Annotated in this window: 50 protein-coding genes, 1 tRNA gene and 1 other annotated feature (2 of these 52 running past the window's edge); of the genes, 29 read left to right on the top strand and 22 right to left on the bottom strand. The window is 56.5% G+C overall.

All coding sequences use genetic code 11. The features are described 5' to 3' along the window. Positions 1–605, bottom strand: partial view of a DNA polymerase III subunit alpha gene (gene dnaE, locus ABM428_RS05720; protein WP_132996986.1) — the 5' portion only. The gene continues 2,929 nt to the left of window position 1, outside the view; the window shows 605 of its 3,534 coding nt (coding positions 1–605); the start codon lies at positions 603–605; its stop codon lies beyond the left edge, outside the window. A gap of 224 nt (positions 606–829) precedes the next feature. Between dnaE and xdhA the strand changes: the two genes are divergently transcribed. The 13 genes from xdhA to ABM428_RS05655 all read left to right on the top strand — a co-directional run bounded on the left by xdhA (position 830) and on the right by ABM428_RS05655 (position 15,622). Further along, entirely contained in the window at positions 830–2,248 is a 1,419-nt protein-coding gene (gene xdhA / locus ABM428_RS05715; RefSeq protein WP_353628262.1) for a xanthine dehydrogenase small subunit, read from the top strand. Further along, complete coding sequence (gene xdhB, locus ABM428_RS05710) at positions 2,245–4,650, top strand: xanthine dehydrogenase molybdopterin binding subunit (protein ID WP_353628261.1); 2,406 nt, start codon at positions 2,245–2,247, stop codon at positions 4,648–4,650. Before xdhA ends, xdhB begins: the two co-directional genes overlap by 4 nt. After that, positions 4,640–5,611, top strand: a complete 972-nt coding sequence (gene xdhC / locus ABM428_RS05705; RefSeq protein WP_353628260.1) for a xanthine dehydrogenase accessory protein XdhC — start codon at positions 4,640–4,642, stop codon at positions 5,609–5,611. Before xdhB ends, xdhC begins: the two co-directional genes overlap by 11 nt. Continuing rightward, positions 5,608–7,128, top strand: a complete 1,521-nt coding sequence (locus tag ABM428_RS05700) for an ABC transporter ATP-binding protein (RefSeq protein WP_353628259.1) — start codon at positions 5,608–5,610, stop codon at positions 7,126–7,128. Before xdhC ends, ABM428_RS05700 begins: the two co-directional genes overlap by 4 nt. 87 nt (positions 7,129–7,215) lie before the next feature. Beyond that, positions 7,216–8,298 carry an ABC transporter permease gene (locus ABM428_RS05695; protein WP_009826323.1) on the top strand — a complete coding sequence of 361 codons (1,083 nt, stop codon included), beginning with the start codon at positions 7,216–7,218 and terminating at the stop codon, positions 8,296–8,298. Then, entirely contained in the window at positions 8,298–9,218 is a 921-nt protein-coding gene (locus tag ABM428_RS05690; protein WP_074635361.1) for an ABC transporter permease, read from the top strand. Before ABM428_RS05695 ends, ABM428_RS05690 begins: the two co-directional genes overlap by 1 nt. 52 nt (positions 9,219–9,270) lie before the next feature. Then, positions 9,271–10,344, top strand: a complete 1,074-nt coding sequence (locus tag ABM428_RS05685; RefSeq protein ID WP_005852062.1) for a BMP family ABC transporter substrate-binding protein — start codon at positions 9,271–9,273, stop codon at positions 10,342–10,344. 132 nt (positions 10,345–10,476) lie between these two features. Then, complete coding sequence (locus ABM428_RS05680; protein ID WP_005852060.1) at positions 10,477–10,842, top strand: hypothetical protein; 366 nt, start codon at positions 10,477–10,479, stop codon at positions 10,840–10,842. Between the two features lie 68 nt (positions 10,843–10,910). Continuing rightward, the gene (locus ABM428_RS05675; protein WP_132996990.1) at positions 10,911–12,296 is read left to right on the top strand and encodes a PepSY domain-containing protein; all 1,386 of its coding nucleotides are present in this window, start codon (positions 10,911–10,913) and stop codon (positions 12,294–12,296) included. Between the two features lie 87 nt (positions 12,297–12,383). Beyond that, the gene (locus tag ABM428_RS05670) at positions 12,384–12,998 is read left to right on the top strand and encodes a glutathione S-transferase family protein (RefSeq protein WP_132996991.1); all 615 of its coding nucleotides are present in this window, start codon (positions 12,384–12,386) and stop codon (positions 12,996–12,998) included. 104 nt (positions 12,999–13,102) lie between these two features. Further along, on the top strand, positions 13,103–14,188 hold the full coding sequence (locus tag ABM428_RS05665) for an FAD-dependent oxidoreductase (protein ID WP_353628258.1): 1,086 nt from the start codon (positions 13,103–13,105) through the stop codon (positions 14,186–14,188). Beyond that, positions 14,185–14,835 (top strand): DUF938 domain-containing protein, encoded by a 651-nt coding sequence (locus ABM428_RS05660; protein ID WP_132996993.1) that lies wholly within the window; start codon positions 14,185–14,187, stop codon positions 14,833–14,835. Before ABM428_RS05665 ends, ABM428_RS05660 begins: the two co-directional genes overlap by 4 nt. Positions 14,836–14,839: 4 nt before the next feature. After that, positions 14,840–15,622 carry a GH25 family lysozyme gene (locus ABM428_RS05655; protein ID WP_132996994.1) on the top strand — a complete coding sequence of 261 codons (783 nt, stop codon included), beginning with the start codon at positions 14,840–14,842 and terminating at the stop codon, positions 15,620–15,622. Between the two features lie 63 nt (positions 15,623–15,685). Here the strand turns inward: ABM428_RS05655 and ABM428_RS05650 are convergent, their stop codons facing one another. The 4 genes from ABM428_RS05650 to ABM428_RS05635 all read right to left on the bottom strand — a co-directional run bounded on the left by ABM428_RS05650 (position 15,686) and on the right by ABM428_RS05635 (position 22,703). After that, positions 15,686–18,178 (bottom strand): FAD-dependent oxidoreductase, encoded by a 2,493-nt coding sequence (locus ABM428_RS05650; RefSeq protein ID WP_278375537.1) that lies wholly within the window; start codon positions 18,176–18,178, stop codon positions 15,686–15,688. A gap of 205 nt (positions 18,179–18,383) precedes the next feature. Continuing rightward, positions 18,384–19,796, bottom strand: coding sequence for an FAD-binding oxidoreductase (locus tag ABM428_RS05645; protein WP_132996996.1), 1,413 nt, complete (start codon positions 19,794–19,796; stop codon positions 18,384–18,386). Positions 19,797–19,826: 30 nt separating this feature from the next. Further along, positions 19,827–21,635, bottom strand: coding sequence for a gamma-glutamyltransferase (gene ggt, locus ABM428_RS05640; protein ID WP_132996997.1), 1,809 nt, complete (start codon positions 21,633–21,635; stop codon positions 19,827–19,829). Between the two features lie 81 nt (positions 21,636–21,716). Next, positions 21,717–22,703: a D-glycerate dehydrogenase gene (locus ABM428_RS05635; protein WP_037943631.1), complete on the bottom strand. Its 987-nt coding sequence runs from the start codon at positions 22,701–22,703 to the stop codon at positions 21,717–21,719. Positions 22,704–22,829: 126 nt separating this feature from the next. Here ABM428_RS05635 and ABM428_RS05630 point away from each other — a divergent pair, with 126 nt between their 5' ends. From ABM428_RS05630 to ABM428_RS05605, 6 genes are all read left to right on the top strand, one after another. Then, on the top strand, positions 22,830–23,336 hold the full coding sequence (locus ABM428_RS05630; protein ID WP_005852039.1) for an SH3 domain-containing protein: 507 nt from the start codon (positions 22,830–22,832) through the stop codon (positions 23,334–23,336). 70 nt (positions 23,337–23,406) lie between these two features. Next, positions 23,407–24,396, top strand: a complete 990-nt coding sequence (locus tag ABM428_RS05625) for an NADPH:quinone reductase (RefSeq protein ID WP_353628257.1) — start codon at positions 23,407–23,409, stop codon at positions 24,394–24,396. A gap of 294 nt (positions 24,397–24,690) precedes the next feature. Next, positions 24,691–24,765, top strand: a tRNA-Gln gene (locus ABM428_RS05620). Positions 24,766–24,821: 56 nt separating this feature from the next. After that, the gene (locus tag ABM428_RS05615) at positions 24,822–27,002 is read left to right on the top strand and encodes a DUF6538 domain-containing protein (protein ID WP_353628256.1); all 2,181 of its coding nucleotides are present in this window, start codon (positions 24,822–24,824) and stop codon (positions 27,000–27,002) included. A gap of 519 nt (positions 27,003–27,521) precedes the next feature. Continuing rightward, positions 27,522–28,379 carry an MBL fold metallo-hydrolase gene (locus tag ABM428_RS05610; RefSeq protein ID WP_353628255.1) on the top strand — a complete coding sequence of 286 codons (858 nt, stop codon included), beginning with the start codon at positions 27,522–27,524 and terminating at the stop codon, positions 28,377–28,379. A gap of 194 nt (positions 28,380–28,573) precedes the next feature. Beyond that, the gene (locus tag ABM428_RS05605) at positions 28,574–28,915 is read left to right on the top strand and encodes a zinc ribbon domain-containing protein YjdM (RefSeq protein ID WP_340271364.1); all 342 of its coding nucleotides are present in this window, start codon (positions 28,574–28,576) and stop codon (positions 28,913–28,915) included. Between the two features lie 298 nt (positions 28,916–29,213). Here the strand turns inward: ABM428_RS05605 and ABM428_RS05600 are convergent, their stop codons facing one another. Both ABM428_RS05600 and ABM428_RS05595 read right to left on the bottom strand, forming a co-directional pair. After that, complete coding sequence (locus ABM428_RS05600) at positions 29,214–29,855, bottom strand: AAA family ATPase (protein ID WP_340271337.1); 642 nt, start codon at positions 29,853–29,855, stop codon at positions 29,214–29,216. After that, positions 29,852–30,487: a hypothetical protein gene (locus ABM428_RS05595; RefSeq protein ID WP_353628254.1), complete on the bottom strand. Its 636-nt coding sequence runs from the start codon at positions 30,485–30,487 to the stop codon at positions 29,852–29,854. Before ABM428_RS05595 ends, ABM428_RS05600 begins: the two co-directional genes overlap by 4 nt. 126 nt (positions 30,488–30,613) lie before the next feature. On the opposite strand from ABM428_RS05595, the gene ABM428_RS05590 reads away from it, so the two are divergent. Continuing rightward, positions 30,614–31,848, top strand: a protein-coding gene (locus tag ABM428_RS05590) for an IS3 family transposase (protein ID WP_353628253.1) whose coding sequence is annotated in 2 segments (ribosomal slippage) — positions 30,614–30,908 and positions 30,908–31,848 — 1,236 coding nt in all. Because the reading frame shifts where the segments join, the coding sequence is not laid out codon by codon here. Further along, positions 30,901–31,017: a sequence feature (AL1L pseudoknot), on the top strand. It overlaps the preceding gene by 117 nt. A 7-nt stretch (positions 31,849–31,855) precedes the next feature. On the opposite strand, the gene ABM428_RS05585 is transcribed toward ABM428_RS05590, so the two are convergent. Beyond that, positions 31,856–32,167 (bottom strand): ParB N-terminal domain-containing protein, encoded by a 312-nt coding sequence (locus ABM428_RS05585; protein WP_353628252.1) that lies wholly within the window; start codon positions 32,165–32,167, stop codon positions 31,856–31,858. Between the two features lie 344 nt (positions 32,168–32,511). Next, positions 32,512–33,768: a plasmid recombination protein gene (locus ABM428_RS05580; RefSeq protein ID WP_353628251.1), complete on the bottom strand. Its 1,257-nt coding sequence runs from the start codon at positions 33,766–33,768 to the stop codon at positions 32,512–32,514. 542 nt (positions 33,769–34,310) lie between these two features. Here ABM428_RS05580 and ABM428_RS05575 point away from each other — a divergent pair. Both ABM428_RS05575 and ABM428_RS05570 read left to right on the top strand, forming a co-directional pair. Further along, entirely contained in the window at positions 34,311–34,811 is a 501-nt protein-coding gene (locus tag ABM428_RS05575) for a GNAT family N-acetyltransferase (RefSeq protein WP_353628250.1), read from the top strand. Next, positions 34,808–34,993 (top strand): hypothetical protein, encoded by a 186-nt coding sequence (locus ABM428_RS05570; RefSeq protein ID WP_168592851.1) that lies wholly within the window; start codon positions 34,808–34,810, stop codon positions 34,991–34,993. Before ABM428_RS05575 ends, ABM428_RS05570 begins: the two co-directional genes overlap by 4 nt. An 83-nt stretch (positions 34,994–35,076) precedes the next feature. On the opposite strand, the gene ABM428_RS05565 is transcribed toward ABM428_RS05570, so the two are convergent. The 3 genes from ABM428_RS05565 to ABM428_RS05555 all read right to left on the bottom strand — a co-directional run bounded on the left by ABM428_RS05565 (position 35,077) and on the right by ABM428_RS05555 (position 37,678). Further along, a complete protein-coding gene (locus ABM428_RS05565) occupies positions 35,077–36,348 on the bottom strand; it encodes a Y-family DNA polymerase (protein ID WP_353628249.1) in 1,272 nt (423 codons plus the stop codon). Beyond that, entirely contained in the window at positions 36,345–36,779 is a 435-nt protein-coding gene (locus tag ABM428_RS05560) for a S24 family peptidase (RefSeq protein ID WP_353628248.1), read from the bottom strand. Before ABM428_RS05560 ends, ABM428_RS05565 begins: the two co-directional genes overlap by 4 nt. Before the next feature lie 176 nt (positions 36,780–36,955). Beyond that, entirely contained in the window at positions 36,956–37,678 is a 723-nt protein-coding gene (locus tag ABM428_RS05555; protein ID WP_340271325.1) for a hypothetical protein, read from the bottom strand. A 354-nt stretch (positions 37,679–38,032) separates the two neighbouring features. Here ABM428_RS05555 and ABM428_RS05550 point away from each other — a divergent pair, with 354 nt between their 5' ends. Beyond that, the gene (locus ABM428_RS05550) at positions 38,033–38,956 is read left to right on the top strand and encodes a DUF5677 domain-containing protein (protein ID WP_340271323.1); all 924 of its coding nucleotides are present in this window, start codon (positions 38,033–38,035) and stop codon (positions 38,954–38,956) included. 109 nt (positions 38,957–39,065) lie between these two features. Here the strand turns inward: ABM428_RS05550 and ABM428_RS05545 are convergent, their stop codons facing one another. Next, positions 39,066–39,284, bottom strand: a complete 219-nt coding sequence (locus ABM428_RS05545; RefSeq protein ID WP_340271321.1) for a hypothetical protein — start codon at positions 39,282–39,284, stop codon at positions 39,066–39,068. Between the two features lie 287 nt (positions 39,285–39,571). On the opposite strand from ABM428_RS05545, the gene ABM428_RS05540 reads away from it, so the two are divergent. Then, on the top strand, positions 39,572–40,582 hold the full coding sequence (locus tag ABM428_RS05540) for a DUF4365 domain-containing protein (protein WP_340271319.1): 1,011 nt from the start codon (positions 39,572–39,574) through the stop codon (positions 40,580–40,582). A gap of 215 nt (positions 40,583–40,797) precedes the next feature. On the opposite strand, the gene ABM428_RS05535 is transcribed toward ABM428_RS05540, so the two are convergent. Next, positions 40,798–41,445 (bottom strand): hypothetical protein, encoded by a 648-nt coding sequence (locus ABM428_RS05535; RefSeq protein WP_168592843.1) that lies wholly within the window; start codon positions 41,443–41,445, stop codon positions 40,798–40,800. Between the two features lie 525 nt (positions 41,446–41,970). On the opposite strand from ABM428_RS05535, the gene ABM428_RS05530 reads away from it, so the two are divergent. After that, a complete protein-coding gene (locus ABM428_RS05530) occupies positions 41,971–43,995 on the top strand; it encodes an ATP-binding domain-containing protein (RefSeq protein ID WP_340271316.1) in 2,025 nt (674 codons plus the stop codon). After that, on the top strand, positions 43,992–44,633 hold the full coding sequence (locus tag ABM428_RS05525; protein ID WP_340271314.1) for a hypothetical protein: 642 nt from the start codon (positions 43,992–43,994) through the stop codon (positions 44,631–44,633). Before ABM428_RS05530 ends, ABM428_RS05525 begins: the two co-directional genes overlap by 4 nt. Positions 44,634–45,007: 374 nt before the next feature. On the opposite strand, the gene ABM428_RS05520 is transcribed toward ABM428_RS05525, so the two are convergent. The 3 genes from ABM428_RS05520 to ABM428_RS05510 all read right to left on the bottom strand — a co-directional run bounded on the left by ABM428_RS05520 (position 45,008) and on the right by ABM428_RS05510 (position 47,711). Beyond that, a protein-coding gene (locus tag ABM428_RS05520; protein WP_353628247.1) for an IS3 family transposase occupies positions 45,008–46,167 on the bottom strand; the annotation gives its coding sequence in 2 pieces (ribosomal slippage) (positions 45,008–45,918 and positions 45,918–46,167; 1,161 coding nt in all). A 158-nt stretch (positions 46,168–46,325) separates the two neighbouring features. Further along, positions 46,326–46,865: a hypothetical protein gene (locus tag ABM428_RS05515; RefSeq protein ID WP_340271428.1), complete on the bottom strand. Its 540-nt coding sequence runs from the start codon at positions 46,863–46,865 to the stop codon at positions 46,326–46,328. 237 nt (positions 46,866–47,102) lie between these two features. Then, entirely contained in the window at positions 47,103–47,711 is a 609-nt protein-coding gene (locus ABM428_RS05510; protein ID WP_340271426.1) for a hypothetical protein, read from the bottom strand. Positions 47,712–48,080: 369 nt separating this feature from the next. Between ABM428_RS05510 and ABM428_RS05505 the strand changes: the two genes are divergently transcribed. Next, on the top strand, positions 48,081–48,863 hold the full coding sequence (locus ABM428_RS05505; protein ID WP_340271424.1) for an HNH endonuclease: 783 nt from the start codon (positions 48,081–48,083) through the stop codon (positions 48,861–48,863). Positions 48,864–49,209: 346 nt separating this feature from the next. Here the strand turns inward: ABM428_RS05505 and ABM428_RS05500 are convergent, their stop codons facing one another. Beyond that, a complete protein-coding gene (locus ABM428_RS05500) occupies positions 49,210–49,839 on the bottom strand; it encodes a hypothetical protein (protein WP_353628246.1) in 630 nt (209 codons plus the stop codon). Between the two features lie 291 nt (positions 49,840–50,130). On the opposite strand from ABM428_RS05500, the gene ABM428_RS05495 reads away from it, so the two are divergent. Both ABM428_RS05495 and ABM428_RS05490 read left to right on the top strand, forming a co-directional pair. Continuing rightward, positions 50,131–51,435 (top strand): hypothetical protein, encoded by a 1,305-nt coding sequence (locus tag ABM428_RS05495; RefSeq protein WP_340271176.1) that lies wholly within the window; start codon positions 50,131–50,133, stop codon positions 51,433–51,435. An 809-nt stretch (positions 51,436–52,244) separates the two neighbouring features. Continuing rightward, entirely contained in the window at positions 52,245–52,667 is a 423-nt protein-coding gene (locus ABM428_RS05490) for a hypothetical protein (RefSeq protein ID WP_340271174.1), read from the top strand. 291 nt (positions 52,668–52,958) lie between these two features. Here ABM428_RS05490 and ABM428_RS05485 read toward each other — a convergent pair whose 3' ends face one another. The 4 genes in view from ABM428_RS05485 to ABM428_RS05470 are tightly spaced (at most 28 nt apart) and all read right to left on the bottom strand, a layout consistent with a single transcriptional unit that may run on beyond the window. Continuing rightward, positions 52,959–54,737 carry a dipeptide ABC transporter ATP-binding protein gene (locus ABM428_RS05485; protein WP_340271172.1) on the bottom strand — a complete coding sequence of 593 codons (1,779 nt, stop codon included), beginning with the start codon at positions 54,735–54,737 and terminating at the stop codon, positions 52,959–52,961. Continuing rightward, complete coding sequence (locus ABM428_RS05480) at positions 54,734–55,681, bottom strand: acetamidase/formamidase family protein (protein WP_340271170.1); 948 nt, start codon at positions 55,679–55,681, stop codon at positions 54,734–54,736. Before ABM428_RS05480 ends, ABM428_RS05485 begins: the two co-directional genes overlap by 4 nt. Next, on the bottom strand, positions 55,671–57,311 hold the full coding sequence (locus tag ABM428_RS05475; protein ID WP_340271168.1) for an ABC transporter substrate-binding protein: 1,641 nt from the start codon (positions 57,309–57,311) through the stop codon (positions 55,671–55,673). The genes ABM428_RS05480 and ABM428_RS05475 overlap by 11 nt, the downstream gene beginning before the upstream one ends. Before the next feature lie 28 nt (positions 57,312–57,339). Then, positions 57,340–57,671, bottom strand: partial view of an ABC transporter permease gene (locus ABM428_RS05470; RefSeq protein ID WP_093734505.1) — the final stretch only. The gene runs 589 nt beyond the window's last position; 332 of the gene's 921 nt are visible here — the last part of the coding sequence; the start codon falls outside the window, past its right edge; the stop codon is at positions 57,340–57,342.

Below are 57,671 nucleotides of genomic sequence, written 5' to 3'. Positions count from 1 at the left end.
ATGTCATAGGCCATCTCGACAAAGCCCCGTTCGGTCAGCTGTTCGGCCACGGGCTGGCCATCCTCGCCGGGGTGGCGCTGCAACTCGACATAAAGCCGGTCGGCAAAAGCCCCGTGCAGCCGTGCCATCAATGCCTCTGCCGCGGGGCGTTGACCGCCCTGCAACAGCTGCCCCACGGGGCCGCCCGCCCCGCCCGTCAGACAGATCAACCCACCGTTCAGCGCTTCCAGCTCCTCCAAGGTGACCTGCGGCAGCGCCCCGCCCTTGTCGATATAAAGGCAGGAGTTCAGCTTCATCAGGTTTTCATACCCGGCCTCGGATTGGGCCAGCAAAACCACAGGGGCCGGATCGCGCGGCTTTTCCCCCGGTTGCACCTTCACATAGGCCAGATCCACCTGACAGCCGATGATCGGTTGCACACCGGCCCCCGCCATGGCGACCGAGAATTCCAACGCGGCAAACATGTTGTTGGTATCCGTCAGGGCCAGCGCCGGCATATCGGCCCCCTTGCACAGATCGGGCAGCTTTTTCAGCCGCAACGCCCCTTCCAACAACGAATATTCGGAGTGCGTGCGCAGGTGAATGAATCGGGGTGCTTGTGCCATGAGGCCAACTTACCCAAGCCCACCCGCAGTCACCAGTCCCACCGGCACCCTGCGCCCGTTTTTCCAGCAACACGACACGCCCTTGAGCGCAGGACGCCACGAAATCTCTTGCCAAGCCCCCTTGCCCCCGCCTAGCCTCGTTCAACATTTGCCCGCGCCGCGTTCTACGTCGCATCGAACGCCGCGCAGATCACGGGCTGAGGTACCGCGGCGGAACGAACCCTATGGACATCACTTTTCTCCTCAACGGGGAAGTCGTGTCACTGACCGGCGTCTCCCCCACCATGACGCTACTGGACTGGCTACGCGAAACCCGACATCTGACCGGCACTAAGGAAGGCTGCAATGAAGGCGATTGTGGTGCCTGCTCCGTCATGATCAGCGACGATCAGGGCCACCGCGCCCTGAACGGCTGCATCCTTTTTCTGCCCCAGATCAACGGCAAATCCGTCACCACCGTCGAAGGGCTCTCGGCGCCTGATGGCAGCCTGCATCCTGTGCAGCAGACCATGATCGACCACCACGGCAGCCAATGCGGCTTTTGCACGCCGGGCTTTGCCGTCACCATGGCCACCGACCATCTCAACGGGGCCACGGATCACGACACGCAGCTCGCCGGCAACCTGTGCCGCTGCACCGGCTACGCGCCCATCATCCGCGCCGCCAAAGCCGCCGAGGCCGCCCCCGTGCCTGCGCACCTGCGCAACCTCAAACTTCCAGATGGCCCTAAATCCTCGGGGGGGCCGGCGCAGCCGGACGGGGGCGGACAGCCCCCTGCGACCGCGCGCCCCACGACCACGGATGAACTGGCCCACTGGTACGCCGATCACCCCGATGCGACCCTGATTGCGGGGGCAACGGATGTCGGCCTCTGGGTCACCAAACAATTCCGCGATCTGGGGCCGGTCGTGTTTCTCAACCAGATCCCCGACCTGCGCGGCATCGCCGATGGCGGGGATCACTGGCGCATCGGCGCAGCCACCACCCTTGCCACGCTTACCGCGCATTTTGCCCCGCTCTACCCCAGCTTGGGCGCGATGCTCCGGCGGTACGGAGCCGCGCAGGTGCGCAATGCGGCCACCATCGGGGGTAACATCGCCAATGGCTCGCCCATCGGGGACGGCCCTCCAGCGCTGATCGCGATGGGGGCAACATTGCACCTGCGTCACGGCGACACCCGCCGGAGCCTGCCGCTTGAGGATTTCTTTATCGACTACGGCAAACAGGACCGCGCCCCCGGAGAATTTGTCGAGGCGATCACCGTCCCGAAACTCCCCACCGGCAAGGATGACAGCCTGCGCTGCTACAAGATCAGCAAACGTTTCGATCAGGACATCTCGGCGCTGTGCGGCTGTATCAACATCACCCGCGCGGGCGATGTAATCACAGACGCACGCATCGCCTTTGGCGGCATGGCAGGCACACCGAAACGGGCAAGCCAGACCGAAGCCCTGTTGATCAACCAACCTTTTGACGAGGCGACGATCCGCCGCGCGATGGATGCCTTGGCGCTGGATTATCAGCCGATGACCGACATGCGCGCCTCGGCGCAGTATCGCCTGCTGACCGCCCAGAACCTGCTGCTGCGCTATCTGCATGACGTGAACGGCCTGCCCACGAACCTGCACGAGGTGACAGCATGAGCGTTGCCAAACCCCTCCCCCATGATGCAGCCAAGCTCCATGTCACGGGGGCTGCGCGTTACGTGGACGACATCCCGACACCGGCCACAACGCTGCATATCGCCTTTGGACTGAGCACGGTGGCCGCGGGCACGCTCAACGGCATGGACCTGCGCGATGTCGCTGCTGCCCCCGGTGTGGTGGCGGTGCTGGCGGCGGCAGATCTGCCGTTTGACAATGACGTATCCCCGTCAAACCATGACGAACCCCTGCTGGCCACCGACGCGGTACATTATGCGGGCCAACCCGTGTTCATGGTCATCGCGACAACCCACCTTGCCGCTCGCCACGCCGCGCGGCTTGGGGCGGTGGACATCACCCCGACCACCCCGATCCTGACCATAGAAGAGGCGCTGGCCGCCGATGCACGGTTCGAGGATGGCCCCCGCATCTACCAAAAGGGCGATGCCGCAGCCGCGCTGACCACCGCCCCCCAAACTCTGAGCGGGACGATCAATATCGGCGGGCAAGAGCATTTCTACCTCGAAGGTCAGGCCGCCCTCGCCCTGCCGCAAGATAATGGCGACATGGTCGTCCATTCCTCGACCCAGCACCCGACCGAGATCCAGCATAAGGTGGCAGAGGCGCTTGGCACGCCGATGCACGCCGTGCGGGTAGAGACGCGGCGCATGGGCGGTGGCTTTGGTGGTAAGGAAAGTCAGGGCAATGCGCTCGCCGTGGCCTGTGCCGTCGCCGCCGCCCGCACGGGACGCCCCTGCAAAATGCGATATGACCGTGATGACGATATGATCGTCACAGGCAAACGCCATGATTTCCGCATCGACTATACCGTAGGGTTTGACGCCACTGGCCGCATCTCGGCGCTGGATTTCACCCATTACACCCGCTGTGGCTGGGCGATGGACCTGTCCCTGCCCGTGGCCGACCGTGCGATGCTGCATGCGGATAATGCCTATCACCTCGATAACATCCGCATCACCTCGCACCGCTTGCGCACCAACACGCAAAGCGCCACCGCGTTTCGCGGGTTTGGCGGGCCACAGGGGATCGTGGGCATCGAACGGGTTATGGACCATATCGCGCAGTCACTCGGGTTTGATCCGCTGGCGGTGCGGCGGGCCAATTTCTACGCCGATGTGATGCAGCCTGACGCTACCGGACAGGCCCGTGACCACCGCGCCCTGCCCCATGATACCGAGGCTGATCTTGCTTCTCGCGGGGCACCGCCCGCACCACAGGAAAGCACGCCACCCCAGCCCACGGGTCTGCAAACCACCCCCTACCACCAACCGGTGCAGGACTGTATCATCAACGCGCTGACCGACCGGCTGGCCCAGACATCAGACTACACCGCACGCCGCGCCGCCATTGCCGACTGGAACGCGACGCAGCCGGTTCTGAAACGCGGCATCGCGCTGACGCCGGTCAAGTTCGGCATCTCTTTCACCCTCACCCACCTTAATCAGGCGGGGGCGTTGGTGCATGTCTATCAGGACGGGTCGATCCACCTGAACCACGGCGGCACGGAAATGGGACAAGGCCTGTTCCAAAAGGTCGCGCAGGTCGCCGCCAGCCGCTTTGGCGTTGACCTCTCGGTCGTCAAGATCACCGCGACGGATACGGGCAAGGTGCCCAATACCTCGGCCACGGCGGCGTCTTCGGGGACGGACCTGAACGGCATGGCGGTCCAAGCGGCCTGCGACACGATCCGCGACCGCATCGCCGACCATCTGGCCGAGCGTTATCAGACCACCGCAGACCAGATACGCTTTGCCGATGGTCAGGTTCATATCGGGGAAAAGGTGATCAGCTTTGCCCAAGCTGCCGCCTCTGCCTATGAAAACCGCGTGTCGCTGTCCTCCACCGGCTACTACAAGACACCCGAAATCGAATGGGACCGCATCAAGGGTCGCGGCCGCCCGTTCTTCTACTTTGCTTACGGCGCGGCCGTCACCGAAGTGGTGATCGACACGCTAACGGGCGAAAACCGCATTTTGCGCGCGGACATCTTGCACGACGCGGGCGCATCGCTGAACCCCGCGCTGGACATCGGCCAGATCGAAGGCGGCTATGTGCAGGGCGCGGGCTGGCTCACGACCGAGGAACTCGTCTGGGATGCCAAAGGCACGCTGAAAACCCATGCGCCGTCGACCTACAAAATCCCCGCCATCTCGGACCGGCCCGATGTGTTCAACGTGGCGCTTTGGGACGAACCCAACCCCGCGCAGACGATCTACCGGTCAAAAGCGGTGGGGGAGCCGCCGCTGATGCTGGGCATCTCGGCCTTCATGGCGCTGTCGGATGCGGTAAGCGCCTGTGGGGACGGGTTTGGTGACCTGCAAACACCCGCCACGGCCGAAGCAGTGCTGACCGCCATCGGGAAGGCCCGCAATGCCCTTTGACCGCGCAGCCCTGGCGCAGGCCGTTGCCGCGCATGGCACGGTGGCGCGCATCGTTCTGGTGCAGGTCAAAGGCTCTGCCCCGCGTCCGGCGGGAACGTCGATGCTGGTCTGGGCGGGCGGTGCTTCCGGCACAATCGGCGGCGGCCAGCTTGAGCTGCAATCGATGCGCGACGCCGCCGCCATGCTCGCGGGTGGCCCCCGCAGCAAGCTGACCCGTGCCGCCCTTGGCCCTGCGATGAACCAATGCTGCGGCGGGGCGGTGACAGTGGTGACAGAGCGTTTCGACGCCGCCACAGTCGAAGCCCTGCCCGACACCTACCCCGACATCTACCTGCGCGCTGTTGATCCGGCGGCCCCGCCCCTTGCCGACAGCTTTCGCGCCAAGATCGACCGTGCCAGTGGCGGCGCGACACCGCTCGCCATTACCCTGCACGGTGGCTGGTTGGCAGAGCCGATGTGGCAGCCCGCGCGGCAAGTGGTCATTCACGGCGCGGGCCATGTCGGCAGCGCGCTGGCGCGTATTCTGGCCCCGCTGCCGCAGTTTCGCGTCACACTCGCAGACCCGCGCCCCGGGTATCTCGACGATCTGCCGACGGGCGTCAGCGGCGTCGATGGCCCTTGGCGTGCCGCGCTGCACAGCGCCGAAGATGACGCTGCACATTTCATCATGACACCGGCCCATGACGACGATCTGGACCTGTGCCACCGCTTGCTGCAACGCGATTTCGCCTTTGGCGGGTTGATCGGGTCAGACACGAAATGGGCCCGGTTTCGTAGCCGTCTGGCCGCCCTTGGCCATGCCCCCGAACAGATCGCCCGCATCACCTGCCCCATCGGCGCGCGGCAATTTGGCAAGCATCCTCAAGCGATTGCGCTTGGGGTGGCCACGCAACTCTTGCAATTTGAACCCGCCCGCACGAATAAACAGGTTCGTTTGACACAAAAGGAACGCTGCGCATGACCGACACGCCCCTTCTGGCGCTTTCCGGGCTGACCAAAGCCTACCCCGGTGTTGTCGCCAATGATGACGTGTCACTGCGGATCGCGCCGGGCGAAGTCCACGCGCTGCTGGGGGAAAACGGCGCGGGCAAATCGACGCTGGTCAAGATGATCTATGGGCTGGTCAAACCCGATAGCGGCACGATGCAGATGCACGGAGCCAGTTTCGCCCCGCACGAGCCCCGCGCCGCACGCGCCGCCGGTGTGGGCATGGTGTTCCAGCATTTCTCGCTGTTTGACGCGCTCAGCGTGGCCGAAAACATCGCCCTCGGGATGGAGAACGCGCCCAAGCTGCGCACCCTCAGCAAGCAGATCCGCGACGTGTCCGAGGCCTACGGCCTGCCGCTGGCCCCCGACCGCATCGTCGGCGACCTTTCGGCCGGTGAACGCCAGCGGGTCGAGATCATCCGCTGCCTGCTGCAAGACCCCAAACTGTTGATCATGGATGAACCCACCAGCGTTCTGACCCCGCAAGAGGTTGAAATCCTGTTCAAAACCCTGCGCAAGCTCAGCGCCGAGGGCACCGCGATCCTCTATATCTCGCACAAGCTCGAAGAGATCCGCAGCCTGTGTGACAGCGCCACGATCCTGCGATTGGGCAAAGTGGTAGGCCATTGCACCCCGTCAGAGACGACGGCACGGGATATGGCAGAAATGATGGTGGGCAGCACGCTCAAGACACCGACCCGCGCAGGCAAGACCCCCGGCGCGGTCAAGCTGGACCTGAGGGGGCTGTCCGCGCCCTCACCCAGTTCCTTTGGGATGCCGCTGCGTGACATCACCGTGCAAGTCCGCGCGGGCGAGATTCTGGGCATCGGTGGCGTGGCGGGCAACGGGCAGGATGAATTGCTGTCGGCCCTGTCGGGCGAGCTGCCGACCGCCGCTGGCATGATCGGGTTCGAGGGTCAAGACGTGGGCCAGCTTGGCCCCACCGCGCGCCGCCGTCTGGGTATCCTGACCGCGCCAGAGGAACGGCTTGGTCATGCCGCCGCCCCTGATATGTCCCTGACCGAGAATGCGATGCTGACCGGTGCCGTGCGCGAAAAGCTGGAGCGGCGCGGCCTGTTGAACTGGCCCGCCGCCAAACGGTTTGCCGAACGTATCATCGCGGATTTCGACGTGCGCACCCCCGGCCCCGGCAATGCCGCGCGGTCGCTGTCGGGCGGGAACCTGCAAAAATTCGTCATCGGCCGCGAGGTGTTGCAAAATCCGCAGGTGTTGGTGGTCAACCAGCCCACATGGGGGGTCGATGCCTCTGCCGCGGCGGCGATCCGGCAGGCGCTGCTGGATCTGGCCGAGAATGGCACAGCGGTGATCGTGATCAGTCAGGATCTGGACGAGCTGATGGAAATCTCGGACCGCTTCGCCGCGCTGAACGAGGGCCGCCTGTCGGAGCCGCGCGCCGCGGCAGGGCTGACGGTGGACGAGATCGGATTGATGATGGGCGGGGCCCACGGGATGGAGGTGGCGCATGTTTGACGCGTTGCTTGCGGGGGTTTCACACCCCCACACCCCCGTGGAGTTTTCCTTGCAAAATAAAGCAGATGACAAGAACTGGGGCGCGGCATGATGCGGCTTGAGAAACGGCCGCAGGCCAGCCGGGCGTTTTCTTATGCAACGCCGGTTTTGGCGGTGATTGCCACGATGGTTTTTGGCGGCGCGCTGTTCGCGGTGCTTGGCAAAGACCCTGTGGCGTCGATCATGACGATTTTCTGGGAGCCGCTGTTCGGCGATTTCGCCTTTTACTATCGCCCGCAATTGCTGGTGAAAGGGGCACCCCTGGTCTTGATCGCCATTGGCCTGTCGCTGGGGTTCAAGGCGGGGATATGGAACATCGGAGCCGAGGGCCAGTACATCATGGGGGCCATTTGTGGCGCCGGTGCAGGTCTGGCCTTCTACCCCGCAGAGAGTGTTTTTATCTTTCCGGTGATGGTGCTTGCAGGCGCGCTTGGCGGATGGGTCTGGGCCATGATCCCTGCCGTGCTCAAGGTCAAATTCGGGACGAACGAGATTCTCGTGTCATTGATGCTGGTCTATGTGGCGGAACAATTCCTCGCCTCTGTCAGCCTTGGGTTGCTGAAAAACCCCGAAGGCTTCGGCTTTCCGGGCAGCCGCAACCTGCAGCAATATGCATCGGCCCATAATGGCGAGTTGATCGCGGGATCGGGGATGCATTGGGGGGTGGTTGCCGCCCTGATCGCGGTGATCTTTGCCTATGTCTTATTGGCGCGGCACCGGTTGGGCTTTGCCATCCGCGTGACCGGGGAGGCGCCGCGGGCGGCGCGGTTTTCCGGCGTGAACCCGACACGGCTGGTGTTGTTCTGCATGGGCATGTCGGGTTTGCTGGCCGGTCTGGCAGGGATGTTCGAGGTCGCGGGTCCTGCGGGGCAGATCACCATCGATTTCAACGTGGGCTACGGGTTCACCGCGATCATCGTCGCTTTTCTAGGGCGGTTGCATCCGGTGGGTATCCTGCTGGCCGGTGGTCTGATGGCGCTGACCTATATCGGGGGCGACATCGCGCAAAGCCAGTTGGGATTGCCTGCCGCTGCCATTCAGGTGTTTCAGGGGATGTTGCTGTTCTTCCTGCTCGCCTTTGATCTTTTCACCCATTACCGGCTGCGCCTTGGCCGGACGGAGGTCGCGTAATGGATCTGTCTGCAATCAATCCGGTGCTCTTTGTCGCGGGCTTTCTGGTGGCGGCGACGCCACTGATCTTTGCCGCTTTGGGCGAGCTGGTGGTCGAGAAATCCGGCGTGCTGAACCTTGGGGTCGAAGGGATGATGATCATCGGCGCGATCTGCGGCTTTGCGACCGCCGTTGAGACCGGATCGCCCCTATTGGGCTTTGCCGCCGCGGCCGTGGGGGGCGCGTTGCTGAGCCTGCTGTTCGCCTTCCTGACGCAGATCACATTGGCCAATCAGGTCGCATCGGGCTTGGCGCTGACGCTGTTCGGGCTGGGGTTTTCGGCGTTGCTGGGGCAAAGCTATGTCGGGATCAAACCACCGCGCCTGCCGGATGTGAACTTTGGCCCGCTGCATGACATTCCCGTCATCGGGCCGATCTTCTTTTCCCATGACATTATTCTGTACTTGGGCTTTGCGCTGGTCGTCGCCGTTTGGGCAGTGCTGAAATTCACCCGCATGGGGCTGATCCTGCGCGCTGTCGGCGAAAGCCACGAGGCGGCCCACGCCCTTGGCTACAAGGTGGTGCGCATCCGCACGCTGGCGATCATGTTCGGCGGGGCCTGTGCCGGTCTGGGCGGGGCCTACATCAGCCTGATCCGTGTGCCCCAATGGACAGAAGGCATGACCGCAGGTGTGGGCTGGATCGCCCTTGCGCTGGTGGTTTTTGCCAGCTGGAAGCCCTGGCGGCTGTTGCTGGGTGCCTATCTTTTTGGCGGTATCACGCAGCTTCAGCTGAATCTGCAAGGCGCGGGCGTTGCCATTCCAGTCGAGTATCTGGCAATGTCGCCCTACATCATCACCATCCTTGTGCTGGTGATCCTTTCCGCGGATAAAAGCGCTGCTCCGGCATCGCTGGGCCGCACTTTCCACGCCTCTCACTAGGGGCCTATCTTCAAGCGCCGGATAAAAGGCGCGTTACTCAGGGGACTACGTTATGAAATTCACCACACTTATGGCCAGCGCGGCACTGGCGCTTGGGCTTGCGGGCGGCGCATATGCCCAAGACAAGACCAAAGTCGGTTTTGTCTTTGTCGGCCCCGTCGGCGATGGCGGCTGGACCTATGAACACAACCAGGGCCGTCTGGCTGTCGAGAAAGAATTCGGCGATGCTGTCGAAACCGTCTTTGTTGAAAACGTGGCCGAGGGCCCCGATTCCGAGCGTGTGATGACGCAGATGGCGCTGGACGGCGCGGACCTGATCTTTACCACGTCTTTTGGCTATATGGACCCGACCATCAATGTCGCGGGCAAATTCCCGGATGTGAAATTCGAACACGCCACCGGCTACAAACGTGCCGACAACGTGTCGACCTATTCCGCGCGTTTCTACGAAGGTCGCGCCATTCAGGGTCACATCGCCGGCAAGATGACCAAATCGAACATCATCGGCTATATCGGGTCCTTCCCGATCCCCGAAGTGATCCGTGGCATCAACTCGGCCTATATTCACGCCAAGAAGGTGAACCCCGATGTCGAGTTCAAGATCGTCTGGGCCTACACATGGTTTGACCCCGCCAAAGAAGCAGATGCGGCCAAGGTTCTGATCGAACAGGGGGCGGATGTTGTCCTGCAGCACACCGATTCCACAGCACCTCAGGCGGCGGCGCAAGAAGCGGGCGACGTGATCACCTTTGGTCAGGCGTCCGACATGGCGCAATACGCGCCCAAGCCGCGCGTCTCGTCGATCATTGACGATTGGGCCCCCTATTACATCGCCCGCACCAAGGCGGTCATGGATGGCACATGGGAAAGCAAAGACACATGGGACGGCATCGGTGCCGGCATGGTTGGTATCGGCGAGATTACGGACGCCGTGCCTGCCGACGTAAAAGAAGAAGCGCTGGCGCTGAAAGCATCGATCGCGGATGGGTCCTACCACCCGTTCACCGGCCCGCTGAAAAAGCAGGACGGTTCCGATTTCCTGGCGGAAGGCGAAACAGCCGATGACGGCACGCTGGCGGGCATGAACTTCTATGTCGAAGGCATCAAGGGCGACATTCCGAACTAAGCCGGACACTGACCTGACACGATCAAAGGCCTCGCATCCGCGGGGCCTTTTTTGTTGCGAAATCAGCGCGGTGCCCCGTCTTGCGACAAAACGCATCTGGTGCGGGGCATTCAAGCTGCCTACAGAAGGTACATGCGCTTTCTGCCCGCCTTCCCCTGCCAACTGCTTGCCACCGTTCTGGTGCTGCTGTCGCTTGCGACATCGGGGTTTGCGCATCGTTTCGCGCCCGTAGACCTGTCGCCCGAGCTGCAAGCCTATGTTGCCAATGGCGGCGCGCTGGCGGACCTCTGCGGCACCGGTGATAGCCCGCACTCAGGCAATATGGCCGATTGCAAGACCTGCCGTCTGATCGGTGCCATGGCGCTGCCCGAAGCGGTCACCGGCCTGCCCGTTCCCGTGCTTGAGAAAACGCAAACCCTGCGCTTTGTGGCGAAACGGCTGCTGCACACACGCAAGCCTGACCCCAGCCGGCTGACCCGCGCCCCGCCCCAAGTCTGAACATCTATCCCAATTGTTCATTCTTTCCGCCTGCCGATGATGCAGGCCCTTAGGCTTGGAGCCCTCATATGACGCCCCCTACCCAAACCACGCAGCCCGACGGCGGCGTGAACAAACTCTACTTTGCTGCATGGCGGTGGCATTTCTATGCCGGGCTGTTCGTGCTGCCCTTTCTATCGGTTCTCACCATAACCGGTATGGCGATGCTGTGGATCGCCTGGATTGACGGGCGCGACGGTGAATATACCCCGGTGACCGTGCAGAAAACTGTTCTGTCGGTCTCGGCACAGTCGCAAGCCGCGGTCGAGGCCGTGCCCGGCGGCACGCTGGTGCAATATGTGGCCCCACGCGCGCCTGATCTGGCGGCCCTGTTCCGCGTGGACCACGATGGGGATGCGGTGATGGTTGCGGTTGATCCCTATACGGCCAAGGTGATCGAGAGCTTTCCGCGTCGGTCCGGCTGGTATGATTTCGCGGATGGCATCCACAGTGATCTGATGCTGGGGGTGACCGGTGATCGCATGATTGAAGCCGCGGCCTCGATCGCCTTGGTGCTGATTGCCACGGGGCTTTATATGTGGTGGCCGCGTGGTGCAGGCTGGCGCGGGACGCTGGTGCCACGTTTCACCAAGGGCCGTGCGATGTGGAAATCACTGCATGGCGTTGTGGGCATCTGGGTATCGGCCTTTCTGGTGCTGTTCCTGATCTCGGGCCTGTCTTGGGCGGGCATCTGGGGCGGCAAGATGGTGCAAGCCTGGAGCCAGTTCCCTGCCGAGAAATGGGATGCCGTGCCCCTCTCGGACGACATCCACGCCAGCATGAACCACCACCGCCGCGAGGTGCCTTGGGCGCTGGAACAAACGCCGATGCCTGCCTCTGGTAGCGCGGCTGGGGAGGCGGGCATTGAAGGGGCCGTCACGATTGACAGCATCGATGCATTGGCGCGCGAGATCGGCTTTGACGCGCGCTATCAGATGAACCTGCCGCAGGACGATACCGGCGTCTGGACGCTAAGCCGCGATTCCATGAACACCGACAGCACCGACCCGATGTCGGACCGCACCGTGCATATCGACCAGCACAGCGGCAATATCCTCGCCGATGTGCGCTATGCCGATTATTCGCTTGCGGGCAAAGCCATGGCGGTGGGGATTGCGCTGCACATGGGCACCTTGGGGCTGCTGAGCGTGCTGGCCAATACGCTGGTCTGCCTGTCGGTGCTGTTCCTCTGCGTCAGTGCGCTGGTGCTTTGGTGGAAGCGCCGCCCTACCGCCGCTGGCCGCCTGTCCGCCCCGCCCATGCCGTCAGAGCTGCCGTTGTGGCAGGGGGCCGTGCTGGTCGGGCTGTTCGTGTCGATGGCTTTCCCCATGGCCGGGGCCGTGCTGCTGAGCGTGCTGGCGGTCGATGTGTTGATCCTGTCGCGCCTGCCCGCGCTGCGTCACCGTCTGACCTGACCTCAAGCCCCCGCGCCGTTTGTCAAATACGGCGCGGGGGATGCATGCCCACTACCCATCCGGCTGCAACACGCTATCATCAGCGTCATGATCAAAATCCACCACCTGAACCGGTCCCGCTCTCATCGCATTTTGTGGCTGCTCGAAGAAATCGGCGCGCCTTATGATGTCATTCCCTATACCCGCGATGCCAAGACCAACCTCGCCCCGCCCGAACTAAAGCTCGTGCACCCCTTGGGCAAATCCCCCATGGTCGAGATCGACGGCACGCTGATCGCCGAGAGCGCGGCCATCACCGAAGTGCTTTGCACCCGTTTCGCGCCGCAGATGATCCCCGATCGTGACAGCGCCGCCTATCTGCAACACCTTGAACTGATGCATTTCGCCGAAGGGTCCGCGATGACGCCGATCCTGCTGAACCTCTATGTCAGCCGTTTGGGCGACGCCGGTGCACCGCTGCATCCGCGCATCTCGTCTGAACTGGACAACCACTATAGCTACATGAACAGCCGCGTGCGGGCCTCGGGGCATTTTGTGCAGGATACATTATCGGCGGCGGATATCATGCTCAGCTTTCCGGCAGAGATCGCGATGCAGCAGGGCCGCGCCAAGGATTATCCCGCACTCGCTGGCTTTGTCGAGATGATCCACGCGCGCCCCGCCTATGGTCGCGCGACCGCGCGCGGCAAGACCGATGCCTAACCGCGCGGTTGCACGTCCCACCGGCCCATGTCACCCATAAGCAAAGAGCTTGGGGCCGGCGGGACAGGCCTGCGCAAAACCAGTGCAAGGGACAGGGGGTACCTATGACAGAAAGCACATCCGACATCCTTGTCATCGGCGGCGGCATCGCGGGCATCTCGGCCGCGGCGCGCCTGTCTGGTGATGCAAAAGTCACGGTGATCGAAGGGGAAAAAGCGCTTGGCTATCACGCCTCTGGCCGGTCGGCCGCGCTGATCGAAGAGAATTACGGTGCGCCCTCTGTGCAGGCGCTGAACAAGGCCACCGTCGGCTACCTGCGCGACGGCGGCTACCTGTCCCCGCGCGGCCTGATGATCATCGCCGACCGCCACGAGGAAGAGGCGTTTCACAGCGATCTCGCCCATATGGGGGTCGAACAGATCACCCCCGACGATGCGCTGCGCCTTGTGCCGATCCTGGCCGCCGAACGCATCGCCTTTGCTGGCTACCACGCTGACGCCCATGATATTGATACCGACCGTCTGCTGCAGGATTTCGCCAAAGAGTTACGCGGCAATGGCGGGCGGATTGACACCGGGCATCCCGTCACATCCATCACCCGCACGGGCAATACGTGGAAGGTCACCGCAGGCCCGCACATCCATCACGCCGCAAAACTGCTTAACGCCGCCGGAGCCTGGGCCGACCAGATCGCCATTCTGGCCGGTGTGCCCCCCATCGGCATCACCCCCTACCGCCGGTCCATGGCCCGCATTGCGGCACCGGGCGGGCATGACCTGTCGCGCTGGCCGATGTTCTTTGGCGTGGGCGAAACATGGTACGCCAAGCCCGACGCGGGTGCGCTGTTGATCTCGCCCGCCGATGAGGACGCGACCGAACCGCAGGACGCATGGGCCGACGACATGGTACTGGCCGAAGGGCTGGAGCGGTATCAGAATATGGTCGCCGTGCCGCTGACGAAACCCATCGCAACATGGGCGGGGCTGCGCAGCTTTGCCGTGGACCGCACGTTGGTGCTGGGCCCCGATCCCGCCCAGCCCGACTTCATCTGGAGCGCGGGACAAGGCGGCTACGGCTTCCAGACCAGCGCCGCCGCCTCGCAACTGGTGGCAGATCTGACCCTTGGCAACGCCCCCTCGCTGCCCGATCCGGTGGTCGAGGCACTGCGCCCCGATAGGCTGCGCGCATGACAGCCAAGCTTCCCCCAAGCGCCAGCGTCGCTCTGCCCACCCGCGGTGCCATGCTGCACGCCCCCGCCGCCGAACGGAACAAGGACGCCCTGTGTGACCTGCTGCGTGACCACGGGCCGCAAAAAGGTCGCGCGCTCGAGATTGCCAGCGGGACGGGGCAGCATATCGCCGCCTTCGCCCGCGCCCTGCCCGATCTGCACTGGCAGCCGACCGAGCCTGCCCCTGACCGCCGCGACAGCATCGACGCCTATATCGCCGAAGCCGGGCTGAGCAACGTCGCCCCCGCCGCACCGCTGGATGCAACAGCGGCGGATTGGCACAAGCCACTGCCACCGCAAGACCTGATCTTCCTCGCCAACCTGCTGCATCTGATCCCGACAGAGGCCGCACAGCAGGTCATCGCCGAAGCCGCGCTTGCGCTCGCCGCCGGTGGCACGTTGATCCTCTATGGTCCGTTCCGCCGCGAGGGTGTGCTCACCTCCGACGGAGATGCGAAATTCGATGCCGAGCTGCGCACCGCCGATCCTGCGATCGGGTACAAGGATACGGTCGACATCACGCGATGGCTCAGCGATGCTGCACTAAGCCCGATCGACAGGATCGACATGCCCGCCAATAATCTGGCCTTTATCGCACGAAAGCCGTGACCCTATGCCCCGACTTCGCGTTCTTGCCCTCCTCTCTGCCCTTGTCCTTTCGGCCTGTGGTGCGCCGCAACTCTCTGTCCCTGTGGGGGATGTGACGGCGGCCAATTTCGGCGACCGCAAGCCGTTCGACTGGCCCGGCCAAAGCCCCGACCGCTATGCGGTGCACGGCATTGATGTGGCGCGCTTCCAGCAACCGCTGAACTGGGGCGAGGCCCGCGTCTCCGGCGTGAACTTCGCCTTCATCAAAGCCACCGAAGGCGGCGATCTGCTGGACCCGATGTTCCAGAACCACTGGGACGGTGCCGGCCGCGCCGGTGTCGCCCGCGGGGCCTATCACTTCTATTATTTCTGCACGACGCCCGAGAAACAGGCCCGCTGGTTCATCGAAAACGTGCCCAAAGCGCCGGGCATGCTGCCCCCCGTGCTGGATCTGGAGTGGAACCCCTTTTCCCCCACCTGCACCCTGCGCCCGCCCGCCGATACCGTCCGCCGCAACGCCCAGACCTTTCTAAGCATCCTGCGCGCGCATTACGGGCAGCAGCCCGTCGTCTACACCACGCCGGAGTTCTATGCCCAGAATGACATGGGGCGTCTGCGCGGTGTTGAATTCTGGCTCCGCTCCACCGCCGCCCACCCGTCCGAGAAATACCCCGACGAGCGCTGGACCTTCTGGCAATACACCAGCACCGGCCGCGTCCCCGGAGCCGCCGGCGACATCGACATCAACGTCTATGCAGGTAGCCCCAGCAGTTGGGACAACTGGCTTTCGCGGCGTCAGGTGCGGTAGGAAAAAAGCCCCGCCAAACATGTGCTTGGCGGGGCTCTGTATGTGTCAGAGTAAATGTCTGCCTCACCCATCCACACGGATCGTTGCGTTTTTCGGGTCGTAGGGGCTGTCCTCCACAACTTCGGCATCCCATAGCTGGTCGAACATCTTGACCTTCAACTTTGTGCCAACCACCGCGATGTCGGGTTTGACATAGCCCATGCCGATGGATTTACCGAAGGCCACCGAATACCCGCCCGAGGTCAGGCGACCAACACGGGTGTCGCCGTGATACAGCACTTCGCGGCCCCAAGGGTCGGCGTCGTCGGGCCCGTCGATCAGCAAGGTCACACATTTGCTGCGGATACCATGGGCCTGCATTGCGTCCTTGCCGTGGAAGTCCTTGGACAGGTCGACAAAGCGCGGCAGGTCGGCCTCTAGCGGGGTGGCATCGCGGCCCAGTTCATTGCCGAAAGCGCGGTAGGATTTCTCTTGCCGCAGCCAGTTCTGTGCCCGCGCGCCGACCAGTTTCATCCCGTGTTTCTCGCCCGCCTTCTCCAGCAGATCGAACAGGTGGTTCTGCATCTCGATCGGGTGGTGCAGCTCCCAGCCGAGCTCTCCGGTATAGGCGACGCGGATGGCGCGGACGGGGACCATCCCCAGCTCGATATTGCGCATGGTCAGCCAGGGGAACCGCTTGTTGCTCAGCACCGTCTCGGGGTCCGCGTCCTTGATGACCTCTTTCAGGACATCGCGCGATTTGGGGCCCGCGATGGCAAAGACACCCCATTGCGTGGTCACGTCATGACATTCGATATAACCGAATTCGGGCGCTTTATCGGCAATGGCCTTGCGCAGGAAATCACTGTCATAGGCCGTCCAGGCCCCGGCGGACACAAGGTAGTATTCATCCTGAGCGAGCCGCACGATGGTATATTCGGTGCGCGTGGTGCCGTTGATCGTCAGCGCATAGGTCAGGTTGATGCGTCCGACCGAGGGCAGCTTGTTGCAAGTGAACCAATCCAGAAAGGCAGTGGCCCCCGGCCCCTTGACCAGATGTTTGGTAAAGGCGGTCGCATCGATCAGGCCCACGCCCTCGCGGATCGCCTTGGCCTCATCGACCGCATGCTGCCACCAGCCGCCGCGCCGGAAGGACCGGCTGTCGTGGTCATTGAACCCCAGCGGCGCAAAGTAGTTCGGGCGTTCCCACCCGTTCACATGGCCGAACTGTGCGCCACGGGCCGCCTGACGGTCATAGGCAGGCGAGGTACGCAAGGGCCGACAGGCGGGGCGCTCCTCATCCGGGTGGTGCAGGATATAGACGTGCTCATAGGCCTCTTCGTTCTTGCGCGCGGCATATTCGGTGGTCATCCAGTCGCCATAGCGTTTGGGGTCCAGCGACGCCATGTCGATCTCGGCCTCGCCCTCGACCATCATCTGCGCAAGGTAGTAGCCCGTGCCCCCCGCAGCTGTGATCCCGAAAGAGAACCCTTCGGCCAGCCACATATTGCGCAGGCCGGGTGCCGGACCGACCAGCGGGTTGCCGTCGGGCGTATAGCAGATCGGCCCGTTGAAATCGTCCTTGAGGCCGGAGTCCGCACAAGACGGGACGCGGTCGGCCATCGCCATATACTGATCCGCAATCCGGTCCAGATCCAGCGGAAACAGATCGGCCCGGAAGCTGTCCGGCACCCCATATTCGAACCGCGCAGGCGCGCCGCGCTCGTAGATGCCCAAAATCCAGCCGCCGCGTTCCTCGCGGGCGTAGGATTCATTGTCGGCGTCGCGCACCACCGGATGCTCCGGATTGCCGTCGGCGCGCCATTTGACCAGCTCGGGGTCCTGATCCATCACGATAAACGTATGTTCGACCGGAATGGCAGGCATCTTGATGCCCAGCATCTTGGCGGTGCGCTGCGCGTGGTTGCCGCTGGCGGTAACGACATGCTCCGCGGTGATCACGACCTGCTCGTCCGAGGGGACTAGGTTCCCGCCCTTCTCGACCATCTTGGTGATGGTAACCTCCCACGCCGCGCCATTCCAGTGAAAGGCATCCGCCTGCCACTTGCGCTCGATCGCCACGCCCCGCTGCCGCGCGCCCTTGGCCATCGCCATGGTGACATCGGCGGGGTTAATGTAGCCGTCCGTCTGGTGGTACAGCGCGCCTTTCAGATCGTCGGTCTTGATCAGCGGCCATTTTGCCTTGATCTCGTCCGGCGTCATGAAGGTATAGGGCACGCCGCAGGTCTCGGCGGTCGAGGCATAGAGCATGTATTCATCCATGCGTTCGTCCGTCTGCGCCATGCGCAGGTTGCCCACCACGGCAAAGCCCGCGTTCAGGCCGGTCTCTTCCTCAAGCGTCTTGTAGAACTTGATCGAATAGTCGTGGATGTGGGTCGTCGCATAGGACATGTTGAAATAGGGCAGCAACCCTGCCGCGTGCCATGTAGACCCCGAGGTCAGCTCGTCCCGCTCAAGCAACATCACATCGTCCCATCCGGCGCGGGCCAGATGATAGGCAATCGACGTGCCAACGGCACCGCCGCCCACAACCAGTGCTTTGACTTGAGTTTTCATGAATCCAATGCTCCGCCAGAATAGGTCTTAGCGACATTTAGCAGCCCCCGCGCAAAACGCAGAACCCAGCCGACCAAAGACAGCACAAATGCGACCAACGTCGAAAAACTCGCGCGCAGGCCGCTTCCAAATGGTTAAAATCCCCGCCGGAGGCATCGCATCCCTGCCGGTGGCAGGGATCGATATACCGCGCGCGCCGTCCCGACTACGCCAGGGATTCGGGAAGAATCTTGCCCGGGTTCATAATGTTATCGGGGTCGAGCGCCTGTTTGATCGCGCCCATGACGCCCACTGCCGCTCCCAGTTCCTTGACCAGATAGGGGCGTTTGCCCTGTCCGATGCCATGCTCTCCGGTGCATGTCCCCTCCATCGAGATCGCGAGCTCGTTGAGCCAGCTAATGAACGCCTCGGCGCGGGCGACTTCATCCGCGTCGTCCATATCCAGAAGCAGCGAGGCGTGGAAATTGCCATCGCCTGCGTGGCCGACGATGGGCGCAATCAGGTCCAGCTCCGCCGCTTTGGCGTTCGCGCGGCCGACCGCTTCGGCGAGTTTTGAGATCGGCACACAAACGTCGGTCGCCACCGCCTTGCAGCCGGGGCGCAGGGCCAGCATCGCCCAATAGGCATCATGGCGCGCTTGCCACAGCTTGTTGCGTTCCTCCATCGTGGTGGTCGCCTGATAGTCGGTGCCGCCGTTTTCATCGGCGAGCGCTGCGAATGTCTCGGTCTGTTCGACTACACCGGCGTCAGAGCCATGGAACTCCAGTAGCAACATCGGCGTTTCGGGCAGCGACAGTTTGGCATAGCCATTCACCGCGCGCACGACCATCGCGTCCAGCAGCTCTATCCGTGCGACGGGCAGCCCGTATTGGATCACGCTTTGCACGGTTTCACAGGCCGCCTCGACCGAGGGGAAGGAACAGCGGGCAGAGCTGATTGCCTCGGGGATGCCTTGTAGCTTCAACGTGATTTCGGTGATCACGCCCAATGTCCCTTCAGAGCCCACCATCAGGCGCGTCAGATCGTAACCCGCAGATGATTTGCGCGCCCGTGCACCGGTGCGGATCACCGTGCCATCAGCCATCACCGCCTCGACCGCCAGAACGTTGTCCTTCATCGTGCCATAGCGCACCGCATTGGTGCCCGAGGCCCGCGTCGCCGTCATCCCGCCAAGCGAGGCATTGGCCCCGGGATCAATGGGAAAGAACAGGCCCTGATCCCGCAAATGGGTGTTCAGCGCCTCGCGGGTGACGCCGGGTTGCACGCGGCAATCCAGATCGCCGGCGTTGACCTCGACCACAGCGTCCATCTGCGTGACGTCGATCGACACGCCCCCCGCGGGCGCATTCACATGCCCTTCAAGCGAGGTGCCGGTGCCGAAGGCGATGACCGGCACCTTATGCGCGGCGCAGACCTTCACCACAGCCGCGACATCATCGGTCGAGCGGGCAAAGATCACAGCATCGGGAGCCTGATTTCTGATCCAGGTCGTCGTATGCCCGTGCTGTTCGCGGATCGCGTCCCCCGTCTGGAAGCGTTCGCCGAATTGCTGCTTGAGGATACCCAAAGCGGTGTCGATCCCGGTCTCGTTGCGGGGCATGTCGGTGGCCTGTGCCATATGGTCTTTCCTTTGGTTCAGAATGGGCGATCACTCGCCAAGGGCAATGCCTTCGCGGCGCGGGTCAGCCCCGCCGCGCAGATCATCGCCAATCGAAATCATATGCAACCCCGAGGTCAGCGCGCGGGTGTTCACCTCGTAGCCAAGGCCGGACAGCGCATCGGCCATCGCGGCGGCGTCGGTGCCTTCCTCAAGGTCGTAGGGGCCGAACCGGTTGATCGCATGGGGCAGTGCTGCGGCCTGTTGGACATCCATTCCCCAATCCAGATGCGCGATGATCGCGCCCGCGACATAGCCGATGATGCGGCTGCCACCGGGGCTGCCCACGGCCAGAACCGGCGCGCCATCCTTCATCACAATCGTCGGTGCCATCGACGAGCGCGGGCGTTTTCCCGGCTCGACCCGATTGGCAATCGGCACGCCATCGGTATGCGACCGGAAAGAGAAATCCGTCAGCTCGTTATTCAACAAAAACCCGCGCACCATCAGGCGGCTCCCAAAGCCGTTTTCGATGGTGGTGGTCATACTTGCGACATTGCCCATGCTGTCCACGATCGACACATGCGAGGTCGACGGCAGCTCGATAGAGATATCATCGGCAAAGTTCAGGGCATGGTCGAAAGCGGGCGCGCCCGCGGTGACTTCCGGCAGCGCATCGTCGCCCTGCAACAGCTTGGCGCGATCCGCCAGATAGGATTGGTCGAGCATACCGGTCACCGGCACCGGCACATAATCGGTATCGGCCACATAGCGCCCCCGATCCGCAAAGGCGAGCCGCGAGGCATCGCCGATCAGCCGCAGCACATCCGCGTCCGCCGGTCCGGCGCTCAGGTCCGCGTTTTCCAGCAGCCCCAATATTTGCCCTACAGCCAGCGCACCAGAGGACGGCGGCCCCATGCCGCAGACCTCATGCCCGTGATAGGGCGCGCAAAGGGCGTCGCGTTCCTTGACCCGATAGATCGAAAGATCGACCTCTGACAGCACACCGGGGTTGGTGGCCCCTTGGACAGCCCCCACGATGTCGCGCGCAATGTCGCCGGTATAAAAGGCATCGGCCCCGCGTTCAGCCAGCGCTGCAACCGTGCGGGCATAGTCAGGGTTTTTCAGCGTATCGCCTGCCTGAACCGGCACGCCATTGGGCATGAAGTAATCTGCGGTTGTCGCGGAGGTTGCTAGCCGTTCGGCGTCATCAGCCACCAGCGCCGCAAGACGTGGGGACACGGCAAAGCCCTTCTCGGCCAATGCGACAGAGGGGGCCAGCAACTCGGCCCAGGGCTGGTTGCCCCATTTCTCATGCGCTGCGGCCATCAACGCAGGGGTGCCCGGCGTACCGACCGACCGCCCGCCAACGACGGCGTCAAAGAACCCCAGCGGCACACCTTGATCGTCCTGAAAGAGTTGCGGCGTGACCGCCAGCGGCGCGGTTTCGCGCCCGTCCAGCGTGGTCAGCCTGCCCGATGCGGCGTCATACCAGACCAGAAACGCCCCGCCACCCAGGCCAGAGCTTTGCGGCTCCACCAGCCCCAGCATCGCTTGGACGGCGACCAGCGCGTCGGCAGCGGTGCCCCCCCGTGCCAGCACATCCGCCCCTGCCTGAACCGCATGAGGGTTGGCGGCGGCGACCATCCAGTTCCGGGCGATGACGGGTTTGCCCGCATCCTTAGCCTCGAAGGCGGCGGTGATCCGCGGCGACATGCCGGTAAAGCTGCCTTGGCTGGCACCTTCGGGCGCGACACTATCGGCGGCCTGTTGCGCGAAAGCGGCCCCGCTTACAAAACCACCTATGGCGATGGCTGTGCAGGTCCGCCCGATGTACTTTACGATGTGATGTGCAAGCATGGTCCCCTCCCCGTTCCGGTGCTCGGGGTCAACCTACTTGTTTTTAGCGCCAGCGCAAATTGAACCGCACCGGCGCTGCGCCTAAAGCATCGAGGGGACGACCTGATCGGGCGGACGGTGCCCGTCTTCGAAGGTCTTGATGTTGATGATGACCTTCTCGCCCATTTCTACCCGCCCTTCGAGCGTCGCAGACCCCATATGCGGCAAGAGCACGACATTGCTCAGCTCGCGCAGGCGCGGGTTGATGTCGGTGCCGTGTTCATACACGTCCAGCCCTGCGCCTTGCAGCTCGCCCGCGCGCAGCATCCGCGTCAGGGCGTTTTCGTCGATCACCTCCCCCCGGGACGTGTTTACGATCACCGCGTCGGGCTTCATCAGCTTCAGGCGGCGGGCGTTCATCAGATGGAAGGTGCTGGGGGTGTGCGGGCAGTTGATGCTCATCACGTCCATGCGGGCCACCATCTGGTCAAGGCTTTCCCAATAGGTCGCGCCAAGGCTCTCTTCGATCTCGGGGCGCAGACGGCGGCGGTTGTGGTAGTGGACCTGCATGCCAAAGGCAGCCGCGCGCCGAGCGACGGCCTGACCAATGCGGCCCATCCCCAGAATACCCAAACGGCGGCCGCTGACGCGCCCGCCAAGCAGCGCAGTCGGGGCCCAGCCCTGCCAATCGCCTTTTTGCATCTGTGCCATGCCTTCGGACATGCGTCGTGTGACCGCGAGAATCAGCGCCATGGTCATATCGGCGGTGTCTTCCGTCAGCACGCCGGGGGTATTGGACACCAGAATTCCGCGCTGCCGCGCTGTCATCACGTCAATATGATCGACCCCCGCCCCGTAGTTCGCGATCAGTTTCAGCCGGTCCCCCGCCTGCCCGATCAGTGCCGCGTCGATTTCATCGGTCACGGTGGGCACCAGAATATCCGCAGTTTTCATCGCCTCGCCCAGTTCAGAGCGGGTCATCGGCGTGTCATCCGCGCGCAATGTCACATGAAACAGTTCCGTCAATCGCTTTTCGACGACTTCCGGCAACCGTCGCGTGACTACAACACTTAGCGGTTGCTTTGACATTGTGGGCCTCCCAAATATGGCTTTGCACTGTGCTTGGTGGCATGGTGTCCCAAGCAGAGACGAGGCACAAGAACCTCGCAGGGCAAAACTGCATTAAATCAACGGCAACAGACCAGACAGGCAGTCATGAAACCGATGTTACGTTCCGTCCTTTTGGGCGCCCTTGCAGCCGTTCACCTGTGCACCACCCCGGTTTTCGCGCAAGAGGTCGGCCAGGTGACCAACCTGCCAGTGCCCCGTTTCGTGTCCATGAAAGCGAGCGAGGGGAACGTGCGGCGCGGGCCGTCGCTGACGCACCGGATCGATTGGGTGTTCAAACATCGCGACCTGCCCCTGCGCATCACGGCAGAGCATGGCCATTGGCGCCGCGTCGAAGACCGCGACGGTATGGGCGGCTGGGTGCATTATTCGCTGTTGTCGGGCACGCGCACCGTTCTGGTCGAACAGGACCGTTTGCAGCTGCTTGTCCGCCCCGACCCCAAGGCCCCCGTCGAGGCAGAGCTTGAACTGGGCGTGATCGCGCGGCTCGGAGCCTGCGACCTTGAATGGTGTTTCCTGCGGGTCGGCGGCTATAAAGGCTGGGCCCCCAAAGCACGGCTTTGGGGCGTGGGTCCGAAAGAGCTACGCGACTGACCGCGCAATTGCACATGCCGCGGTCTTGGGCTTAGGTGACACAACACCGTCCCCATGATCAGGAGCTCTCATGCGCGCAGTCACCTATTCCACCCTTGGCGAAGCACGCGACGTGCTGACGCTGACCGAGATGCCAACCCCTGCCCCCGCTGCGGGCGAGGTGCTGGTGCGGCTGGCCGTGTCGGGGGTGAACCCCTCCGATGTGAAATCCCGACGCGGGCGCCCCGGCATGACCCATCCCCCCTTCGAGACAGTGATCCCACATAGCGATGGTGCCGGCGTGATCGAGGCCGTGGGCGACGGTGTGGACCACGCCCGCGTGGGCCAGCGCGTCTGGATCTGGAACGGGCAATGGCAGCGCCCCTTCGGCACTGCCGCGACCCATATCGCCCTGCCGCAAGCGCAGGCCGTCCCGCTGCCCGATGACGTGAGCTTTGACACTGCCGCCAGCCTTGGCATCCCCGGGCTGACCGCGGCCCACGCCGTGTTCAACGGCGGTGATGTCGCGGGGCAAACGCTGCTGATCCAGGGGGGCGCGGGCACCGTCGGCTATCTCGCCGTGCAATTCGCCGCCTGGGCAGGGGCGCGCGTTATCGCCACCACCGGAGCCAGTGGGGCCGAGCGCGCAAAATCCGCAGGCGCGCAGGTCGTGCTGGACTATAGCGCCCCCGATCTGGCGCAACAGGTGCTTGATGCCAACGGTGGTGCCCCCGTGGACCAGATCGTCGAGGTCGAATTCGGGGCCAATATCGCGCTGGATGCCGAAGTGATCAAACCCAACGGGCGCATCGCGGCCTATGGCTCTGCCAAGGTGATGGAGCCGACGCTCCCCTTCCTGCCCCTGCTCTTTAAGGCGGTGACCATCGACATCATCCTCGTCTACCTGCTGACCGAGGCCGAACGTGCCCTCGCGATCAAGAAAACCCATCAAGCCTTGGCCGAAGGTGCGCTGCACTGCCCGGTCGAGCAGACATTCGCACTGTCAGACACGGTCAAAGCCCATGAAGCCGTCGAAGCCGGTGCCCGCGCCGGCGCGATCTTGATCAAGTGCGAAGGCTGACAGCCCTAGCACGCGACACATACCGCCCCGTTGAAGCGAGGGAGGACGGCGGCGGTGCGCCCCCACGTCCCCCTTTCGCGCGATCACGTGTTCGCTCGGACACAGGATATCAGCAGCAAGACCTACAGCGGCAATAGGCCCCCTGCGGTAGAGCGACCCCGCTGATCCTCCCCAATAGAACCCAGCCTGCTCTGCCCCAAACACGGCTCAAGAATAAATTCCGAGATTCTCCCCACTTTTTCTCCAGAAAGGTATTGCACCCCCCCGCACTCCGGACTAATTACGCCCACACGTTGGGATGTAGCCAAGTGGTAAGGCAACTGTTTTTGGTACAGTGTACCGTAGGTTCGAATCCTACCATCCCAGCCAACTTTCTTTCTCACACTCGAAATAACAAAGACTTAACCAAGTCTGGCACGCAATGTGTGTCACAGCATTCTGAGACTGTAACACAGAGTGTGACACATGGCCTTGCGCGCTATGCCCAGCAGCATCGCGTTTCAGCCCGCGGAAACCACCGACAAAAACCTAAATATCGAGCCGGCCCCTACCTGATGCGTAGAGGCCGGATGTTCTATTTCCGTAAACGTTTGCCAGCAGCCATATCAAAATTCGGTTCAAACCAATTTATCTGTCTTTCATTGCGAACCCACCTCCCGCTCGACGCCGTGAAGCGTGCCGCCAGGCTGCTTTCGGTCTACGAGAAAAAGGAGACAGACTTCGTGGACGCACTGACCGAACAAAAATTGAGCCCCGATACCGCTAAAGCGATACTGTTGGAGGCAATGCGTGGCGAACTGAGCAAGATGGCCGATGAAGAAAGACAGGCGGATCAAGTATCTGATGCAGATATTGATCAAAGACTTGCAGCGCTTGAGGCGGAAAACCGACGCTTGCGGCGAGCAGCCCGCAACAAAGAATGGGGAGACGTACTGGTTCTTCTGAAAGAGGCCAGTGCTCTGGTTTCCGTAAGTCTCCAGGAGACCATCCCTAACGATCTGGGTCAACGAGCCATTACGCTAAAGCGACGTCTCAACGATGTAAAAATCGCTATGGATGAAGGCGATGACTTGCGAACAGCCAGTCGAGACCTTTTGGCAGGCCATGGCGTCGCGGATTTCGATGCTTTCATTAAGGCTCCTATCCTCTTGTCCGAAGCAAAGGCCAAAACCGATGAGCTTTACCCGTCAAAAGACATGAAGCGGATTACGGCAGGGGTTCACCGACTTCTGGAAGAATTCTTTGGTAACAGTCCCATCTCAATATTGACGAAGGAAAAACAGAAGGAATTTCTGGGGTGGGCTTCGAGGTTGCCAAGAACTCAAGGCAGGAGTCATGGCAGGAACCGCCATGGGCAGTCCGGAAAAACTGTAACCAAGGCAGAAGAAATCTCGAAAGCCGATGCAGAAGATCTGCTGTGCTTAGAAGAAGTTCGATCGATTGAAGGCATTTCAGATGCCGAAAAGCGAGCGCTATTGGCGGATCGTCTTGTTCCGCGCGTGACCATCAATACGCTTAGAAAATATCGTGACGCCATGAATCGCATGTTCAAATCGGCATTGGAACTGGGTGCCGATGCGCCAGAAGCTATTTCATATTCAAAAATGGAACATCACATCAGATCTCTCGCGCCGGAGGACAAGCTTTATATCCGTGTCACGAAACCGAAGATCCGCATGCCTTGGACGGAGGAAAGGATTTCGAAACTTCTATCGTGCCCAATCTACAGTGGCTGCGCATCAGAACACCGTCGCTGGCAGCGCGGAAAGCTCATCATTCGCGACGCAGACTATTGGGTACCGCTGATAGTTTTGACAATAGGATCTCGAATTGAAGAGATCCTATTGCTCAAACGAAGCGATGTTCGTTACCGTGATGGGATCTATTTATTGGCAATCGCATCAGGTGCGGAAAACCGTGGTAAAACCGAAGATGCAAAGCGTCTCGTTCCTATCCCAAAGATGCTGATCGATCTCGGATTCATCGAATGGTTTCAGTCTTTACAGCAAGATCACGGTATTCTTTTGTTCCCCGAGGCTGTCAGACGCTCCCAGTCCGGAGAAGTAAGTACAGCCTATGGCAAGCACCTTCGCCGAATCTTCAATCACATTGGGATTGGCGATTTTGATGAGGATTTCTATGCGCTTCGGAAAACATTCTCGAGTGCCCTGAAGCGAGAGGACGTGGAGGAAGGTCAACGCCAAGCAATCGCAGGGCACAAGCATGGTTCAATCATCAACGTGCACTATACAGCGCATCACCTCAGTGACTTGAAGGATGCCGTCGATAAAGCAGATTTCAAACTCCAAATCGGTAAAAAGCGTCAGTACGGTTTTCCGGTCATCATATCATGCGATTTGGCACAGGGCTCATCGCTCGATGTGGAGATTACACTCGGTGAACTTTCCGAGGCGGATACCGTTGTTGTGCGTGACCCAAATCTGGCGCAACCGCTTCTCATGCAGTCGGGTATTGGAAAGCTATCGGATGAAAACGTGCGGCAGTTAGCAGCGAGACTACGCGAAATAACTGCGCTTCGCCCCTTAAATCTACCAAAGAGCTCGGCAAAGCGTGCAGCCTTTGAGGCTTTGCAGGCACTGGCCTGACCTTGTTCAACGCTTGATTGATGTACCGCGTCGAGCGACGAACTTTTTGACCGTCCACCAGCGGATCTGAAGCAAGGCTTGAAGGCTGCGTAATGCCGCAACGACGCGCTCGCCTCATATGCTACCTTGCAGCAGCCATCGCCGTGCTGGCTTCCTTCCTGTCGTTGAAATGACAGGAAGGAAGCTTTGAAGGAGCTGAGTGATCCAGCGAAGGCTTTGAATTACCCGCAGCAACTTTCTCAAGTAAGGAGCCGCATCCATGCGGCTCCTTAAGTGTTCCCATTCAATGCTTGCCAACGACAATGAGCACCACTTTTCTGCCAACGCACTGAAATCATATCCATTTAGAAAAATCTGTCTTGGCTGCAACTGCGCTAATCGCTGATTTCTTGTAAGCAATGTTTTTGCCAGTTTGAGTGGATACATCGAACAACGTGCGGGTTGCGTGGGCCAATCTGGAATGTATCATCCTTGGAAGTCTAAACACTGTTTCGCAGTTCCACCCCAAGGAGTTTCATCATGTCCGACAATTACGTCGCTCTTTTGGGCACGAAAGGCGGGCCAGCCATCCGTCCGGAATCCTCGATGCCGACGTCATCGTTATATGCACTGAACGGCCAGAAAATTATTGTCGACTGTGGGTTGGGCGTGACCAAAGGTTTGGTCGATCAAGGCATGCAACTGAAAGACCTGTCACTTATTATCATCAGCCACCTGCATTCGGATCATTATCTTGAATTAGGGCCGCTGTTGCACACTGCGTGGACAGCAGGGCTAAAAACACACGTAGACATCTATGGCCCACCCGGATTGGATATGTATTGGAAAGGTTTTTGCTCTTCGGTGAAGGCAGACATCGACCTCCGCATCGAAGACGAAGGTCGACCGGACATGCGTGATCTCATAACCATCCATACTATCGACGCTGGGCCTGTGTTATCCCGTGATGGCGTCACGGTCTCAGCCATTCGGAACCAACATCCACCACTCGTCGATACCTTCGCATTGTCGTTCAAGACAGATGAGCTACACGTCGTATTTTCAGGCGACACCGCCCCAATCAAAGCGCTCGAAAATTTCGCACGAGGTGCTGATTTGTTGATCCACGAGGCAATGCTTGAGTCCGCCCTACCTGCGCTATTAGAACGAATTGGAAACGGCAGTGAAAAGTTGATGGCGCATCTTCTAAAATCTCACACCTTTGCCCATGAGGCGGCAATGACAGCAGCGAACGCAGGTGCAAAACGACTTGCTCTCACGCACCTCATTCCTTCCGATGACCCCGCCTATGACGAAAAAGATTGGCAAGAAGCCTGTGCTGGACACTACAATGGCGAGCTTATTGTAGGCCATGACGCGATCCGCATAGAACTTTGAGAAGTCGGATCACGCGATAACCATAGAGCCCGCTTACGATAGCGAAAGAACGACTTTAAGACTTTGCCTTTATTAGAGGTTTAGGGCCACTGCAGCGTTTGCAGGCATTTACTCATCGGGTAGAGTTTGTCGATTTGCTAATGAAGATGAATTTTAGCTGTGCCGTAGGACCACATCGAGTTATGACCACTTTTATGACTGATCAATTACCCCCATGTCCTGAATGCTCCTCGGCCTATGTTTATCAAGTTGATAACTTATTGACTTGCCCAGAATGCGGCTATGAATGGGTGTCTGAGGAACCGGCCGACACAGCATCTGAAGTGCGTGACAGCGTTGGAAACACCCTTCTGGATGGTGATACGGTCACCGTTATCAAAGATTTGAAGATTAAAGGCTCTTCGTCGGTGGTCAAGGTCGGGACCAAGGTCCGCGGTATTCGATTGGTGGACGGCGAACACGACATAGATTGCAAAGTTCCAGGAATTGGTAAGATGGGCCTAAAATCTGAATTCGTGAAGAAAGTATCTGGATAATTCAGTCCTCAGGTAGGTTTGCGTCGGGCGATGACAGAATGTCGGCATCCGTAGCTTGCGGTACTCAGAGCATCCTGATGACTGTTGAGGTCACTATGTGTGCCCCCAACGAACAAGGTGTGTCTCGGCACTCCAATCCTGTTCACTTTAGGCCGATAGGTACGACCTTTTGACGGGCGGGAAACTGACATTCGCCGAAACCGTAAGCGAAGCTAAATGTGATCTTCGCAACCCAACCCGATAATTTTGGATCGGACGAGACGAACGCCAGTCATAAAGTAGGTTTAAATCTGTCTCGCTAAGCTTTCAGAAAACCCAGAATTTCATCAAATAGGCCTGCTATTTCCCGAGCGCCTTTGCTTCCGCTCCTACCAGCCTCCTGGACTCCACGGCCATCAATCAGAGAGCTTTGAAATGCCGTTCGGTACCCGACTTTGGATTGAGCGACCACTACTTCCGGGTGTGCGCTGGCGCAATATGCTTCTGCGTCTGCCACTTGGTTCCCACGCGCCGGCGTTTGAGACAGCAGAAATCGCATTTTATAGGCTTTGGATCTAAGAAGGCGGACTGTATCCGCGACAGCGCGCACGTCAAAAAGCGACGGGCGCAGCGGCAATAGAATTAGATCAGACCTGGCAGCTACGAGCTCGACCAGGGTTGAATCTCGCCGACCGGGTGTATCCAGTACGACATAGTCGAAACCATCGTCAGCGGCCTGACCCAAGATATCATTCAGCGTCTCCGGCGTACCGCGAACTACCACAGGGTTCGCATCTCCCCGCATTCGAGACCATTCCAGGACTGACCCCTGCGGGTCCATGTCGATAATTGCTACCTGACTACCTTCTTGCTTCAGGAGGGCTTCCATCGCAAGATGAACTGCAATTGTAGATTTTCCGCTACCGCCCTTCTGACCGACCAAACTAACAACCTTGGTCATTGCATCCCCCGATCAAGGTTTTTTGCGCCACCAAGTGACTTTTCTACCAGCACCTCAAAGCGTTCGATGATCATTGCTTTCAAAGTCGCGTGTTCGATCTGAATAGCCTTCTGGAGGAGTGCGTTTACATGAGGATCACCCTCGTACTTCAACTCACACAGGTCGCGCGTGTTTAAAGTGGCGTTTGACAAGGCCTCTGACGCTTCCTTGTATGATCGTTCAAGTGGCAGGTAATCGGTCACAGATTGCGAGGCTTTCATTTCATCCTTGATAGCAGCCATCGCAAAAGAAATTGGATCCGTTCCACATTCACCCTTAAGCTCTTCAACGACCTTCTCGCAAATTTTACTTCGAGAACCGTTCGGTAATTCTTCCAGTGTCTTGGCCAAATTTTCCCATTTGGGTCGACCAGCCATTGACGCAAGAAGCGCCCTCGGAAAATCATGTGACCCCGCCAAGTCCACTAACTTTTCGTACAACCCAAGTAACTTTGATATGTCGGTTTTCGAGATACTCATCATTTCGGCGATACGAACCTGTTTGAAGGACATCTTCTTCAACTCGATCATGATGCCAATCTTGTCACCAACCGTATAATCGCTTCTGGAAATGTTTTCTTGCAGCTGCGCCACCAACCTCTCTTCACCGTCAATCGGTCGCACAATAGCTTTGAGGCTGATCCCCAAGAGTGAAGCAACACGAAGTCTGAATCGCCCCGAGTTTGTCGGAGACCATCAACTTAAGTAAGGATGATGGTTATGACAAAAAGCAAAATGGCAAATCGCTATTCACCTGAGGTTCGCGCGCGTGCGGTCCGGATGGTCTTCGAGCATCAAGGCTCATACGAAACGCAGGCGGGCGCGATTGCGGCCATTGCACCCAAGATCGGCTGTATTCCCCAGACCTTGAGCGGATGGGTCAAGCAGGCCGAGAAGGATAGCGGCATGCGTGATGGCGTGACAACCGAGGAACGCGACCGGATCAAGACTCTCGAACGAGAGAACAGGGAATTGCGTCAGGCCAACGAGATACTGCGTAAGGCGTCAGCTTATTTTGCGCAGGCGGAACTCGACCGCCCACTGAAGCGATGATCGCCTTCATTGAGGATCAGCGCGTTGTTTACGGTGTCGAGTCGATCTGCAGGGTGCTGCCGATCGCACCGTCAACATTCTATCACCAACTTGCGTGCCGAGCGGACCCTTCCAAAGCTTCTGCCCGGTATCAGCGGGATACAGAGCTGCGCTCGGAGATCAAACGCGTCTGGGATGAGAATTATCAGGTCTACGGGGTGCGCAAGGCCTGGCATCAGTTGAAACGTGAGGGCTTTGAGGTTGCAAGATGCACGGTGCAACGGTTGATGAAACAGATTGGCATCCGTGGGGCTGTGCGGGGCAAGGTCGTCAAAACAACCGTCCCTGACACGTCAGCGCCTTGTCCGCGTGATAAGGTGAACCGCGTGTTCCGAGCACCAGCCCCTAACCTTCTCTGGGTCAGCGACTTCACCTACGTGTCGACATGGCAGGGCTTTGTCTATGTGGCCTTCGTCATCGATACGTTTGCTGATCGCATCGTGGGGTGGCGGGTCTCGCGATCCGCCAAAACGGACTTTGTTCTCGATGCTTTGGAGCAGGCCCTGCATGATCGACGGCCGGTCCAGAAAAGTGGGTTGGTTCACCATTCGGATCGCGGCGGTCAATATTTGTCCATTCGTTACACCGAGCGTTTGGCTGAGGCTGGCATCGAACCGTCGGTCGGCAGCGTCGGGGATTCCTATGATAACGCCCTCGCTGAGACAATTAACGGTCTCTACAAAACAGAGCTGGTCCATCGCCAAGGACCGTGGCGCAACATGCAGGATCTGGAACTGGCCACCCTTGGCTGGGTCGATTGGTTCAACAACCGGCGTCTACTTGGTCCCATCGGAAACATCCCGCCAGCGGAGGCTGAACAGAACTTCTATGCACAGCACGATGTGCTCGATATGGTCGCGTAAAATGAAGCTACAGGTCTCCGGTAAAACCGGGGCGATTCAGTCGATTACGTCCGGCTATTATCGGGTACTTGCCTGTTTTCGGGTCGCAAGAACCAACCAGTATGGGCTGTTGCTGGCCATTCCGCTCGATGCTTTCCTTCAAGCCATCAAAATCGCGAGTAGAATGCGAATATCGGTCTACGATACCGGTGCTATCATCGATCTCGTTTGGAAAGATTTCTAATACCGTTTCGAAAAAGTTGGCAGCTGCCAACTTTTCGCTTGGGGCGCGCTCGGCTGCGGCGATGGCGCTAAGGGAATTGTTTTTTTGATACGTCACGTCTCAATCTCCATTTTTTAGTTTGTGAGCCGCAGCGACCAATGTTGAACAATGGCCTGTCAGCACCTCAAAAAGGAGATTGGTTCGTTTATACAGCGCGGAAATCTGTTAAGCTGAAGAATGCATTTTTGTTCGGAAAGTAGTACGATATCGCTTGGTCTGTAAAATATCATTTGAGACCAGCGCGGTTACTCTAACCCTCCGGCACCGTACGTCTTAGCCGAGCTGCGAGCACACCCGCAGTACTTCGACGTATTTTAGTTGATCATTTCACCTGCCGACTGATCTGAGTTGTTTCGGGTCTCGCACGTCACCGACCCACTCTGCTCTGGAATGCCCTGGCCTTAACGCACTTGCACCCTGACAAGCTCCTCTCGGACTTCGAGAACCGGCTGATGTTCGATCTTGTCCTGAATAATACCGTTTTCACGGAGGGTCCGTTCGTTTGCTGCGCTCATCTCCCCATCCTCGAACCATGTGTCTTCGATACCTTCCATAAGACCGAGAGCTTGTTCGCGCTCCGCAAGCTCGATCTCTTTGGCCTTTACAGCGGCCTCCCGTTTTTCAACGGCTTTGAGCATCTCGAAGACACGCATCTTCGCCTTTTCTAACGAAGTGTTGGTAAAATCTCTGATCTTTTTCGCAAAGGCAACGATCCGAGTTTTAGCTGGCTTAACTCCTGATCTGATCTCGTTTTGCTCATGTTTGTCCTGCGGCCAATTTGTAGACGGCAAAAGCCCCTCATCCCTTCCATCCTTTGCTTCAGCGTATCTAATTTTTTCGTCCATCAGCGCTGCTGCCCCGAATTCAAAGCTTTCGTCTTCCAACCTTTGGCGCTTCTGCTTGCCGATCAGGTTTTGCTCTATTTCTTTCGACTTCTTGTATAGTAGTCGCGCCCACTCTTGCTTCGTTGTTGGTGTCGCCTCTGACCCTCGTTCAGACCTGTCGATACCGAGATGCTCAACTGCGGCCGCATATGAGTCTACAACTATTTCATAGCTTTTTCGGCCCGCGCCAAAGAGGTAGTGCTTGTGATGCGACACCACTTTTCGCCCCTTTTTCTTTTTGGCTCGTTCGACCCGAAGGTCAAAGTGCGCTTGCGTCTCGCCCTTGCGTTTATTCTTTGGCATGGTTGGTGCCTTTTCGAACATTGGGACAATTACCGCATGAATATGCGGAGTACGTTCATCAACGTGAAGATGAGCTGCGATGCAGTCGCTTCCGAAGGTGTTTTTGAGCCATTTAACATTCGCCAACACCCAATCATTTAGCTTCTTGGTATCGTACTTTCCAAAGCCCTCGGGGTCATCCCTATGGTAATCTCGTCGGAAGTATTCTGGGCTCGCCTGAAGCACCAAAGCTGTCGCAGGTTTGACATTTCTTTTGTCTAACGTCGCTCCTTGCTCCCGAATGTATTCGTCAACCACATTCAGAAAGTTGGTGTCGTCTCCGAAGAGCCATTTGTTGTCCTTGCTTTGAGCTTTGATGATGTGGTCGTCTTGCCCCACGATCCTCATACAGTGTTTGTATAAAGCGGTTATATCTGAGCGCGTCATACGCTTAACATCGACCACGGTCTTCGGCTTGAAAGGCTTTGACATTGCGTTCTCCTCTTCTTTTCTGAAGAGGAGATGCGGCCCCGGGCGCGATGCCGCTCCGACTTTCCGTAAGGTAAAATCGCGCAGGAAAATCAGCTGGACAAACGAACAGCGTTTTATCCCTTAGAGAACATCAAATCTTGCAGTGAAGCACCAAGCGATGCATTCGGGCTACAAAGCCGAGTTGAAGAGCGCTGACGCGGCACAGAAAACCCGAAAGGATTTTCCATGGCTCACAATAGAAAAAATGGGACCCGGCAGAGCCACCCATTTTTTCTTCCGCACTTCGTGCTTCGTTCGTCCTGCCGTCAGCCTCTTGTGCAGAGTGCATCAGGTCATCGTTCGCCACTCCCCTGAACCCCTGGCGTCTGCTGACAGCATGTATGGCCTGCGACACCTAAGAGGGTCTGGGCCATACCAAGCTATAGCCGCGTTTGGTACACACGGCCAACCGAACCCATGCACAAGGCGCATCCCCAACCTTCGATTATGCGCCTTCTATCCGTACGATCAGCCCCCACTTCGGGACTGAGATCGGAGAAAACATGGAACGTTCGTCCCCAGAAATAATGCCACTGACCCTGTCAACTTTACAGCAAAGTCGCATTGAACATTATAGCCGACTTAGTGCGGCATCACGTTCACAGCGATTTATGGGTAGCATAAGCGATGAAGCCCTAACGTGCTTCGCTCAGCAGTCGCGGCCTGACTTAACGCTTGCCATCGAGAGAGACAGTGCCCCTCGTGCGATGCTGGAACTGTATTTCGGCGAAAACAAGCATGCAGAAGTGGGCCTATCCGTCGAAGACGCGTACCAGGGGTGCGGCCTTGGACGTACGCTGTTCGAGCGTGGTCTTAGCGAAGCCCGGGCACATAATATGTTGACTGTAGATGTGATCTTCGTGCGAAGTAACATTGCAATGCACAAGCTTTGCGTTGATGAGGGCGGTGATGTTGAGTGCATCGGTTCTGAATGCACTGCTCAGCTCCGTACCGACTGTGAACAATTTGCGAATTTGGCAAAAACAGAAGGGGTTCAAACATGATAGACGAAGCAAAGATCGAAGCGGCTCTCTGCGGCAAACTATGCACGACACAGTTAACTGAAGAAGAATTCCCAATCTGGTCGGATCGTTTTGTGGAAAAGATGTGTGAACCAATCCCTGAAGAGGAGGAAAAGGCCTTTTTTGCTGAGCGGCGCAGGATGGCCGCGGCGCGAGGGAAATGACTGGTTAGCAGGGTCTGCTACATGGCACACAAATAGCTATGTCAGAGTGCAGCTCATTCCTAAGACAGATGGTTTAATCCCCCTTATCGCACCACCGGCAGGTCTTCCATCCTCGTGGTATAGCGCGGGCTCCGATGATCTGCGCGCAATCGCCAAGACTGGTTCATACCTTCGCTGGCAAGAACCATTGTCTTCTTCCCAAACCGATTATTTACGTCATCCAGAGCCTTCATCAAAGCCGGTGATTTCGGACGCGCTTGATCGAAGAGCGTCTGAGGGCGATCTTCGAACCGCACCAGGTCATTCAGAATGATACCAGCCTTTGTGAAGCCATAGCTTTTAACGTCCGACTTCGGCCATCCAGCTTCAGCACAGCGTCGTGCGGCTTCAACGAGATCAAAGGTATCGGACGACATCGGGGTCATTCGGGTTGTTCTGGAAGCTGTATACTGAGGACGATCTGGCCGGTGCTTATTGGTGTGAAAGAACACAGTCAGCGTACCAGCGACCAAGCCGTGCTGGCGTAGCTTTTCAGCGCCCCGTGATGCGTGCGCGGTGATCGCCTGGAACAGCGTGTCGAAGTCTGTCATCGGAGTGCCTGCTGATCGTGTTACGGCCATACCTTTGCGCTGTGGCTCTACGTCTTCAAAGGCGAGACAGGCCTCACCCTGTAGCTCCAATACGATCCTCTCCAGCACCACGGTGCCGACAGCCCTTGCCTGCCGGATTGGCAGATCACGAAGATCAGCTGCCGTGTGTACACCCAAGGCTTTCAACTTGTCGGTGGTCTTTCGACCAACGCCCCAGATGTCCCCGACTGGCACGCGTGGCAGCAGCCAGTTTGCGAGGCTCTCGTCCATCATATCCAAAACCCCAGCAAAGATGGGGTTCTTCTTGGCGATATCGTTCGCACACTTCGCAAGAGTCTTGGTTGGGGCGACGCCGATGCGGACAGGCACTCCTACCCGCCTAAGGACTGCTGCACGCAGCGCCATGGCATGTGCCGTGCGATCCTTGAACCCGACAAAGTCGAGGAAGCATTCATCGATGGAATAGATCTCGACGTTTGGCGTAAAGTCTTCGTAGACCTCAACCACCCGACGAGAGATGTCGCCATAGAGTGTGTAGTTCGAGCTGAAGACGCGGATACCATGGGCATCAACCTTATCGCGGATGTGATGCAGCGGAGTGCCCATCTTGATCCCCAAGGCCTTGGCTTCGTCGCTGCGCGCTATGGCGCAACCATCGTTGTTGGATAGTACGATCACCGGGACGTTCTTAAGAGTCGGATCGAATATTCGCTCAGCGCTCACATAGAAGTTCGCACTGTCGCTGATGGCAACAGGCCGCTTCATGCCAAGTCGTAACGCCGGACAACACCTGCGATAACGCCCCAGATTTCACTATCCTCTGTAAGTTCGACGTCGGGGAACCGTTCTTGGCTATTCGCGGGCGCGAGGTAGTATCTGTCACCACGCTTACGCAGGATCTTTGCTGTGACAGCACCATCTACCACGGCCAGCACGGCTCGCCCAATGCGGCGCTTGCCAGCACGGTCTACAGCGATGATATCACCATCACGTATCCCAGCGTCCCAGAGGCAGTCCCCTTCTACGCGCCACCAAAATGTGGATGAAGGATGTCTAACGACCCAGGCCATAGGGTCGATCTCATCTTCGAGATCGTCACCCGCTGGCGAAGGAAAACCTGCGCTGACTGGTGTGCTGACAATTCGAACAGATTGGGATGGTATGTGGACGGGTTCATCAACTGGGTAAACTGGCATGGGAATTCTAACTGTTCACTATTTGTTCTCACTCTGCGATTCACCTGCCCGATGTCAAGTTTGGTTTGGGGTCATGTGGACTGGAGGCTGGCATCAGATCGAACCGAGTTTGTGAACTCGACGATGGAGAATAGCACCCTGAGCCCCTGCCGTGCTTACAGAAGGTGAAGAGTGCCTCACTGCAAGGGTACCGAATGAAGCATATCGTCAGTGTCTAACTTCAAAACGCTGCGCCAGAGCGGGCTTTTATACACGTGGACAGCGCGCATTTCCGAGCCTTGGTCTTGGGTCGACATCAGCAGTCCGGCCCATTCAAGCGGTCGTAAAACGCAGGCATTAAAAGCGTATATGTCCCGCCTGGCAGCATTGCGGGCACTCTCTGGTTCACCATAGAACTTTTGGTATAAGGCAACGTCGCTGATGCCGTGATCGGCCTCCACGTTGATCACATTCATCCAGACATCCCAATTCCCGAAGGGTTGGTCATCAAAGCGCGCATAAGAGGTGTGATCGACCTCGTGTACAAAATACGGGATCAATTCGACAAACAAGCGCCCGGGCGATTGGGTCAACTCTTTGCCACGCTTGGTGAGCCGGAACTCGTCTTTGAAGTGGCGACCAAGGCGTAATTCAATCAGCAGGAAGTGCAGCACTTCGAGCGGGGCGAAGTCAGCTTCGTTGATCACCCTATGATAACGGAACACCTCATCCGCACCTTCCCCTGGCCAGTCAAAATTCTGTACAGCCCATTGAACGAAGGTACGCTTGAACGCCTTGTTTTTGGTGATCCCTATCGATCCGTGTTCTTGCGTATATTGCAAGGTCAGAAGAGCTGCCCGTAGCAGCGGTGACTGTAAAAGGTCGGGATGGTCGTCAGCGAGGGTTTGGTATTCGATCATAACCGGAACGTCTCACAGACCGCTCAGCTGCGCCATGATATTCGCGTTGGTTGAATGCGTAGAAAACAATTCGACATGGCTTTGAACATGATACCAACGCAGCTGCACGATACCCAGCATTTCGCGCGCTTGCTGAATGAAGTTCTATTGTTGTTGTCGTAGCCGCGGAACAAAAAGTTAGGCCTAAGCGTCAGCATACTGAAGGGGCGGAAAGCAGACTTTTTCTGAGATCGCGAAGCTCTCGGAGCCAAGGCTAAGAGCGGACCTTTGATTGCGGATGGCCTAAGGCGTGAACGTCGCATAAAAAGGCCTGCACTCACGATAACCAGATGCAAAAGAAACACAGGCACCAACATGAACGATGGGACAGGAGGGAATAATCATCCTTTGCTCAGGGCATTCGAAGAAATAGAGAAGCTGACGGTCAGTGAAGATGAACTTGCGGCGTTTACCAATGAAGATGACTTCATCGGACTGGGAGTGTCGTTGCTAATTGAGGCGGGTTCTTATGTTTGCATCGCAGCAAACACGCTCGGAGAACACGAAAAATGGGATCGAGACACCGCAGCCATAGGTGGAAATTTGGTCCGCCTTTACAAGATGATCTCTGCCTTCCTCGATCAAACGGTTCAGAGACGGCGCGAGACCAGTTTCATCTTCGCTCGATTAGTATTCGAGACGGTCGTCACGATACGCTATCTCATTAAATACTTCAGCCACGAGCTCGTCGCATCCTACGTAAAGAACTCGTTCAAACACGAGATCAAACTTAGAACAAAGATTGATCAAAACATTGCGACACGCGGCGGGTTGATTTTGCCCATCGAGGACCGAATGATGAAGTCGATCGATCGGGCTTTTTCAAGTGCGGGTCTTAGCCCGGAAGACTTTGCCGGACCCACGGAACGAAACTGGGGTGGGAAAAATCTGTATGAAAAGGCAAGTGACTTGGGGATGGGGGACGCTTATCTTGCCGCCTTCTCCGGTCCGTCTCAGAGTATCCACGGCGCTTGGGGCGATATCTACTCACACTGTCTTCAAACTGAAGGTAATGGACTATTTTCACCTAAAATTGAGTGGGGGTATCCACGACCTCAATTGATTTCGGCGTTGGCAACATTGAGCATCTTTGCAATAGACGACTATTTTGGTTTTGTTGGCGGTCCGGAGTTGCAAGAAGCCGTGCAGGAGCACCTGAACGATTTGGCGGTCCGGTTACATGCTCTTGATCAGGCGCATGAGAACTACCTTGCGCCAAAAGAATGGCCGAATGTGTGAGTTCTTGAACAAAGACTATGCGATCTCAGCGAACAACCGGTTTGACGGCTGCACCTCAGAAAACTCACTCGTCGACCAGCGTCAGCGATGGGAGGTCCGCACAAAATGCTCAAGCCTTTCGATACCAGCGTAGATTTTCTCCGTCTCTTCCTTCGTCTGCAACACCGGGAAACGCATGCAGGTTGGCGCGAAAGTCTCTGCCAAGCTGCATGGCTGCACCTTGTCCGTCGGGCCATTCGTCTCCCAGCAAGTCCCGAAGATTGAACTGCCTTCCAGCTTCCAGCTCAGCTATCCGTTGTGCGATGGTTTCTCTAAGTGCTTCAAACAAGACCATTTCTTTCCAATAGGGAAGTCCACGCTTACCGCGTGTCAGGTATATTGTCCAATGGTTGCATTGACGGGCTGCGCCGCAGCATGCACGTTGCAGGGTCAATGTCCGCAACGGGCCGAATTAAAGATTGCTGCTTCATGGAGTGGCGACGACATCCTGCTTTACCCCGCGATGGCTTCACCTTACTGCGGGATAAATCGGTTCCTGGTGCAAACCTCTGTGGATCGCTTGCATTCCACAAAGCGCCTGAGCCAGCAAGGGTCGACAATCTTGGGGATTCCACAATGGCTAAGCGCCGCGTCGATAATCATCTGAAGGAAGACGCCTCCGAAGTTCTGGTCTCTGCACTGCTTCCCGAAGAATGGGTCATCCGCAAGCTGCATCCGGACTACGGCGTTGATGTGACCATTGAAGTCTTTGAGCGTGAAGGGCAACAGATCCCGACGATGGGAGAGTTCCTATTCGTGCAACTCAAGTCAACGACTTCTCTGAAGCGCGGAACCGAACCGATTAGGCCACGGGGAAATGTCGAAAAGGGTTCTGATTTGCAAGACCGAGAGGCCGAGCATGAACTCGATGTAATACGCTATGTTGTCGACAGTGATACGATCGACAACGCTCGTCTTATGGGGCCATCGACCCCTCTCATGCTTTTCGTCTGCGATCTCGTAGAGGACGAAGTTTATTACGTTTGCCTGACTGACTACTATGATAAGATTATCGAACCACGCGGAATCGATCTCAGCAAACAGGCCACCATTACCGTACTGATTCCCGCTGGGAACAAGCTTACCGATCCGAGGGCGCTGCAAGTAATGCGTTTCTACGCCACCCGTGCGAAACTCTACGGCATGTTTAACCTCGCTCAGTTTCAGTATCGCGAAGCTCGGTGGATACTTCAGGAGCTGGCGAACCACGAACACGTGGAGAAGTTACCCGACAACTTCGCTATGATCGATAGGTTTGCACGCCGTCTGCGAGCGATGCCGGTCTGGGAGAGAGATATTCCGTGGCAGCTAATGCGGGATTACAAAGATAGGCTGGACCTTATAATTAAGAACATTGACGCTGACACGCTTGGTCTCATTTTGCGCGGGATTGACGCCTTCCTCAAAGGCGACGACGAAGCCCTCACACCACTGATGCAATTCCATCATCTTTGCTCAATGTCATGGGAGCAGTTTTCCGCCATTGGACAGACTTTCGAAGATATCGTGCGCGAGTGGTTTCTGCCCACATATATGGGGCAACTTGGGAGCGGTGAAGAACCTCATTTCCGCGAGATTAAAACTTGAGCGTCGTGCTGTGAATCTCAATAAATTTTGCTTTTTTACGGAAGCAATCACCGAAATTGCTAACGTGAAATATCGCGTTCGTCCCATACCACGGACACTGGCCTGTCGGAATATGTTGCGCAATACCTTGGATGGCCACTTCAGGAAAACTGCGCCGCAGCGATGATCAGTCTGGCTAATGTCGGCATTGGGCCGTTCCTACTTACCTGTATTATTTACTTTCCTAACGCCCCAAACACCTGCGCTCCGAGACTTCGCGTTGTATTAGTGGCTTTATCAGGCAATCCAAGAGCGTTTCGAATTTCGAGTAAGTACTGCCGGGCTGGCATGGGTTCGCCGCCGACAAGAGCCGTAAACGAGCCACTGGTGTGTTTTCTGATAACAATATTATCTTCCACATGAGTGGCAATCACGTCGCCAACTTCAAACTTTTGCGCCGACGGCTGCTTATTCGGGAAGGTCATGGATCCGCGTCCCAGCCTTAGCGATCCTCGATAGGGAGCGGCGCTGTCAGCTAAAAACCTCTCAACGCTCGCATCATATGCAACATGGACGCCAATTTCGTCTTCATTCGTGTCGAGCCAAACAACTATAATTCGATCTACAAGATCAAGTGTGCTTTCCTTCAGGCTAACGCCGGTAGATGTTGTGATTGTTTTTACGGAAACGCGTAACCCGTCTTCGTCGATGAGGTCATATCCGCGCTGATTGTTTTCATTCGTCAGCTTCACACCAAGATAATCGGCAACGAACGCTTCACCGATTACACCGGTGTGCGCGCGAAGCTCTTGCGGAGCGATTCCTGCTTCAATGCCTGCGATGTAGGCAGCTCGGCTTATAGCAATATAGGTTCTGTAAGACATTCCGCTCAATTCCAATCAACATCGCCGTCGTTTAGCAGCAGTGGCACTGGGGCCCAAGGTCAGCTTTGGCGAGTGGAGTGCCGCTACAATAGATAGACCCGAAAGGCAGCTTTGGGCCGTTCTCGTCGATCGACATACGGAGCGGAAACCAGACATTCGCTGGGTCTGCGAAGGCTCTGTGCCAGAATTGCAAAAGCGGCCATTCAAGCCGTAGCAGACCGAAGCCACCATGCTGCGCTGCGCACCAAGGTCGGCTGTGCGCAGATAGCGAGCTTTGCAAAGAGGATCACGTAAGGGCACGTGATGCGCCGGCACGGCCCAAGCCAGACATTCGGCCCAGTCCGAGCGCGTTGCATACGCGTCCTGCATTTCGGACATTCGCTTAGCTGCGTGCAGGGCCTCAACGATCCCATCACTACCTACGCAACCTCCTTGCTCAACAGACAGTTTTGTAGAACAAAGGCATCACAACACGTTCTCGAAATCCAAACTGAGGCGTCGAGGACATCGACGAAAAGGCATAAGATGACCAGCAGCTTCTTTTTTCTTCAAGCTGAAAAAACGGCACACAATAAACAGCTCTTGGATAGCCTTGAGGATTGGTCAGCGAGAACCCACACTCAGCTTTATGTCGTGAGTCAACCGCTTGGCGATGATCGCTATAATTATGACTACCCTGGATGCGCCGTGATCCTCTCACCAGGCCGAAAAATCTGCCTAATCAACTTCTCAGCAGACGACGGCACCTTCGAAGAGTTTTCGGAAGACTTTATTGAGGATGTTGGATCAATATCAGACAAGTTCGAATACAAGTCTGCAATAGGTCGTCCAAGAAAGTGGAAAAAAGAACTGGTTCTCGAAATTGACGGCGGGGCTGAACTTGACGTTGAAAGCTATTTAACCGAAAGCGAATTAAGTGATCCAGGCAAGAAACGCCAAACGGAACTCATCATCTCACTAATCACGGGCAGTATCAACGATATTGACCGAACTCCTGCCGACGTCCCAGACAACCTTCTCGACAAAGTAAAGAGAAAAATTCAACTTTTCGACGCAGATCAGACGCGCTTCATCTATCAAGAGATAAATAAAAAGAGCGTCCACATTCAGGGGCTATCAGGCACTGGAAAAACAGAACTCCTCCTGCACAAGCTTAAGGATATCTACCTAAAGAACCCAGATTCCCGCATTGCGATGACTTGTCATAATATTATTCTGGCGAACAGTCTACGTCAGAGGATACCCGAGTTCTTCAATTTCATGAAAGTCGAGCAGCAAATTGAGTGGAAAAAACGACTCTGGTGCATGCACGCTTGGGGATCAAAGTCAGATCCAGATTCTGGAACCTATCGTCACATCTGCTACCACTACAATATACCGTTCTACAACTTCAGGCAGGCTACTTTCGACAGCGCGTGCCTTGACGCGATAGAGCGCATTCAAGCTATTCCCGAGCCAAGAACGCATGCTTTTGACTACCTTCTGATCGACGAAAGCCAAGACTTTCCGGAAAGCTTTATTAAGCTTTGCGAATTGGTTACATCTCGTTTTTGCATTGTAGCTGGGGACATATTTCAGAGCATCTTCGACGCGAAGATTAAGCCAAGTATTTCCCCGGATTTCCTTTTGAGCAAATGTTACAGAACAGACCCACGAGCACTTATGTTTGCTCACTCTCTTGGAATGGGTCTGTTTGAAGACAAGAAGCTCCGGTGGCTTGAAGATGATGAATGGAAAACATGCGGATATATTGTCGAAAAGACGGCCGGCGATAGTTTCTATAGGTTGAAGCGAGAGCCCTTGCGTCGATTCGAGGACGTCCAAGCCGCTGACAGTCCAGCAATCAAAATCGGGCACCAAAATGCACATACCTTGCGAGGCATCTCCGATATGGTCCTTGAGGCCATAAGAGAGATATCGCAAGAGAACCCCACAATAACCCCGGACGACATTGGGATTATTTTGGTTGATGATAGCAGCTCTATATACAAGATCCAGGATTTCCTCGCGCAGGAGATACCAAGGCACTTGGGCTGGCCCGTCAACAAAGCAGTGGACACGAAGGAGAAACAAGCGGGAACTATTTTCCTGAGTAACAGAAATAACGTAAAGGGCTTGGAATTCCCTTTCGTTGTCTGCGTAACCAGCGATATTAGCCGAGACTACAATTATCGAAACTCTCTTTACATGACGCTAACAAGGTCCTTTATTAGATCCTACCTCGTCGTCACATCTCCTCAAGATGAAGAAATGATGTCAAAAATTCGTCAAGGCTTGGACGTAATAAACGCAAAGGGATGCATCGAGGCTGAAGCGCCTTCTGCGCAAGAGAGAAACGAAATAATGACCTCAATTGCTCAAGAGAACGTACGGACCACCTTTTTTGATCTTTGTGAAAGCGTGTTCGACGAATTTAAGATCCTGCCTGCATATAGGGAGGGGCTGCGTAAAATTATCACTGAAGCGGTAGGTGAAACCTACGATCGCGAAGATGTTTCGGACGTAGTTAATTTTAACTATGAAAAGATGCTGAAAAAGGACAGGTTGTGAAGGTTCAAGCGTTCCGTATCGATGAGTTCCAAGCAAAGTCGCTGCTTCGAGCGTTCCGATCTAAGGAGAGCATGATTGCCTTTTGGATGGAGGCAGCAAAAATCATCTCAATTTATGATTCAGAAGCTGCTGAAGCCGTTGACCTACCTGGCGTTATCGAGGTGAGAACGGCCAAAATGAAGAGGATATTCGTGGAATATGACGGAAAGTCGTTTTCTGCCGCGTTCCCCATGTCCATCAAAACTGTGGATGGATTTAATATTTGCACACTCAAGTCAGGCATTCAGGTTGACAATAAGGTTTCATCTGAAGTTTTGAGATTCCTCGATAGCTCCTCATTCGACCAAAATGACTTGGATGGCTTTATTGACGGAATATTTGACTCAAGTGATGATGATCCAAACACGTTGTGGAGGGTGATCAGCGAGCTTGTGCGGACTGATGATGGATATGTTCGCGCCGATCATGACCCTAAGAATGAAAACGGCAACCTACATCCACTGGATCACCTCGATATATTCTATTCCCAAGGCGCCACTTTGAAAGTGGGCTTACTCGGCAAGATGTCTTTGACGGGGCTATCAGATCTCCTGAATATACGAACTGATTGCCGGTTCCTCAATGATGCGAAGAACTGAATTGTCTTTTCGAGTGAAGAATGTAGATCATTAATTTAGTGCGCAGCAAACTTCAGATTTTCGCCGTCGGTGTCGATCATTTCAAGTGCAGCTGGGCACGCTCGATTGAATGTCCGCTGCTGTAGTACATCGCGGCTTCATTTGCGCCTGCGGCGAGCTCTTGCAAACTGCCCCGACCGGCATGAGCATCTCTGGTCACTCGCACGCGGATTAGAAGTCCGGTTTGGGCTGAGAACGGTCATCCGGTTGGTCGCGCCCATGCCTGCAAGGTCAAGATTTTCGTGCCGCACTGCCGCAAGTCCGGTTTGAGCCCAATGTGACCAATGCTGCAAACTGCGCGAAGGGCAGTGACCTGCCCCCCGCTGGTCCCTCGCTCATGACGAGAGTCTGCGGGTTTGGTCTTGATAGTCGTCGGTTTCGTGCTGGGCAAGCGCGCCGGGCGCGGAGCCCTCAAATTGCTCAAGCGTCGGGCGCGCTTCGACCGGTGTTTTGTTCCCGAGCGATGAGTGTGGCCTGACGGTGTTGTAATCGTAACGCCAGAGCGCCAGCTTCCGACGGGCGTCGTCCAGGGTGTCAAATATCTCCTCGTTCAGCAGTTCGTCACGCAGGCTGCCGTTGAATGACTCGATAAAGGCGTTCTGCTGCGGCTTCCCTGGGTCGATATAGTGCCACGGAATTGCGTTCTGATCGGCCCACCTCAGAATGGCCCGGCTCGTGAACTCTGTCCCGTTGTCGCTGACTATGCATCCGGGTTTACCGTAGATCCGCACCAGCGCATCCAGCTCACGCGCAACACGCGCGCCGGAGATGCTGGTGTCAGCAATCAGGCACAGGTTTTCGCGGCTGCAATCGTCTATCACTGCCAGGATGCGGAATTTTCGGGATGGGCCGAAGCTGTCAGCCAGGAAGTCCAGAGACCAGCGCGCATTGGGATACGCAGCCACCGGCATCGGGGAGCGCGTTCCACGGGCCCGCTTGCGGCCGCGCCGCCGCTTCACTGACAACCCTTCTTCCCGGTAGAGCCGATACAGTTTCTTGTGGTTCATTCTCATGCCCTTGCGCTCAAGCAACACGCCAATCCGGCGGTAGCCGAACCGGCGCCGCTTTCCGGCGATCTCCTGCATCTCCTTGCGGATCTCAGGGCAGTCCGGCGGGCGTTCGCGCCGGATTGTCTTTGGGTCGACACCGACAAGCCGACAGGCCCGGCGCTGCGAGATGCCGTGATCCCGCAGCGCCCTGAGCGCCGCCTCTCGCCGCTTGGTCAGCGTCGTCAGTTCTTTCCCAGAAGATCCTTCAGAACCACATTGTCCAGCATCGTATCGGCCAGCAGCCGCTTCAGCTTGGCGTTCTCGTCCTCCAGCGCCTTCAGCCTCGCGGCCTCCGACACCTCCATGCCGCCATACTTGGACTTCAGCTTGTAGAACGTTGCCGGGCTGAGCCCGTGCCTGCGGCACACCTCCGCCGTCGGCATGCCTGCCTCTTGCTCCTTGATCATCCCAATAATCTGCGCCTCGGTAAAACGGCTCTTCCGCATTCGTCTACTCCTTCAGGGTTGGGCAGACTCTACATCATGGTGAGGGATTTCGCGGGGGGCAGGTCAGCAGCTATGCCATGTAGCACGTGGGTATGGCATGGAGCATGTAAACGGAGTTAATAAGATACCGATCTCTGCATGTATTGATATAGATAATGCTAAGTTCGTGATCCTACGGCGGGGGTCAATTGAAGTTTGAACTCATTTTCGAGAATGTCTGCTAAAAGTGGAAACCGTTCAGGCAATTGGTAAATATCCGCTTCAAATCTAATTTTTTCTTCGGTCCACCGTCGCAAATGAAGTGACCCTGTTCTTGCACTGTTGCTTTGCCAATGGTTTAGCATTCGGAGGTAGAGATTACTTCTGACCTTACCTACATAGAATACCTCATTCGGAGAGGCGTCCTTGGTGATACTGGTTAGGTTGTACTTCTCTATCTGACTATCTATTGCATGGTGGTTATCTCGGAATTTTTTGTACATATTCAAAGCCACCATCGGGTCACCTTCTACTATCCTAAAGACATAGACCGCGGGTGTAGACGTCTTGACTATCTTCGATTCCTCTGGGCTGGAAATCACTAACGGTTTTAGACCGTTACATTTGGCAATGTTTTCCGCCATTTCGTCTAAGAATTCCCAATTCAAAAGCTCATTCTCCAAAATACCCCTTTGTATGTCAGTTACCATGCGCTGCACGACAATGTCCCCCGCAACAGCTTCAACGTACTATTTGTCCGGAAAGCGGTTTAAGGTCGTGTCTATGACCACTCATCCTCCGAAAACGGTCATAGGCGTAGGCGTATCGAAAGCTCACTAAGTCCGCGATGCAGCCAGCGGGCCACCCATTTATTTCGTAGGCGCGGCGAACGTCGGCTATGCGGGTAGCAACTGCAGCATGTTGACCGAGAGCAGAAGGTCCGGTTTGGGCCGTTATTACAGGTCAATTCTCTGATCCTCGTCACTTAGTTGCTCAGTTGAGAGAGAGTTGAGCTTTTTAAGCGGGGGAACGCCCGGGCGCGCATAATCTGGCCCAAGAATTTTCTCTTGCCGCCCTCCAAACCATACTTTTCGAACGGGAAGGTTGTACCCGGGATAGTCAACGAGATCGGGCCAGTCTTTATGCGGTCTGTTTTTGCGTGAACGCTCAAGGTCCTTGTGCCACCAACGGTTAAGGACGGTGAAACTGCGTTGGGGCAATCCAATCGACTTTTTCTCGTTTAGTGGCAAGTCAAAAAACCTTGCGTAAGCCCATTCGGCACAATCGAGCGTTGAAGCAGTGACTTTCAGTTTTCGACCAGAAGGCTCCGCAGTTGAAATCTCTCCAAGCCAAATTTGACGGTCTCGGGAAACGTGTTTAAGTTTGTGGTGGTCTTTTTTCAGACGCGTCCGAACGTCATTGCCAATTCCGACATATTGCAGGCTCTGGTCTCTTTGGTACTTTCTTTTTCCAATACAAAGATAAAGTGCGCCCCCGAAATCTGACGACGCTACTTCTGCAGCACTTTCAAGGTTATATGGACCATACCAATCGATCGAGATCATCAAGTGTAACGGCACTATTATGGTCTCACTCTCATGGATTTCAGCTTTCGCTTTGTTTCAGGACGAAACAATGAATACCATATAACATCTCTTCATTTGACAAAATACTTTTGAATTAAACTGGAACCTTAGTCGCAGTTTTTGCGACGTAGTTTGGGGACATCACAGTGCAGCGACGTCCGCACTGTATCCATCGGCCCTACAAAAATGCTGCATATTCTTACTAATGTCCGCTTCGGGGATACTGCAGTGCGGTGGCCCGATCCTCGGTCAATGTCTGGTAAGGGCCGTTCTCTGATATTGGACATAATAGTTGTCGCTGTGTACGGTCTGTACCTCAAAGCTGGGTAAAAACTGGATGGAAAAACTATGAATCGACCAAACACCAGGCCCGATATACTTTCAGATCTTCTGCAAAAAATTTCGTATGCTGATATCGAAAAAGGGATAGCTGAGCATCAAAAGGCTGATGACTTAGACGCTTGGATGAAGGGACTAAATGCAGGACCAAGCAGGCGCTACTTTCTAATCTGGCATGGTGAGATGCTTCATGCAAAAGCGATAGGCAAGGCAGCATTGCGTGCTAATAATATCCCTCATCAAAATTGGCATACCGACCCAATAATTGATGTGCTGGAAAGCATAGGGTTCGCAATCTGGGACGTTGAGCGAGACGGCGATTTTGATTACTCTGCCGCAAGCGCTTACGAAACTGCAAGGCGTCTTGCTCGTCCGGGTCAACTGCAATTTAGACGCGATGCCCTCGCCCTTTGGGGCTATCGCTGTGCCATCTCGGGTACGAATCTGGACACAGTTTTGGAAGCGGCACACATCGTTCCACACGCACAGGCCGGAGAAATGCGGGCGGAAAACTCAATTGTCCTACGAGTAGACCTTCATCGGCTTTTCGACGCAGGTTTGATGGCCATAAACCCACAAACTTTGAGCGTCACTATGCAGCAATCTGTAAAGTCCGCTACCCTGACCTACAGGAGAAGGTGCTGGAGCTTCCGAAGCATGAGCCGTCCGCATCTAAATTTCAAGAACGTTGGAATGAGTTCAATGCAGGACAGGATAGATCAGCTGGCAAAAATTTGTCAGCAACAGAATAACAAATTCATTGCGACTGAAGCAGATACTGGCGGACTCTAACACGTGCGCCAATAATGGATCAGGCAACACTTCAATTCGGTGACAGTAGTCGGCGCATGGCCGAAGGTCGGCGATCAGGAAGTCGACTTGAAGTGCTGGATAAATTGCCTGCGCAAACTATTAAACGTCATTACGCCCGTGTAGCGGATGACAAGTACGATCGGCCATAGCCCAAAACCCCAAAGGCACGGCGAACGACAGCAATGGGCCGCTCTTACACGGCCACTTCCTATGTGAGGTGAGGTGAGGTGAGGTGAGGTGCGAAATGAGCCTCTTGGAAACCAAAACAGAAATCGAAGATCGCAGCGCTCCCTATTTTTATCATAAGATCAATCGCCTTCTCGCTCTACCTATTCCCGGGCGAGCGTTTGGGTTTTGCGGGAACCTGACGAACCCTTCTATTCAAAATTGGCCGAGGTCGATTTTGGCAATGGTTCGATGAAATACAATTTGCGTTTGGCTTGCGGTCGGCCTTTCGCTCGTCCCGGCTTAATGTTTGCTCGTGCGTTCGGCCTTCGAGGGTACTCTCTGTCACAATAACACTTGGTTCAGATTGAGTTTCCAACTCGTCGAGGCACTCATAGAGGTAGGAGATTTCCTCCTCCATCTCATGCATCTTTTTTGTAAGTTTGGCTTCGCGATTTTCGAAGTCAGCAACCAGCACTGCAGAGTGCCTGATGCTTTGCTCTGTCATCCGACAGATCTCATCTGCGACGATACCCTCCATCGCGCTTTGCATCGCTAAAACTGCAGCTGAAATGCGGGTATGGCTTTGGTCGGGAAGTGTAATTTCTGCTATTAAGCCCTCCGTTTTGTCTGCCTGGTAGCCATTCCATATATCTCTAATGCGAGAAAACTTCCCCTTTCCCCCGAGTTCTTTTTGGATTTCGATAGGGGTGGCGTTTCGACCGCGACTTGATGTCAACTTCTTGCCCGCTGCAATGATCTCGGCCTCAGAATAATGTGGTGTTCGCATGATGGTTTCCCTTGTTTTCTGTTTACAAGAAGGAATTGGTACCAATCGCGGATTTACGGAAACAAAAAGACAAACTATTTTCACCCGTCGGCCAAAGGTTTCTCAGTAGGTAAGTTAGTAAGTAAGTAAGTCATTTGTAATTTTTTAGGTAAGTAAGTTTGTAAGTAGGTCAACAGATCCGCGCTTGCAGAGCCGGAACTCGCCAGACACATCCTCTCGTCGGTTTGCCAGGTTCACAAAACTTTACTCAAACTATTTTTCAGATTTGGCACCTGAAACCAGTTCCCTGGGATGCAACATGTATCCCCGCAAGAATTTGCCCCGCTCGACCGAATTTTCAACCTTTCTGGTGAGGAATACTTTGATCTACTCCACCCAGAGGGTACGCATGGTCAGCCAAAGGTTTTGGTTAAGTTTCGTGACAACACGTATAAAAGTTTTTCGCTGAATCGTGATCAATGCAGATTGCAGATGCACGCCTATTTGGATGAAAGCTGTTTTCTAACGCTGAATCGATTCAAAGATGGTAGTAAAGCTGGTTCAAACCTGGTCGCATTGAACGCGCTTTATCTCGACTTAGACTACTTTGATACAAACAGGTGGCGAGGCAAAAGTGCTGACGAGGTACAGGTAGCTTTCACTGCACATCTGTCGCAAGCTGGCCTGCCCTACCCGTCCATTTTTACTCAAACGGGACGTGGCCTCGCAGCAATTTGGCTTATCACTGAAATTCCTAAGAAAGTCTTATCACGGTGGCAAGCCGCAATGAAAGCCTTGGTTGGACTCTGCACACCGTTCGGAGTTGATAAAAGAGCCAAAGACACGTCACGCCTTTTCCGCATACCAGGATCAGTGAACGAGAAAGTGAACCGAACGGTCAAGGTAACTGGCGGTTCTGGGGCAAGGCATTCTTTCGATACATTGGCAGATCAGATATTTGTCGCATGTGGTCGTCCCAAACGAGCTGACCTAAATGCAAAAACCAAGCCGAAAAGCTCAAAACTGAAGACAGAGACAGACTTGCCTGCAGGCCTTACGCAGGCCCAGCGATTTAGCGTGATACTGGACGACCTGGAGAAATATAGGAACGCAAGTGGGGGGGTGATCAATGAGGGGTACAGAAACAAGTGGCTGCACTTTTATGCTACCTGTCTCACCCACTTCAAAGATACCAGCACTATTGGGCAGGACATTGCGAAGATGGCCGAGATCGCCACGCCTGGTCTAAGTATTGGGGAAGTGAACGCGATCATCAAGCAAGCTGAGGAAAAGGCTAAACTGCCGTATTCCGACAAAGTGATTTCAGACGGACGGTATTATTACAAGGGCGAGACGATAGCCGAAGCTTTGGGCATCAGCTCCGAAACGGCCCGGACTCTCGGACTAAAACAAGTTGTCCCTCAAGAGGAAAAAAGACGTCGCCGTGCGACTGCCGAAAGGCAGCGCCGTCAGCAAAACGGTGCCGTGACTCGTGTGGAATACCTCGCTAAAAACGATACTTCTCGGTCACAGCCCTGGCTGCAATACGGTCTTAAAAGATCTCAGTACTACGTGCGCAAAACGGCCGGAACCTTGCCAGATTTGATAGATGACTGAGACCGGACAAGTCCGTGCCCGCTTCAGGGGTTTTAACCATTAGCTTCACCACTGGGTGAAGAACCGGAGCAAGGGGTTTGTCCTACTGACCCAATCAACACAGCGACATACGAACGAAAAGCGTACCTGCTGATAATCAGCCGCACTCCGTATAGACCAACGCCCATATGGCCGGACAAAGATATCATTCGGCTTCGTCCATTCCCTCGACTTACTTCAGAAGACCACTTTTCCAGTGTGCAACGGATATGACCGAACCTGGCTCTGCCCACTGGGTTATCCTTAAGGAGAGTAGATGCTTGGACCTGCTACTGTACGATACCATTTGGTTTGCTTGTTTGAGTTTTCGCCCCGGAACTAAAACAGACCAACCAAAACGGCATCTGAAGCATTCAGCGCAGAAAATACGGAAAGGCTGCAAACTTGTATCTCGTCACAGCCCGTGATGAGCATAGCGGGAGTACGCATATGTACCAAATCACACGACACCTAACTCTGTCTTGTCACCAAGCGGGGCCCACCCCTAATCCAGCTATGGTACCACCTAAATTCAATCTCGAGAGGAGGACATCTGTCCCAAGTATGTACTGCCCGACAGGACTATTCGGCTCCCTACCTCCTTCACCTCGGTTTCAGGACGATAAATCGCGGTCATGTGGCTTGGTGATGGCTTTGCGGCTTCACACCTTGCACTGTCTGGTCTTGCCCAGCCCCGATCAACCGTCCTTAGCCATTGGTCACTGCCAAGGTTTATATGTGCCAACACCATATGGGTTGCCTGCAGGTCTCCCACTGGTGAGGGAGGCAGTATGATCAGTTCTAACGCTAAGCAGGATCTGGAACAGTCCCTTTTAAAATTGCACACCCAAATCGCATCGACAAGGGCCGCGCTCTCTGCAATTGCGGCATATGACCGTTCGACATCGATGCTCCGGAGAAGCGCCTTCATCCTGGATCGCAGGCTGGACTTCGGGGACTGGTATTCCCGCGAGTGCCTGACCGAAGCTGAGACCATACTGGAAGTTGCAAAACGTTGGGTCGTTGATGGTAGCGAGAGATGCCTGATCTGGCAGGAAGGGTGTCCTCACGAAGGGTGGTACGAAACCGTTCTCCCCTACGAGATCGAACTGTTGGACAATGAATGTCGTGCGCTGGGCAAGTTTTGCTCGTCACTCAAAGCATCGCTTGACCTGAAATCAGCCATCGAAATGATCAGCGAACTGCGTCTTTAATAACGTTTCTGGGCAGCAGGATATCCTGCTGCCCAGGATGCTACGGGGCCACAATTCCGGCGTAATTAAAGATGTTGCTGGCGTGAACAATGGGTTACACGATTTATTAAAAATCACGGTGTTACACGCCGACCTAAACTCCCTCAGTGACAATCTTAACCTTTTATATTTGTATGTTGTACTATTGGTGCTGGCCATTAACGCAGCTTCCGGTCGAGCAGTGACACCAGTCGACAAACGACCGCGCGTTGCGACAGATACCGTTTATTGCCCAACCCGCGCGAAATTGGACTAAACCGCGACCAAATGCCCGTCTCCTAAGGCTCTATACTTGAGGATTTGTGGAGATTGGCCAATCGGCATTACAGGGCTTTTAAGCTCAGTTCCCAACACTTCGCTGACTGGAATCTGGCGTTCCGGGTCCGGAAATGGAGCAGCCGCAATAAGACGTCGTGTGTATTGATGCTGAGGATTTCCGAATACCTGAGCGCTGGTACCGATCTCGACAATTTGTCCCAAATACATAACTGCCACGCGATCAGCAATGTTCTCAACTACTGCCATATCATGCGAGATAAACAGATAGGACATGCCTAACTCAGACTTGAGCTCCTGTAGAAGGTCCAACACCGTTGCCTGAACTGACACGTCAAGGGCCGAGACGCTTTCGTCGGCAACGATAAGCTTAGGATTTAACGCCAATGCACGCGCAATACAAATACGCTGACGTTGTCCGCCTGAGAATTCATGGGGGTAGCGATCGAGAGCTTCGGGACCAAGACCGACGCGCTCAAACAGCTCGGCTGCACGATCTGTTCGGCTTTGAGGTGTTCCGATCTCATGAATGACCATCGGCTCTTTGACCAGATCCCCCACGGTCATGCGACCGTTGAGTGCTGCCATAGGATCTTGGAATACCATCTGCATCGCGCGCGTATTGGTGCGCTGCGAGGAGCGGTCGCGCAAGATGGGCTTGCCGGAAAACTTGACGACCCCCTCGTGTGGGACAAGTCCAGTCAAAGCACGTGCAATAGTCGACTTGCCACATCCGCTTTCACCCACTACGGCAAAAGTCTCTCCGGGAAAGATATCAAAGTTTACTTTTTCTACGGCGTGGACGCGCGCTTGGACACGATCCAGAATTCCACCGCGAATATCATAGGTGACCTTGAGGTCTCTCACGGAAAGCAAGGGCTGTACCGTGGTATCAACGGTGTTTACGCGTCCCTTCCCCATGCGTGGAACACTCGAAAGCAGTTGCTGAGTATAAGGCATTTTGGGATCACGAAATAACGTGCGCACCGCGGCCTCCTCAACCAACTGACCCTTTTGCATCACCAAAACTCGGTCCGCCATCTCGGCGACAACGCCCATATCGTGGGTGATAAGAATTAACGCCATACCCATTTCTGAGGTGAGTACGCGCAGCAGGTCCAAAACCTCACGCTGCACGGTAACATCCAGCGCAGTTGTCGGCTCGTCTGCAATCATCACATCTGGGCGAAGTGCAATGGCCATAGCAATAACGACACGTTGGCGCATACCGCCAGATAGTTCATGCGGATATTGTTTCATTCTGCGCTCTGGTTCGGTCAGCCGCACGGCCTTGATCGCCTCCAAGGCGCGAAGATGTGCAGCCCGTCCCGACATGGGCTCGTGCGCGCGAATAGCCTCGGTTAGTTGATCACCGATACGCATCACTGGGTTCAGCGCAGTCATGGGTTCTTGAAAAATCATAGCGATACGGTCGCCACGCAGGCGCTGTAACTTATGCTCGGGCAAAGTAGTGAGGTCGGCACCGTCGAACACTATTTCGCCACCCGAAACGTGGACAGCAGGTGGAGGCAGCAAACCCATTATAGCTAAGGAGGTGAGCGACTTTCCCGAACCGCTTTCACCTGCGATGGCAAGCGTCTCGCCTGGTTTGAGATCGAAACTGAGGCCTCGTACAAGAGGTTGTATACCGGCATCGCTGCGTACAGAGATATCAAGGTTCCGTACTGACAAAACCGGGGCGCAGGCATCGGCAGCCACGAAGGCCGCCGATGAAATTTGTGTTGGTACCGTCATTCGAACACGCAACGCGGAAAGTAGAAGGACACAATCCAGTTCGGCATATCAACAATCTCCGAAATACGCAGATCACCACATGTAGATACCAGCATATAGGCATCTACAGCTGATAGACCTCGCGTTTTGCATAACAAATCGACCATCTGGCTTACCGCTTCTTTTGCGCCGGTCATCAAGTCTGGGCCAATACCCGTGGTGACCTCATACCCCTTGGAATCCAGGTGGTTGGTGACAGGACCCGGTGTTGTAAAACGCGGCATTTTGAGATTTGCGTCTTTTATCAGGTCGAGCGTTACTGTGGCATTCATAGGGCTCTCAATCGCAGTACCGCAGACTTCGCCATCGCCTTGTGCCGCATGAGTATCACCGATGGAGAACAGTGCTCCAGCGACTTCGACAGGTAGGTACAACGTTGTTCCCGCAGCCAAGTCCCTGATATCAAGGTTGCCACCGACACGGCGAGGCGGGACGACTGTATGCAGCCCTGGTTCCGCGAGAGCGCAACCAATGGTACCAGCGAAAGGCTTAAGTGGTACGCGCCCGTTTTTACCAAACAGAGCTGGCTCCAGTGTATCTGGATCATACTTCCAGATTGTCAGCGCCGGATCCTCAAACTGATCTGCCAGCAAGCCGAAACCGGGTATATTTGCGGTCCAACCGAAGCCAGAAGGTTTAAACCCTTCGATGGTGATTTTCAGCGCATCACCAGGCTCTGCCCCGTCCACGTAGACGGGACCTGTCACCGGGTTGATCTTGCCAAAATCCATAGCCGCGACATCGGTAACGGTACTGTCCGCATTCAGTTGACCCGCCGAGCTGTCATGGCATTCGAATTCGATTGTTTCACCAGGTGCCACTGTGATGGCTGGGACAAACGAGTTGTCCCAGCCAAAGTGGTGGCTCGCGCCGTGAATAGTATAGTCAGGACATTTATTGCACATCGTTTACATACACATAGTCATAGTTAACAGGGATAGAGACTGGATCGACGTAGAGTTTGTCATCGCCGCCCATACGCTCGGATTTCATGGTGTATCGCTGCTCGTTAAACACGGGCACCCAAGGCGCGTCTTCCATGACTGCCATATAGACATCGGACCACATTTTCAGACGCTCATCGACCATAGCCGGGTCTGTCATGCTGTCGGCTTTAACTGCCATCGCATCGATATCCGCATTGCAGTACCACGACCAGTTCCAGCCGCCCGGCACAGCCCCGTCACAGCCCAGGATTGGACCATAGAAGTTCGACGCATCTGGAAAATCCGCGATCCACGCCATACCGCCTGACCATATCATAGGTGCTTGGTCTGCTTCACCGCCCGCTGCAATAACGCTGGCTTGCGCGAGGGACTGGATCGTTGCTTTCACACCGATTTTTGATAGGTCCTGCTGGATCGCTTGAGCGATGCGTGGGTTCGGGTCGGTGTTCATGACAAACAATTCTGTCTCGAAACCATCAGAGAACCCAGCTTCGGCCAGGAGAGCTTTTGCAGCTTCGGGATCGTAGGAATAACCTTCATACCCTTCTGTGTACCCAGGCATCGAAGGCGGCAGCGGTTGCGTTGCCGGAACCGCACGCCCGTTGATGACTTGGGTAATGCGCTCTTTGTTGATCGCCATATTGACGGCTTTGCGCACGTCGACATTGTCGAAAGGTGCCATCTTTACGTTGAGGGTAATATAGCCGGTATGAAGCTGCCCGCCCTCGATTACGCGCGCTGCTTGCTCGGGATCACCCATGACCTCTTGGAATTTTGCTGGTGGAATACCGTCCCCAGGTACGTCGACTTCACCATTTTGAAGACGTAGCAACGCGACAATCGGCTCCTGGCCTACCTCGAAAGTGACGCTATCCAGATAGGGTAAGCCTTCACGCCAGTAATCTTGGTTCTTCTCGAAAACCAACTTTTGTCCGATGGTCCAGTCTGCCAACTTAAATGCACCCGTCCCCATCGCGGTTTTGCCGAAATCGGCCCCCGCGGCTTCTACCGCTTCCTTTGCCACCACAGAGGCGAAGTTGAGGCCCATCACGTGCAGGAAGGTCGCATCTGGGCGTGACAGAGTGATCTCTACTGTTTGCTCGTCCAACACCTTAACGCCAGACAGTTCAGTTGCTTCGCCCGAGGACACAGCGTCATATCCTTCGATCGATCCAAAGAAGCCCGCGCCAGGGCTTTGGGTCGCCGGGTTAGTTACGCGATCGAGCGAATATTTCACGTCATCGGCCGTCATCACGCGACCGTTGTGGAACTTCACTCCTTCGCGGAGTTTGAAAGTGAAAACCTTGCCATCTTCCGAGATGTCATAGCTTTCGGCAAGTCCGGGGCGCAGTTCGGTTGTGCCCGGTTCATAATCCATAAGGCCATCGTACAAAGACTTGATCATAGACCAGTTCTGCCAGTCATACCCGATAGCAGGGTCCAAGGTGGCCACGTCGTCCTTATAGGTCACCGTGATGTTGCCACCAGATTTGGCGTTCGGATCAAGATCGGAATGAGCATCGGCAGCTGCTATCTGAGGCAGAGCAATGGCTGCGACCAGTGCCGAGGTGGCGAGTAGTTTTTTCATTGTAAGTTACTCCTGTTGGGTAGGTTTTTTAGCGGACCTTGATCCGCGGGTCGGCGAACAGGGACGCAATATCTGCGACCAGGTTGCCAATGACGATGGCGCAAGCTGATACCAGCGTGACGCCCATGATGATTGGTATGTCCACGCGCTGGATCGCCTGCCATGCAAGCTGTCCGATGCCCGGCCATCCGAAAACAGATTCAACGACAACGATACCGCCCATAAAGATGCCGACGTCGATCCCGATCATCGCGATGATCGGCAGAACGGCATTTGGCAAAGCGTGACGCATCAAAACCCGTATACGGCTCAATCCTTTAGCGCGCGCTGTACGAATGAAATCCTGACGTAGTACATCAA

Origin of the sequence: Sulfitobacter sp. TCYB15, from assembly GCF_040435955.1 — a bacterium.
GTDB lineage: Bacteria > Pseudomonadota > Alphaproteobacteria > Rhodobacterales > Rhodobacteraceae > Sulfitobacter > Sulfitobacter pontiacus.
This window is presented reverse-complemented; position numbering and strand designations above follow the sequence as displayed.

Excerpts from the sequence above, each read along its gene's own strand:
- xdhA (WP_353628262.1), top strand. The coding sequence starts at position 830 with ATGGACATCACTTTTCTCCTCAACGGGGAAGTCGTGTCACTGACCGGC.
- xdhB (WP_353628261.1), top strand. The coding sequence starts at position 2,245 with ATGAGCGTTGCCAAACCCCTCCCCCATGATGCAGCCAAGCTCCATGTC.
- xdhC (WP_353628260.1), top strand. The coding sequence starts at position 4,640 with ATGCCCTTTGACCGCGCAGCCCTGGCGCAGGCCGTTGCCGCGCATGGC.
- ABM428_RS05700 (WP_353628259.1), top strand. The coding sequence starts at position 5,608 with ATGACCGACACGCCCCTTCTGGCGCTTTCCGGGCTGACCAAAGCCTAC.
- ABM428_RS05695 (WP_009826323.1), top strand. The coding sequence starts at position 7,216 with ATGATGCGGCTTGAGAAACGGCCGCAGGCCAGCCGGGCGTTTTCTTAT.
- ABM428_RS05690 (WP_074635361.1), top strand. The coding sequence starts at position 8,298 with ATGGATCTGTCTGCAATCAATCCGGTGCTCTTTGTCGCGGGCTTTCTG.
- ABM428_RS05685 (WP_005852062.1), top strand. The coding sequence starts at position 9,271 with ATGAAATTCACCACACTTATGGCCAGCGCGGCACTGGCGCTTGGGCTT.
- ABM428_RS05680 (WP_005852060.1), top strand. The coding sequence starts at position 10,477 with ATGCGCTTTCTGCCCGCCTTCCCCTGCCAACTGCTTGCCACCGTTCTG.
- ABM428_RS05675 (WP_132996990.1), top strand. The coding sequence starts at position 10,911 with ATGACGCCCCCTACCCAAACCACGCAGCCCGACGGCGGCGTGAACAAA.
- ABM428_RS05670 (WP_132996991.1), top strand. The coding sequence starts at position 12,384 with ATGATCAAAATCCACCACCTGAACCGGTCCCGCTCTCATCGCATTTTG.
- ABM428_RS05665 (WP_353628258.1), top strand. The coding sequence starts at position 13,103 with ATGACAGAAAGCACATCCGACATCCTTGTCATCGGCGGCGGCATCGCG.
- ABM428_RS05660 (WP_132996993.1), top strand. The coding sequence starts at position 14,185 with ATGACAGCCAAGCTTCCCCCAAGCGCCAGCGTCGCTCTGCCCACCCGC.
- ABM428_RS05655 (WP_132996994.1), top strand. The coding sequence starts at position 14,840 with ATGCCCCGACTTCGCGTTCTTGCCCTCCTCTCTGCCCTTGTCCTTTCG.
- ABM428_RS05650 (WP_278375537.1), bottom strand. The coding sequence starts at position 18,178 with ATGAAAACTCAAGTCAAAGCACTGGTTGTGGGCGGCGGTGCCGTTGGC.
- ABM428_RS05645 (WP_132996996.1), bottom strand. The coding sequence starts at position 19,796 with ATGGCACAGGCCACCGACATGCCCCGCAACGAGACCGGGATCGACACC.
- ggt (WP_132996997.1), bottom strand. The coding sequence starts at position 21,635 with ATGCTTGCACATCACATCGTAAAGTACATCGGGCGGACCTGCACAGCC.
- ABM428_RS05635 (WP_037943631.1), bottom strand. The coding sequence starts at position 22,703 with ATGTCAAAGCAACCGCTAAGTGTTGTAGTCACGCGACGGTTGCCGGAA.
- ABM428_RS05630 (WP_005852039.1), top strand. The coding sequence starts at position 22,830 with ATGAAACCGATGTTACGTTCCGTCCTTTTGGGCGCCCTTGCAGCCGTT.
- ABM428_RS05625 (WP_353628257.1), top strand. The coding sequence starts at position 23,407 with ATGCGCGCAGTCACCTATTCCACCCTTGGCGAAGCACGCGACGTGCTG.
- ABM428_RS05610 (WP_353628255.1), top strand. The coding sequence starts at position 27,522 with ATGTCCGACAATTACGTCGCTCTTTTGGGCACGAAAGGCGGGCCAGCC.
- ABM428_RS05605 (WP_340271364.1), top strand. The coding sequence starts at position 28,574 with ATGACTGATCAATTACCCCCATGTCCTGAATGCTCCTCGGCCTATGTT.
- ABM428_RS05600 (WP_340271337.1), bottom strand. The coding sequence starts at position 29,855 with ATGACCAAGGTTGTTAGTTTGGTCGGTCAGAAGGGCGGTAGCGGAAAA.
- ABM428_RS05580 (WP_353628251.1), bottom strand. The coding sequence starts at position 33,768 with ATGTCAAAGCCTTTCAAGCCGAAGACCGTGGTCGATGTTAAGCGTATG.
- ABM428_RS05575 (WP_353628250.1), top strand. The coding sequence starts at position 34,311 with ATGGAACGTTCGTCCCCAGAAATAATGCCACTGACCCTGTCAACTTTA.
- ABM428_RS05570 (WP_168592851.1), top strand. The coding sequence starts at position 34,808 with ATGATAGACGAAGCAAAGATCGAAGCGGCTCTCTGCGGCAAACTATGC.
- ABM428_RS05565 (WP_353628249.1), bottom strand. The coding sequence starts at position 36,348 with ATGAAGCGGCCTGTTGCCATCAGCGACAGTGCGAACTTCTATGTGAGC.
- ABM428_RS05560 (WP_353628248.1), bottom strand. The coding sequence starts at position 36,779 with ATGCCAGTTTACCCAGTTGATGAACCCGTCCACATACCATCCCAATCT.
- ABM428_RS05555 (WP_340271325.1), bottom strand. The coding sequence starts at position 37,678 with ATGATCGAATACCAAACCCTCGCTGACGACCATCCCGACCTTTTACAG.
- ABM428_RS05550 (WP_340271323.1), top strand. The coding sequence starts at position 38,033 with ATGAACGATGGGACAGGAGGGAATAATCATCCTTTGCTCAGGGCATTC.
- ABM428_RS05540 (WP_340271319.1), top strand. The coding sequence starts at position 39,572 with ATGGCTAAGCGCCGCGTCGATAATCATCTGAAGGAAGACGCCTCCGAA.
- ABM428_RS05535 (WP_168592843.1), bottom strand. The coding sequence starts at position 41,445 with ATGTCTTACAGAACCTATATTGCTATAAGCCGAGCTGCCTACATCGCA.
- ABM428_RS05530 (WP_340271316.1), top strand. The coding sequence starts at position 41,971 with ATGACCAGCAGCTTCTTTTTTCTTCAAGCTGAAAAAACGGCACACAAT.
- ABM428_RS05510 (WP_340271426.1), bottom strand. The coding sequence starts at position 47,711 with ATGATCTCGATCGATTGGTATGGTCCATATAACCTTGAAAGTGCTGCA.
- ABM428_RS05505 (WP_340271424.1), top strand. The coding sequence starts at position 48,081 with ATGAATCGACCAAACACCAGGCCCGATATACTTTCAGATCTTCTGCAA.
- ABM428_RS05500 (WP_353628246.1), bottom strand. The coding sequence starts at position 49,839 with ATGCGAACACCACATTATTCTGAGGCCGAGATCATTGCAGCGGGCAAG.
- ABM428_RS05495 (WP_340271176.1), top strand. The coding sequence starts at position 50,131 with ATGCAACATGTATCCCCGCAAGAATTTGCCCCGCTCGACCGAATTTTC.
- ABM428_RS05490 (WP_340271174.1), top strand. The coding sequence starts at position 52,245 with ATGATCAGTTCTAACGCTAAGCAGGATCTGGAACAGTCCCTTTTAAAA.
- ABM428_RS05485 (WP_340271172.1), bottom strand. The coding sequence starts at position 54,737 with ATGACGGTACCAACACAAATTTCATCGGCGGCCTTCGTGGCTGCCGAT.
- ABM428_RS05480 (WP_340271170.1), bottom strand. The coding sequence starts at position 55,681 with ATGTGCAATAAATGTCCTGACTATACTATTCACGGCGCGAGCCACCAC.
- ABM428_RS05475 (WP_340271168.1), bottom strand. The coding sequence starts at position 57,311 with ATGAAAAAACTACTCGCCACCTCGGCACTGGTCGCAGCCATTGCTCTG.